General features: G+C 61.9%; 46 protein-coding genes. 26 read left to right on the top strand and 20 right to left on the bottom strand.

All coding sequences use genetic code 11. From position 1 onward, the window contains the following. Positions 1-301 precede the first annotated feature (301 nt). Together rhtA and C1X29_RS24285 are read left to right on the top strand one after the other, a co-directional pair. Positions 302-1,189 (top strand): threonine/homoserine exporter RhtA, encoded by an 888-nt coding sequence (gene rhtA / locus C1X29_RS24290; protein WP_085744902.1) that lies wholly within the window; start codon positions 302-304, stop codon positions 1,187-1,189. A 168-nt stretch (positions 1,190-1,357) separates the two neighbouring features. Further along, the gene (locus tag C1X29_RS24285; protein ID WP_007955851.1) at positions 1,358-1,639 is read left to right on the top strand and encodes a hypothetical protein; all 282 of its coding nucleotides are present in this window, start codon (positions 1,358-1,360) and stop codon (positions 1,637-1,639) included. Between the two features lie 10 nt (positions 1,640-1,649). Here the strand turns inward: C1X29_RS24285 and C1X29_RS24280 are convergent, their stop codons facing one another. Next, entirely contained in the window at positions 1,650-2,219 is a 570-nt protein-coding gene (locus tag C1X29_RS24280) for a TetR/AcrR family transcriptional regulator (RefSeq protein ID WP_102686414.1), read from the bottom strand. 91 nt (positions 2,220-2,310) lie between these two features. Here C1X29_RS24280 and C1X29_RS24275 point away from each other — a divergent pair, with 91 nt between their 5' ends. After that, complete coding sequence (locus C1X29_RS24275) at positions 2,311-3,039, top strand: SDR family oxidoreductase (RefSeq protein ID WP_085744904.1); 729 nt, start codon at positions 2,311-2,313, stop codon at positions 3,037-3,039. Positions 3,040-3,072: 33 nt separating this feature from the next. Next, positions 3,073-3,663, top strand: a complete 591-nt coding sequence (locus C1X29_RS24270) for a 2-hydroxychromene-2-carboxylate isomerase (protein ID WP_102718538.1) — start codon at positions 3,073-3,075, stop codon at positions 3,661-3,663. Here C1X29_RS24270 and C1X29_RS24265 read toward each other — a convergent pair. Beyond that, positions 3,660-4,658, bottom strand: coding sequence for a zinc-dependent alcohol dehydrogenase family protein (locus tag C1X29_RS24265; protein WP_102718537.1), 999 nt, complete (start codon positions 4,656-4,658; stop codon positions 3,660-3,662). The genes C1X29_RS24270 and C1X29_RS24265 overlap by 4 nt on opposite strands. Positions 4,659-4,770: 112 nt before the next feature. Here C1X29_RS24265 and C1X29_RS24260 point away from each other — a divergent pair, with 112 nt between their 5' ends. Then, positions 4,771-5,679: a LysR family transcriptional regulator gene (locus C1X29_RS24260; RefSeq protein WP_102718536.1), complete on the top strand. Its 909-nt coding sequence runs from the start codon at positions 4,771-4,773 to the stop codon at positions 5,677-5,679. Here the strand turns inward: C1X29_RS24260 and C1X29_RS24255 are convergent. The 4 genes from C1X29_RS24255 to C1X29_RS24240 form a co-directional block, all read right to left on the bottom strand. Continuing rightward, complete coding sequence (locus C1X29_RS24255) at positions 5,672-7,480, bottom strand: aminopeptidase P family protein (protein ID WP_102718535.1); 1,809 nt, start codon at positions 7,478-7,480, stop codon at positions 5,672-5,674. The genes C1X29_RS24260 and C1X29_RS24255 overlap by 8 nt on opposite strands. A gap of 57 nt (positions 7,481-7,537) precedes the next feature. After that, positions 7,538-8,704 (bottom strand): aminotransferase class V-fold PLP-dependent enzyme, encoded by a 1,167-nt coding sequence (locus tag C1X29_RS24250; RefSeq protein ID WP_085744909.1) that lies wholly within the window; start codon positions 8,702-8,704, stop codon positions 7,538-7,540. A 206-nt stretch (positions 8,705-8,910) separates the two neighbouring features. Continuing rightward, the gene (locus tag C1X29_RS24245) at positions 8,911-9,525 is read right to left on the bottom strand and encodes a LysE family translocator (RefSeq protein WP_007955835.1); all 615 of its coding nucleotides are present in this window, start codon (positions 9,523-9,525) and stop codon (positions 8,911-8,913) included. A 101-nt stretch (positions 9,526-9,626) separates the two neighbouring features. Beyond that, a complete protein-coding gene (locus tag C1X29_RS24240; protein ID WP_085744911.1) occupies positions 9,627-9,896 on the bottom strand; it encodes a hypothetical protein in 270 nt (89 codons plus the stop codon). A 390-nt stretch (positions 9,897-10,286) separates the two neighbouring features. Here C1X29_RS24240 and msuE point away from each other — a divergent pair, with 390 nt between their 5' ends. The 4 genes from msuE to C1X29_RS24220 are packed head-to-tail and all read left to right on the top strand — an operon-like array spanning position 10,287 to position 14,331. Continuing rightward, on the top strand, positions 10,287-10,850 hold the full coding sequence (gene msuE, locus C1X29_RS24235) for an FMN reductase (RefSeq protein ID WP_064378551.1): 564 nt from the start codon (positions 10,287-10,289) through the stop codon (positions 10,848-10,850). A gap of 10 nt (positions 10,851-10,860) precedes the next feature. Beyond that, positions 10,861-12,006, top strand: a complete 1,146-nt coding sequence (gene ssuD / locus C1X29_RS24230) for an FMNH2-dependent alkanesulfonate monooxygenase (RefSeq protein ID WP_102718534.1) — start codon at positions 10,861-10,863, stop codon at positions 12,004-12,006. Between the two features lie 10 nt (positions 12,007-12,016). Continuing rightward, on the top strand, positions 12,017-13,204 hold the full coding sequence (locus C1X29_RS24225) for an acyl-CoA dehydrogenase family protein (RefSeq protein WP_007955826.1): 1,188 nt from the start codon (positions 12,017-12,019) through the stop codon (positions 13,202-13,204). Positions 13,205-13,227: 23 nt separating this feature from the next. Further along, complete coding sequence (locus tag C1X29_RS24220) at positions 13,228-14,331, top strand: sigma-54-dependent Fis family transcriptional regulator (protein ID WP_085744914.1); 1,104 nt, start codon at positions 13,228-13,230, stop codon at positions 14,329-14,331. On the opposite strand, the gene C1X29_RS24215 is transcribed toward C1X29_RS24220, so the two are convergent. Continuing rightward, positions 14,328-14,693, bottom strand: a complete 366-nt coding sequence (locus C1X29_RS24215; RefSeq protein ID WP_007955823.1) for an antibiotic biosynthesis monooxygenase — start codon at positions 14,691-14,693, stop codon at positions 14,328-14,330. The genes C1X29_RS24220 and C1X29_RS24215 overlap by 4 nt on opposite strands. A 90-nt stretch (positions 14,694-14,783) precedes the next feature. Here C1X29_RS24215 and soxR point away from each other — a divergent pair, with 90 nt between their 5' ends. Further along, positions 14,784-15,242 carry a redox-sensitive transcriptional activator SoxR gene (gene soxR, locus C1X29_RS24210; RefSeq protein ID WP_007955822.1) on the top strand — a complete coding sequence of 153 codons (459 nt, stop codon included), beginning with the start codon at positions 14,784-14,786 and terminating at the stop codon, positions 15,240-15,242. Between the two features lie 36 nt (positions 15,243-15,278). Here the strand turns inward: soxR and C1X29_RS24205 are convergent, their stop codons facing one another. From C1X29_RS24205 to C1X29_RS24195, 3 genes are all read right to left on the bottom strand, one after another. Next, positions 15,279-16,049, bottom strand: coding sequence for a MetQ/NlpA family ABC transporter substrate-binding protein (locus C1X29_RS24205; protein WP_085744917.1), 771 nt, complete (start codon positions 16,047-16,049; stop codon positions 15,279-15,281). Positions 16,050-16,121: 72 nt separating this feature from the next. Beyond that, complete coding sequence (locus C1X29_RS24200; protein WP_085744918.1) at positions 16,122-16,787, bottom strand: methionine ABC transporter permease; 666 nt, start codon at positions 16,785-16,787, stop codon at positions 16,122-16,124. Between the two features lie 2 nt (positions 16,788-16,789). Next, a complete protein-coding gene (locus C1X29_RS24195) occupies positions 16,790-18,004 on the bottom strand; it encodes an SfnB family sulfur acquisition oxidoreductase (RefSeq protein ID WP_102718533.1) in 1,215 nt (404 codons plus the stop codon). Between the two features lie 283 nt (positions 18,005-18,287). Here C1X29_RS24195 and C1X29_RS24190 point away from each other — a divergent pair, with 283 nt between their 5' ends. From C1X29_RS24190 to C1X29_RS24145, 10 genes are all read left to right on the top strand, one after another. After that, on the top strand, positions 18,288-18,746 hold the full coding sequence (locus C1X29_RS24190) for a VOC family protein (RefSeq protein ID WP_102718532.1): 459 nt from the start codon (positions 18,288-18,290) through the stop codon (positions 18,744-18,746). 142 nt (positions 18,747-18,888) lie between these two features. Next, complete coding sequence (locus C1X29_RS24185) at positions 18,889-19,764, top strand: alpha/beta fold hydrolase (protein WP_102718531.1); 876 nt, start codon at positions 18,889-18,891, stop codon at positions 19,762-19,764. Between the two features lie 253 nt (positions 19,765-20,017). Continuing rightward, positions 20,018-21,220 carry a PepSY domain-containing protein gene (locus C1X29_RS24180; RefSeq protein WP_102718530.1) on the top strand — a complete coding sequence of 401 codons (1,203 nt, stop codon included), beginning with the start codon at positions 20,018-20,020 and terminating at the stop codon, positions 21,218-21,220. Continuing rightward, on the top strand, positions 21,217-21,756 hold the full coding sequence (locus C1X29_RS24175; RefSeq protein WP_085744923.1) for a thiamine pyrophosphate-binding protein: 540 nt from the start codon (positions 21,217-21,219) through the stop codon (positions 21,754-21,756). Before C1X29_RS24180 ends, C1X29_RS24175 begins: the two co-directional genes overlap by 4 nt. Then, positions 21,753-22,094 carry a hypothetical protein gene (locus C1X29_RS24170; protein WP_102718529.1) on the top strand — a complete coding sequence of 114 codons (342 nt, stop codon included), beginning with the start codon at positions 21,753-21,755 and terminating at the stop codon, positions 22,092-22,094. The genes C1X29_RS24175 and C1X29_RS24170 overlap by 4 nt, the downstream gene beginning before the upstream one ends. Continuing rightward, positions 22,091-22,666, top strand: coding sequence for a DUF6162 family protein (locus C1X29_RS24165; RefSeq protein ID WP_102718528.1), 576 nt, complete (start codon positions 22,091-22,093; stop codon positions 22,664-22,666). The genes C1X29_RS24170 and C1X29_RS24165 overlap by 4 nt, the downstream gene beginning before the upstream one ends. A gap of 35 nt (positions 22,667-22,701) precedes the next feature. Then, positions 22,702-23,631: a metal ABC transporter substrate-binding protein gene (locus tag C1X29_RS24160; protein ID WP_064598220.1), complete on the top strand. Its 930-nt coding sequence runs from the start codon at positions 22,702-22,704 to the stop codon at positions 23,629-23,631. Then, entirely contained in the window at positions 23,628-24,371 is a 744-nt protein-coding gene (locus tag C1X29_RS24155) for a metal ABC transporter ATP-binding protein (RefSeq protein WP_102718527.1), read from the top strand. The genes C1X29_RS24160 and C1X29_RS24155 overlap by 4 nt, the downstream gene beginning before the upstream one ends. After that, complete coding sequence (locus tag C1X29_RS24150) at positions 24,371-25,270, top strand: metal ABC transporter permease (protein WP_033059198.1); 900 nt, start codon at positions 24,371-24,373, stop codon at positions 25,268-25,270. Before C1X29_RS24155 ends, C1X29_RS24150 begins: the two co-directional genes overlap by 1 nt. After that, positions 25,271-26,170 (top strand): metal ABC transporter solute-binding protein, Zn/Mn family, encoded by a 900-nt coding sequence (locus tag C1X29_RS24145; protein WP_085744928.1) that lies wholly within the window; start codon positions 25,271-25,273, stop codon positions 26,168-26,170. Between the two features lie 204 nt (positions 26,171-26,374). Here the strand turns inward: C1X29_RS24145 and C1X29_RS24140 are convergent, their stop codons facing one another. The 5 genes from C1X29_RS24140 to C1X29_RS24120 form a co-directional block, all read right to left on the bottom strand. Further along, on the bottom strand, positions 26,375-26,599 hold the full coding sequence (locus C1X29_RS24140; RefSeq protein WP_007917715.1) for an MbtH family protein: 225 nt from the start codon (positions 26,597-26,599) through the stop codon (positions 26,375-26,377). Between the two features lie 83 nt (positions 26,600-26,682). Continuing rightward, a complete protein-coding gene (locus C1X29_RS24135; protein ID WP_085744929.1) occupies positions 26,683-28,095 on the bottom strand; it encodes an aspartate aminotransferase family protein in 1,413 nt (470 codons plus the stop codon). A gap of 142 nt (positions 28,096-28,237) precedes the next feature. Beyond that, positions 28,238-28,723, bottom strand: a complete 486-nt coding sequence (locus tag C1X29_RS24130) for a GNAT family N-acetyltransferase (RefSeq protein WP_102686434.1) — start codon at positions 28,721-28,723, stop codon at positions 28,238-28,240. 107 nt (positions 28,724-28,830) lie between these two features. Further along, positions 28,831-30,153, bottom strand: coding sequence for an ATP-binding protein (locus tag C1X29_RS24125; RefSeq protein ID WP_085744931.1), 1,323 nt, complete (start codon positions 30,151-30,153; stop codon positions 28,831-28,833). Continuing rightward, positions 30,153-30,833 (bottom strand): response regulator, encoded by a 681-nt coding sequence (locus C1X29_RS24120; protein ID WP_064378569.1) that lies wholly within the window; start codon positions 30,831-30,833, stop codon positions 30,153-30,155. The genes C1X29_RS24125 and C1X29_RS24120 overlap by 1 nt, the downstream gene beginning before the upstream one ends. Positions 30,834-31,145: 312 nt before the next feature. Between C1X29_RS24120 and C1X29_RS24115 the strand changes: the two genes are divergently transcribed. The 4 genes from C1X29_RS24115 to dsbG all read left to right on the top strand — a co-directional run bounded on the left by C1X29_RS24115 (position 31,146) and on the right by dsbG (position 35,290). Then, the gene (locus tag C1X29_RS24115) at positions 31,146-31,817 is read left to right on the top strand and encodes a hypothetical protein (protein WP_085744932.1); all 672 of its coding nucleotides are present in this window, start codon (positions 31,146-31,148) and stop codon (positions 31,815-31,817) included. A 124-nt stretch (positions 31,818-31,941) separates the two neighbouring features. Continuing rightward, positions 31,942-33,672 carry a protein-disulfide reductase DsbD gene (gene dsbD, locus C1X29_RS24110; protein WP_102718526.1) on the top strand — a complete coding sequence of 577 codons (1,731 nt, stop codon included), beginning with the start codon at positions 31,942-31,944 and terminating at the stop codon, positions 33,670-33,672. After that, the gene (locus C1X29_RS24105; RefSeq protein WP_102718525.1) at positions 33,672-34,544 is read left to right on the top strand and encodes a TlpA disulfide reductase family protein; all 873 of its coding nucleotides are present in this window, start codon (positions 33,672-33,674) and stop codon (positions 34,542-34,544) included. Before dsbD ends, C1X29_RS24105 begins: the two co-directional genes overlap by 1 nt. After that, the gene (dsbG, locus tag C1X29_RS24100) at positions 34,520-35,290 is read left to right on the top strand and encodes a thiol:disulfide interchange protein DsbG (RefSeq protein ID WP_007955786.1); all 771 of its coding nucleotides are present in this window, start codon (positions 34,520-34,522) and stop codon (positions 35,288-35,290) included. The genes C1X29_RS24105 and dsbG overlap by 25 nt, the downstream gene beginning before the upstream one ends. A gap of 32 nt (positions 35,291-35,322) precedes the next feature. Here the strand turns inward: dsbG and C1X29_RS24095 are convergent, their stop codons facing one another. Both C1X29_RS24095 and C1X29_RS24090 read right to left on the bottom strand, forming a co-directional pair. Beyond that, complete coding sequence (locus C1X29_RS24095; protein ID WP_102718524.1) at positions 35,323-36,135, bottom strand: alpha/beta fold hydrolase; 813 nt, start codon at positions 36,133-36,135, stop codon at positions 35,323-35,325. Positions 36,136-36,255: 120 nt separating this feature from the next. Beyond that, positions 36,256-49,257, bottom strand: a complete 13,002-nt coding sequence (locus tag C1X29_RS24090) for a non-ribosomal peptide synthetase (protein WP_102718523.1) — start codon at positions 49,255-49,257, stop codon at positions 36,256-36,258. Between the two features lie 380 nt (positions 49,258-49,637). On the opposite strand from C1X29_RS24090, the gene C1X29_RS24085 reads away from it, so the two are divergent. Then, positions 49,638-50,192, top strand: coding sequence for an RNA polymerase factor sigma-70 (locus C1X29_RS24085; protein WP_007955779.1), 555 nt, complete (start codon positions 49,638-49,640; stop codon positions 50,190-50,192). Positions 50,193-50,265: 73 nt separating this feature from the next. Here C1X29_RS24085 and C1X29_RS24080 read toward each other — a convergent pair whose 3' ends face one another. From C1X29_RS24080 to C1X29_RS24070, 3 genes are all read right to left on the bottom strand, one after another. After that, entirely contained in the window at positions 50,266-51,279 is a 1,014-nt protein-coding gene (locus C1X29_RS24080) for a GNAT family N-acetyltransferase (RefSeq protein ID WP_102718522.1), read from the bottom strand. Positions 51,280-51,366: 87 nt separating this feature from the next. Further along, a complete protein-coding gene (locus tag C1X29_RS24075; RefSeq protein WP_102686440.1) occupies positions 51,367-52,164 on the bottom strand; it encodes an ABC transporter substrate-binding protein in 798 nt (265 codons plus the stop codon). Positions 52,165-52,255: 91 nt separating this feature from the next. Continuing rightward, positions 52,256-52,879: a TetR/AcrR family transcriptional regulator gene (locus C1X29_RS24070; protein ID WP_007955773.1), complete on the bottom strand. Its 624-nt coding sequence runs from the start codon at positions 52,877-52,879 to the stop codon at positions 52,256-52,258. A 194-nt stretch (positions 52,880-53,073) separates the two neighbouring features. Here C1X29_RS24070 and C1X29_RS24065 point away from each other — a divergent pair. Then, a partial coding sequence (locus tag C1X29_RS24065) for an acyclic terpene utilization AtuA family protein (protein ID WP_102718521.1) occupies positions 53,074-54,443 on the top strand: 1,370 nt, incomplete at its 3' end.

Raw genomic sequence — 54,443 nt, 5'->3', positions numbered from 1 at the left:
ACCGAGAAGATCGAACCATTGAAAGCACCAGACAAACCGGCATTTCCAACTCCTCCCAGGCTTCGATGAACTGAAGCGACCTGCCTTCGAAACCTACTTAACTCATTGAATCTCAAGGAGTTTTCCGTTTCGACTACGCCGGAAGTGGGGCGAATTATAGAGACTCAGAATCTGCCGTCAACCCCTAATTTGCGTTTTCTATCAAGAGAGGGAAAAAGGCTGCTCCTATATAGACGCGAACGCAGTGAGTGCGCACTATATTGCCCAACACACCAGCTACTTCCTCGGATGATGCCACGCAATGAACGACCAACCTCGCAGCCTTGCCTCAACCCTGTTCCCGGTTGGCCTTCTATTAATAGCTATGGCATCAATCCAGTCCGGCGCTTCGCTGGCTAAAAGCATGTTCCCCATCGTGGGCGCCCAAGGCACAACGACGCTGCGTTTGATTTTCGCCAGCGTGATCATGCTGTTACTGCTCAAACCCTGGAGGGCGAAGCTGACAGCCAAGTCGCTGCGCACAGTGATTGTCTACGGGATGGCGCTGGGGGGGATGAACTTCCTCTTCTATATGTCGCTACGCACCGTTCCGCTCGGCATCGCAGTTGCCTTGGAGTTTACCGGCCCGCTGGCGGTCGCCATCTATGCCTCACGTCGCGCAATCGACTTTGTTTGGATTGCCCTGGCTGCAATCGGCTTGTTGCTATTGATACCGACTGGCGCTACGTCCGCGGGCATCGATCTGGTCGGTGCTGGTTATGCACTGGGAGCCGGCGTTTGCTGGGCGCTATACATTCTGTTCGGCCAAAAGGCCGGCGCAGATAACGGCGTGACCACCGCAGCGCTTGGCGTGATGATCGCAGCCCTGTTCGTCGCCCCCATCGGCATCGTCCATGCCGGCAGCGCACTGCTGACTCCGGCATTGATCCCGATCGCTATCGGCGTCGCGATCCTGTCTACCGCCCTCCCCTACACACTGGAAATGGTCGCCCTCACCCGCATGCCCGCCCGCACTTTCGGCACGCTGATGAGCATCGAACCGGCCTTTGGCGCGCTGTCGGGCCTGCTATTCCTTCAGGAATACCTTTCTTTGTCACAATGGATGGCGATCCTGTGCATTATTCTGGCCTCCGTCGGTGCAACCATGACCATGGGCAGCACTGCCAAACCCGCCATCGCCGCGGATTAAAAGGGGATTGAACGAAGGTCTGGCATTTGGCGCTCATTTAGGCCATGTTTAGCCTCGCAACCCAATGCCAGACATGGATTTTTTCGGATAGGGACATCGGAACGCGTCAAGCGAGAGCGCATACAGGCAGACCCGAGCGCCAGACTCGAGGCCGCCATAAGGACGGTAATGAAACGAATTTTGATACTGATCGCCATACTCGCCGTTGCGGGCTGCGCGGCGACGTCGAAGACCCAGGTCAAGCATGGCAAGAAAGGGCTGCACATCAACTGTTCGGGGTTGTCCTCTTCTTGGGACAAGTGCTACGCCAGCGCTGCAAACTCTTGCGCGCCGAAGGGCTACAAGGTAATCGCCAAATCAGGCGATACCGTGGAAGAACCGGGTGATTACCCCTTCGGCCTCAACCCCGCCGGCTATACCAGCCGCAGCATGATCGTCATCTGCAAATAAACCATCGCCACTAGTGCGTTCGCGAAGCGGCGAGCTGGTGTCCGATCTCCTCATGACAGGACTTCAGCACCCGTTGCTGAATCTTCGGTGACGCCAACATACGCGCCACCACCAGTGCCCCGACACATTGCGACAGAATCGCCCAGGCCAGGCTGTCGCTTTCCAGAATCTGCGCCCAACTTTCCTGAAGCTTACAAATCCACAGCTCGGCCTGCTCCCGCACAACAATATCCGACCGCGCTATCTCGGCGCCCAGTGAAGGCAATGCGCAGCCCAGCTCAGGCTGCTCGACATGGGCCATGTTCAGATACAGTTTCAGGCACCGCTCCAGCCGTTCGCGATCCTGCGTACCCTGCCCGCCCAAGCGTTCAAGACTCTGGCACAACTCGCGCTCGACGATAGCCGCGAACAGGGCGTCCTTGGACGAGAAATGGCTGTAGAACGCGGCCCCGCTCAAGCCGATCGCCTTCATCAGGCCATCGACGCCCATTGATGAAAACCCGGTCTTTTTCGCAGACAGCGAGCTGCTTTGCAGGAGCTTTTCTTTGGTTTCCAGCTTGTGACCGGCGGAATACCGCATGTATTTGTCCTCACATTGAGTGCCTTGACGCTGAGCAAATCCTAGCATAACGTTCGTTCACTTAACGATCGTTTACTAAAGGGATCCGCCCATGAATAACAAGAAGGTCGTATTGGTTGTCGGTGCAGGTGATGCCACGGGCGGCGCCATCGCCAAGCGGTTCGCCAAGGAAGGTTTCGTCGCGTGCGTCACGCGGCGCAGCGCCGACAAATTGCAGCCCTTGGTGGAAACCATTCAAGCGAACGGTGGCGAAGCCCACGGGTTTGCCTGCGACGCGCGCAAGGAAGAAGACGTAATTGCGCTGATCGAAGACATCGAAACCCGCCTCGGGCCGATTGAAGCATTCGTCTTCAACATCGGCGCCAACGTGCCCTGCAGCATCCTCGAAGAAACCGCACGCAAGTATTTCAAGATCTGGGAAATGGCCTGCTTCTCCGGATTCCTTAATGCCCGGGAAGTCGCCAAACGAATGGTGACCCGTAGCCGCGGCACTATCCTGTTCACCGGCGCAACTGCTGGATTGCGCGGCGCCTCAGGCTTTGCCGCATTCGCCGGAGCCAAGCACGGTATCCGGGCTCTGGCACAGAGCATGGCCAGAGAGCTTGGCCCGATGAACATCCATGTCGCCCACGTCGTGGTCGACGGCGCCATCGATACCGACTTCATCCGCGACAATTTCCCTGACAAATATGCCACCAAGGATCAGGACGGTATTCTCAATCCCGACCACATCGCCGAGAACTACTGGTATCTGCATAGCCAGCCACGGGACGCCTGGACGTTCGAACTGGATCTGCGTCCGTGGAACGAGCGCTGGTAATCCCCCCAATAACAAAAACAGAGTGCAGCGAACATGAGCAAAACCGTGGAGTTCTATTTCGATCTCGGCAGCCCCGCCACCTACCTGGCGTATTCCCAACTGCCGAAAATCTGCGCTGAAACCGGCAGCCAGTTGATCTACATTCCGATGTTGCTGGGCGGCGTCTTCAAAGCCACCGGCAACGCGTCGCCGGCAATGATCCCGGCCAAGGGTCGTTACATGTTTCAGGACCTGGACCGTTACGCCAAACGCTACGGCGTGCCCCTGAAATTCAACCCGCATTTCCCGATCAATACCCTGATGTTGATGCGTGCGGTCACCGGCATTCAACTGCGTGATCCCGATCGCTTTCAGGCGTTCATCGATTGCCTGTTCAAAGCGCTGTGGGTTGAAGGCCGCGCCCTTGATGAACCGTCAACAGTTGCCGCCGTGCTCACCGAACATGGCTTCAATCCTGAAGAAGTACTGGCATTGACCAACGATGAAGCAGTCAAGGCTGCGCTCAAAGACAACACCGAAACCGCCGTGAAGCGTGGCGTCTTCGGTGCGCCGAGCATGTTCATCGACAACCAGTTGTTCTTCGGTCAGGACCGGCTCGACTTCGTTGTGGAAGCCCTTCGCTAAATCTCCACGACCACACGCCCCTGAGCTGCTTTCGCTGCCAGCAGCTCATGGGCTTCTCCGGCGGTTTCCAGCGTGAACCGATGCGGATCGAGCAGAGGTCGCAGCTGACCGGACTCAATCAGCGCGGCAGCCTGTCGCAAAATCTCGCCATGATGCTCACAGCCCCTGCCGGTCAGTAACGGCAACAAGGTGAACACGCCCGAATACGTCGCCCCACGAAACGACAACGGCGCAAGACTGTGCTGCCCCCAACCGAGGCAACTCAGCACATGTCCGCTGTAGATCCGTGCGGCTTTGAACGAGGCGTCCAACGTCTCGCCGCCGACCGTGTCATAAACAATGTCGAACCCCTCCCCCGCCGTGAACTCGGCGACATAGTTCTCCACCGAGCTCTCTCGATAATCAATGAACGTCGCGCCATACCCCTCGATGATCGAGCGTTGTCCCGCAGAACCCGTTGCATACACTTCAGCACCGAATGCACGGGCCAGTTGTACAGCCACATGCCCGACGCCGCCCGCTCCACCGTGAATCAATACTTTATGCCCCGCACTCATCCGAGCCCGATCCACCAGGCCTTCCCACGCCGTGACCAATATCAATGGCAGGCTCGCGGCCTCGCGCGGGCTCAGGTTCAAAGGCTTACGCGCCAGCAGTCGTGCGTCCACCACTGCAAACTCGGCCAACGAACCTTGCGCGCCACCAATGCCTGTGGCCAACGCATACACCTCGTCGCCCGGCGCCCAATTCTGCACGCCCTCACCCACCGCTTCGACCACACCCGCCAGATCCAGCCCCAATACCGCCGGCAACGGTTGCCGGGCATGGGCTGCCTGTCCCGCACGGATTTTCAGATCCAGCGGATTAACACCGCTGGCCTTGATCCGCACCAGTACCTGTCCAGCCCCAGCCTCTGGGCGCTCAAGGGAAACCAAGCGTAACGGCCCGTTCGCGGTGTCCACTATCAGGGCTTTCATGTTGAGTGAGTCAGTCATTTCGGTCATTCCTGTGGGAGAAAGTGAAGCCATGGTCCCGCAGCAGACCCATGCCGATAAGACGTCAAATGACTATAGTGAGCATGCCGAATCGGCATGAATGAGGCGCTTCATGGACAAGCTCAACGCAATGGCCATCTTCGTCCGGGTGGTCGAACGCGGCAGTTTTTCCGCCGTTGCCCGGGAACTGCACACCACCCAGCCGACCATCAGCAAAGTCCTGCGCGCTCTTGAGAATGAACTGGGCGGCAAGCTGATTGCCCGCAGTACACGCAAGCTATCACTGACCGATGAAGGTCAGCGGTACTACAACGAATGTCGAAATATCCTCGCCGCTGTGGACGCCGCCGAGCACAGCTTCCAGTCCGGCAGGGAAACCGTGGCCGGACCTTTGCGGATCGGCTCCTCCGTCAGTTTCGGCCGTTTGAAGATCGCCTCGCGACTGGCGGAATTTCTGCAGCGCTACCCGCAGGTGCAGATCGACCTGCAACTCAGCGATCTGAATCTGGATCTGATCAGTGAAGGCCTGGACGTCAGTCTGCGCATCGGCGAGTTGAACGACAGCGGCATGATCGCCCGACGCATCGGCACCACCCACCGGCTCACGGTGGCGACGCCCGATTACCTGCAACGCCACGGCCACCCAAAATCACCTCAGGATCTTGCGCAGCACAACTGCCTGCAATTCAACCTGCTCAGCACTCAGAATCTGTGGACTTACGAGAAGGATGGCCAACACCACGACGTACGCATCCAGGGCAACGCCCAGAGCAACAACTCCGAAGCGATCCGCGAAATGGTCTTGGGAGGACTGGGGATTTCGCTGTCACCGGTCTGGTTGTTCAGCGAGGACTTGAAGGCCGGTCGAGTGGTCGCCCTGTTGCAGGACTATCAGACCCGATCATTGCCGATTCACGCCGTGTCCCCGGCGAACCGTCGCCAGTCCGCCAGGATCAACGCGTTTGTCGATTTCATGACCCAGGCGCTGGCTGCAGCGCCCGAGCTTCAACCTGTTAAATAGCAGCAGTACGCGTGTTCAACCATTGCAGTGCCGCGCCTTCAAGCAGCGGACTCAGGCGCTCGCGCACTTCGGCGTGATAGGCGTTAAACCACTGTTTCTCTTCCTGCGTCAGCAACGACGGCTCCAGGCAGCGAGTGTCGATCGGGCACAGGGTCAGGGTTTCGAACTTGAGGAACTCGCCGAACTCGCTGCTTCCCGCTTCAACGTTCATCGCCAGGTTCTCGATCCGCACACCCCAGCGGCCCGGACGATAAGTGCCCGGTTCAATGGAAGTGATCATCCCTGGTTGCATGGCAGTTTGCGGCGCCGGCGCCGCCTGATAGGCGATCACCTGCGGACCTTCGTGAACGTTGAGGAAATAACCCACGCCGTGGCCGGTGCCATGACCATAGTCGACGTTCTCTGCCCAGATCGGCGCGCGGGCAATCGCATCCAGCAGCGGCGACAGAATGCCTTTCGGGAAATGTGCGCGGGACAAGGCAATCACGCCTTTCAGCACACGAGTGCAATCGCGCTTCTGCTCTTCGGTTGGCGTACCAACAGCCACCATGCGCGTGATGTCGGTAGTGCCGCCCAGGTATTGACCACCGGAATCGATCAGCAACAATCCATCACCCTCGATCACCGCGTGCTCCTCCGGGGTGGCGTGGTAATGCGGCATCGCGCCGTTGGCGTTGAATGCGGCGATGGTGTTGAAACTCAGCGACACATAATCCGGACGACGCTCACGAGCAGCAGTGAGTTTCTCGTCAATGGTCAGCTCGGTAATGCGCTCGCGACCCCAGGCCGATTCCAGCCAGGTGAAAAACTCGCACAGCGCCGCGCCATCCTGCTCCATCGCCTGACGAATGTGCCCGGCGTCCGCCAGGCTCTTCTGCGACTTGGCCAGGGTGGTCGGGTTCAGGCCTTCGACCAGCTTCACGCCAGTGTCGAGGTTATCCAGCAGACCGCTGGTGACTCGCGCCGGATCCACCAGCAGGCTCGCGCCACTCGGAATAGCACGCAAGGCGTCAGCGACTTCGCTGTAGTCACGCAGGGTCACGCCGTCTTTTTCCAGCACCGCACGCAGCTCAGCATCGACCTTGCTCAGTGCCACAAACAGCGTGGCTTGTTGCTGGCTGATCAGCGCGAAGGAAACGAATACCGGATTGAACGACACATCGCCGCCGCGCAGGTTGAACAGCCAGGCGATGTCGTCGAGGGTGGCGATGAAGTGCCAGTCAGCACCGCGCTCCTGCAGGGTTTCGCGCAGTTTGCCGAGTTTCTCGCCACGGCTGACAGTCGCCTGCGGTGGCAGGTGCTGGTAGATCGGCGCATTCGGCAGCGCCGGGCGATCGCTCCAGACTTCTTTCAACAAGTCGATGTCGGTACGCAGACTGGCGCCCCGCGCTTCGAGCTTGCTGCCCAGCGTACGCGCCGACGCGACGGCCATCACTGCGCCGTCGACCGCGACCACGCCACCTTCCGGCGTCTGCTCGGCCAGCCAGTCCAGCGGGCTCGGCTGACCCGGTTGCAGTTTCACCAGTTCGATACCGCTGCCCTTGAGTTCCTTGGTCGCCTGTTCCCAGTAGCGACTGTCGGCCCAGACCCCGGCGAAATCGGTGGTGACAATCAACGTGCCGACCGAGCCATGGAAACCCGACAGCCATTGCCGGCCCTGCCAGTAACCCGGCAGATATTCCGACAGGTGCGGATCGGCGGACGGCACCAGCAACGCGTGGATACCTTCGCGACGCATCAGTTCACGGGTGTGCGCGAGGCGCTGGGGAACCGTTCCTTCGGTCAAAGTCTGGGTACTCATCATGTCTCCTGCCAATCACTTCATCGTTATTGTTCGGTGCCGTTCGAAGCCGGCTCGTTAAAGCCCTGTCGCCCAGAATGCCGGAGCACTGGCGCAGGCGGTCTTGATCAGATCTACAGCCTTGTCGATGTCCTCGGCGGTGGTGAAACGACCGAGGCTCAGACGAATTGTGCGTCCCGCCAGGTGGGCGTCATGCCCCAGTGCCAGCAAGACGTGGGACGGTGTGTTGCTGGCGGAATTGCAGGCCGAGGTCGCGGAAAACGCGATCGAATGGCTCAGCGCCGCCGGATTGAACTCGCCTTCGCTGAAGGTCAGGCTCAAGGTGTGCGGGATACGTTGGGTAGAACTGCCATTGAGGCGTACGCCAGGCAGGCTCAACAGTTGTTCGAGTAGTCGTTCGCGCAACGCAACGATGGTTTTCTTCTCGTCATCAAACGCCTCGGCGGCCAAGGCGAATGCCGAGCCCATGGCAGCAATCTGGTGAGTCGCCAGGGTACCGGAACGCAAGCCGCCCTCGTGGCCACCACCGTGAATCTGCGCCTGCAACCGCTGCTGCGCACGCGGACCGACGTACAGCGCGCCGATGCCTTTGGGGCCGTAGAGCTTGTGCGCCGAGAACGACATAAGATCCACCGGCCATTGCGCCAGATCGATCGCGACCTTGCCGGCGCCCTGGGCCGCATCGACGTGGAACAACGCTCCACGCCCACGCACCACTTCGCCGATGGCCGGGATGTCGTTGACGGTGCCGAGTTCGTTGTTGACCAGCATCAGCGACACCAGAAAGGTGTCATCGCGCATCGCTTCGCTGACCGCTTGCGGGGTAATCAGGCCTTCGGCGTCCGGTACCAGATAGGTCACGGCGACACCGGCGTCCTGCAATTGCCGGGCGGTGTCGAGGATGGCCTTGTGTTCGATCTGACTGGTGATGATGTGCCCGCCGGACACACCACGGGCCTGGGCCACGCCTTTGAGGGCGAGGTTGTTGGATTCGGTGGCGCCGGAGGTCCAGACGATCTGCTGCGCCTGGGCGCCAACCAGTTCGGCGACTTGCCGGCGAGCGTTCTCGACCGTTTGCCGGGCCTGCTGGCCAAAGGCGTGGGAACTGGAGGCCGGGTTGCCAAAGTTACCGTTGAAACCCAGACACTCGATCATCACCTGGATGACCCGCTCGTCCACCGGGGTGGTGGCGGCGTAATCGAAATACAGCGGACGTGTGTTCATAAAAAGACTCGCAGAGCGTGTTCCGGGATCAGAAAGCTCGTGTCTACAAACGGCACGACGCAGCCTTGTGAGCTGCGTCCGGGTTCGAGAGCGTCATCAATACCTGATCGGATGCCGTTAAAGAAGAACAACTTCATTTAAAAGTGCGTAGGAACGCTCCTGAACGCGACTTTAACAGGCATCGGGCCGGCGGTTGTAGCACTGCGTCAGCTAAAGCTTTCGAGGAGTAACGGATACAGCGAAATCACCAGCAGCGCCGCCATACCCCAGTTGAACACCCGCAACCAGCGGCGATCCTTCAGTACGTTGCGCAACAGAGTCCCGCACGCGGCCCAGACGCCGACGCTCGGCAGGTTGATGATGGCGAACACTGCCGCAATCACGATCACGTTGGTGAAATAACCCTGCATCGGCGTATAGGTGCTGATGGCACCGATGGCCATGATCCACGCCTTGGGATTGACCCACTGGAAGGCTGCCGCACCGAGATAGCTGATCGGTTTTGCCTCGCCCTGCTCGCTGTCGCCGACGGGGCCGGAATGGGCGATTTTCCACGCCAGGTACAGCAAGTACGCCGCGCCGACGTAACGCAGAACCGTATAAAGCAGCGGATAAGTCTGGAACACCGCGCCCAGGCCAAAACCCACCGCCACCACCAGCACGAAGAAACCGCAGGTAATGCCGAGCATATGGGGGATGGTGCGGTTAAAGCCGAAGTTCACGCCCGATGCCAGCAACATGGTGTTGTTCGGCCCCGGTGTGATCGAGGTGACAAGGGCAAACAGGGCGAAGCCCAGCAGCAGGTCGAGCGAGAGGGTCATGGCAGGCAGTCCGTCAGGGTCATTCAGGTGTTGACCCTATCCCACGGCGCCGTGCAAACCCACGGACAGTTGGGTAAAACTTCAAGCAGTACAGTTATGAATCAGCTTGGACGACCGTGCAGCTGTACGGCCCGCTCGGCGCTCATCTCACCTTTGCTATCAAACCCGAAAGTCTTCTGTGGCTGGCCGAGCAATTCGGCTTTTTTCGCATGATATTCCTCAAATGACAGACCGCGACGGTTCAAGGTTTCAAGGGCCAGTTCGCGGGTTTCTTCCGCCGTGTAAGGGCGCAGTTCCGGGGAAACATGGCTCGCGCAACCGGCGAGAACGGAGACAGCGAGCATCAGCGAAACAGTCAGTAAACGATTCATGGGAGCGTCCTGGCGAGCAGTGTGGGTCGATGGAGAAAGGCTACGCCCGGGCACGCTTTGGCAGAAATCAACGCTCTCAATAGTGGCTATCAGAATTCGAACAGTACCCCCCCCTTTATATTCTAAAAAGACCTATCAATATCAATTAACAGTCTTTTACGGAATAACAGTCAGCCTTTATAAATCCCTCATCGCGTTCGGCACTGTTGCTCCAGCAACTGTTTCCCAGGCAACAGTGGTTCAACAAACCGGCCTGAAAGTCACATGAGCACAGCCACCGAAAACGCTCAAAGCCCCGGAATACGGGCCTTACAGGAATTGGTACAGCGCTTGCTCTGCTCCAGTGACTACTCACTGCTCGCCGAGCAACTGTTGAAAAAGGAACTGACCATGTCGCGTCCACTGAAAGTCGTCGCCCTGTCCGGCGGAACCTGGCGTCCGTCCCGCACCCTGGTGCTGACCCAGGCCCTGCTGGCCGAATTGTCCGGGCACCTGCCGGTCGAGAGTCACCTGATCGAACTCGGTGACATCGCCCGCCCGCTGGGCGCCGCACTGTCCCGTCAAGAACTGCCGGCCGAGATCGAAGCCGAGCTGCAGGCCATCGAACAGGCTGATCTGCTGATCGTCGCCGCGCCGGTGTATCGCGGCTCCTATCCGGGGCTGCTCAAGCATTTGTTCGACCTGATCGACCTGAATGCGCTGATCGACACGCCTGTGCTGCTCGCCGCCACTGGTGGCAGCGAACGCCATGCGCTGGTGCTCGATCACCAGTTGCGCCCGCTGTTCAGTTTCTTCCAGGCCGTGACCCTGCCGATCGGTGTGTACGCCACCGAAGCCGATTTCGCCGACTACCAGATCACCAGCGAACCGCTAAAAGCGCGCATCCGCCTGGCCGCCGAACGCGCGGCGCCGCTGTTCGGCACTCACCTCAAACCGTTGCTGAAAATCGCTTAAGGAGCTGTTCATGGATGTTTTCTGGTTCCTGCCGACCCACGGCGACGGTCACTATCTGGGCACCACCCAAGGCGCGCGCCCGGTCACCCTCAATTACTTGAAACAGGTGGCGCAAGCCGCCGACAGCCTCGGTTACCACGGCGTGCTGATTCCCACAGGGCGTTCCTGCGAAGACTCGTGGGTGATCGCCTCGGCGCTGGTGCCGCTCACCGAACGCCTGCGTTATCTGGTGGCGATCCGTCCGGGAATCATCTCGCCGACCGTCTCGGCGCGCATGGCCGCGACCCTGGATCGACTGTCCAATGGCCGCTTGCTGATCAACGTTGTGACCGGCGGTGACCCCGACGAAAACCGTGGCGACGGCAGTTTCCTCAGCCACAGCGAACGCTACGAAGTCACCGACGAATTCCTGAAAATCTGGCGCCGGGTGTTGCAAGGCGAAGCGGTGGATTTCGAAGGCAAACACCTGAAGGTGCAGAACGCCAAAGCCCTGTATCCACCGGTGCAGAAACCTTATCCGCCGCTGTATTTCGGCGGCTCCTCCGACGCGGCTCACGACCTGGCCGCCGAGCAGGTCGACGTGTACCTGACGTGGGGCGAACCACCGACCGCCGTCGCCGAGAAACTCGCCGACGTGCGCGAACGCGCCGCCCGTCACGGGCGCAAAGTGAAGTTCGGCATCCGCCTGCACGTGATCGTGCGCGAGACCGCCGAGGAAGCCTGGAAAGCCGCCGACAAACTGATCGAGCACATCAGCGACGAAACCATCGAGGCCGCGCAGAAATCCTTTTCGCGCTTCGACTCCGAAGGCCAGCGGCGCATGGCCGCCCTGCACGACGGGCGCCGCGACAACCTGGAAATCGCCCCCAACCTGTGGGCCGGCGTCGGCCTGGTGCGCGGCGGTGCCGGTACTGCATTGGTCGGCGATCCGCAGCAGGTGGCGGCGCGAATCAAGGAATACGCGGATCTGGGCATCGAGAGCTTCATCTTCTCCGGCTACCCGCATCTCGAAGAGGCCTACCGCTTTGCCGAGCTGGTGTTCCCGTTGTTGCCCGAGCCGTATGCAAGCCTGGCCGGACGCGGCGTGACCAACCTCACCGGGCCGTTTGGCGAAATGATCGCCAACGATGTTTTGCCCGCCAAAGCCAACGCCTGAGGAAGACCGAGTGACTGCCAAACCGCAAAGCACCCTGCTCTCCCCATTGCAGACCGCCCGCCAACTGGCCGCCGAATTTGCCCTGACCGCCGTCGAGCGCGACGAGCGTGGCGGCACCCCGAAAGCCGAACGTGATGCCCTGCGCGACAGCGGTCTGCTGGCCCTGAGCATTCCCACCCGTTACGGCGGCCTCGGCGCGCGCTGGAGCGAAACGCTGGAAGTGGTGCGCGAGTTCGCCAAGGTCGACAGCTCGATCGCCCACGTCTTCGGTTTTCATCATTTGATGCTCGCCACCGTCCGGTTGTTTTCCCGCCCGGAACAATGGCAACCGTGGTTCGAACAGACCGCGCGGCAGAACTGGTTCTGGGGCAACGCGCTCAATCCGCTGGACACCCGCACCGTGGTCAAGGACCTCGGTGGCTGGCGCGAGTTTTCCGGCAAGAAGAGCTTCTGCTCCGGCGCCAGCGATTCGCAGATGCTGATCGCCTCGGCGGTGGATGAAAGCAACGGCGGCAAACTGCTGATCGCGGCAATCCCCAGCGGCCGCAGCGGCATCACCCTGCACAACGACTGGAACAACATCGGCCAGCGCCAGACCGACAGCGGCAGCGCCACGTTCGAACGGGTGCGGGTCGAAGAATCGGAACTGCTGCTGGATCCGGGGCCGCTGAGTACACCGTTCGCCTGTCTGCGCCCGTTGATCGCGCAACTGACGTTCACCCACATGTTTCTCGGCATTGCCGAAGGGGCTTTTGAAGAAGCGCGGCAATACACCCTCAGCGAAACCCGTGTCTGGCACAAATCCTCGGTGCGCGAGGTACGTGAGGATCCTTATGTGCTGGCCCATTACGGCGAGTTTTGGGTCGCCCTCGAAGGCATCCGATTGCTGGTGGAACGCGCCGCTGCGTTGCTCGACGAGGCCTGGGCCAAAGGCCCGAACCTGAGCGCCGAAGAACGCGGCCATCTGGCCACGGCGATTGCCACAGCGAAGGTCGCCGCCAGCCGCCAGGGCCTGGAGATTTGCAGCCGATTGTTCGAAGTCACCGGCGCCCGTTCGACCCACGCCTCGCTGCGCCTCGACCGACACTGGCGCAACCTGCGCACGCAAACCCTGCACGACCCGCTGGATTACAAACTCCACGAGCTGGGCGACTGGGCACTGAACCAGTCCCTGCCGGTGCCGACGTTCTATTCCTGATTTCCTTTCGTGGAGCGAGACCCATGCAACTGCTGACCCTGCCGCCCTCACCCGCCCTGGCCACTTCGATTCGCGCCACCGCCCAGGTGTTCGAAGACCCGAAATCCCAGGCCCTGCTTGCGCATCTGCAACAGGTCGCGCCGAGCGAAGCCAGTGTGCTGATCATCGGCGAAACCGGCACCGGCAAAGAGTTGGTGGCGCGGCACATCCACAACCTGAGCAACCGGCGCAACCGACCGTTCATTGCGGTGAACTGCGGGGCGTTTTCCGAATCGCTGGTGGAAGCCGAACTGTTCGGCCACGAAAAAGGCGCCTTCACCGGTGCCCTCAGCGCCAAGGCCGGTTGGTTCGAAGAGGCGGATGGCGGCACTTTGTTCCTCGATGAAATCGGCGATCTGCCGATGGCCATTCAGGTCAAGTTGCTGCGGGTCTTGCAGGAGCGTGAAGTGGTGCGCCTGGGTTCGCGCAAGAGCATCCCCATCGATGTGCGGGTGCTGGCGGCAACCAACGTGCAACTGGAGAAAGCCATCAACGCCGGGCATTTCCGCGAGGATCTGTATTACCGGCTGAACGTGGTCAATCTGGAACTGAGCCCGTTGCGCGAGCGGCCCGGCGACATCCTGCCGCTGACCCGGCATTTCATCGAGGCCTACAGTCAGCGCCTGGGCTACGGACGCATCACCATCAGCCCCGGCGCCGAACACAAACTGCGCGGCTACAGTTGGCCGGGCAACATCCGCGAACTGGAAAACGTCATCCATCACACGCTGTTGATCTGCCGTAACGGCGTGATCGAACGCGATGATCTGCGCCTGTCGAACCTGCGCATTGATCGTCCCGACGATCAGCACACGACTGCCGACGACTCACCGGAAGCGCTGCTGGAACGCGCCTTCCAGAAACTCTTCGAACAACAGGCCGGCGCCCTGCATGAGAAGGTCGAAGACGCGTTGCTGCGCGCAGCTTATCGCTTCTGCCATTACAACCAGGTGCACACCGCGTCCCTGCTCGGACTTAGCCGCAACGTCACCCGCACGCGGCTGATCAAGATCGGCGAACTGGCGGTGAACAAGCGGCGGCCCACGGAAAACCTGCAAGGCGAGCGCTTGATCCAGCTGTCGATCTAGCCGACCAGTTGGCAGTGCAAACCATCGTCGTGACTGCGGGCGATGCTGCTCAGCACCTGGAATGAACCGAAGGTCACGGTTCGCGCCTGATGCGTGCGGATCAGTTGCCAGAAATCCTGCTCACCGGTTTCGAAACTCTGGAACGCCGCCTCTCCCGCCTCGCGGGACTGCCATTGCAGAAAGCTCAACACTCGCCGGCCATCGTCGCTGGCCTGGACGCTGGCACTGACGAAGCCGGCGTAACGCTGGGCCAGACGTTCGGTCTGCACCGCCAGCGCCGAGACCAGCGCCGGTTGCTGGCCGGGTTCGATTTCAAATTCGATCAATTGGGTAAAGCTGCGGTTTTTCGCTGGTGCTTGCATGACATCCCCACTCTGTCAGACGAATCTTGCGATTCGAAGGCCTGCAGGGTAAAACCTCGAGTTAACTAGAGGTCAAGGGGCATTTTGCAAATGATCACTGCGGAAAATGTGCACAAACAACTGACCGTCGGCGAAGTCGCGGCCCGCAGCGGCGTGGCGGTCACCGCCCTACATTTCTATGAATCGAAAGGCTTGATCAAAAGTCAGCGCAACGCCGGCAACCAGCGGCGTTATCCACGGGAAGTGCTGCGGCGGGTCGCGTTGATCAAAGTGGCGCAACGCCTGGGCATTCCGCTGGCGGAAATCGGCGAGGCGTTAAAACAGCTACCGGACAACCGCGCACCGACGGCGGCGGACTGGAAAGTGTTGTCGGAGCAGTGGCGGCGGGAGCTGGACGAGCGGATCAATCAGTTGATGCTGTTGCGGGACCGGCTGACCGGTTGCATCGGTTGCGGATGCCTGTCGATGGAAGCCTGCCCACTGCGCAATCAGGGCGATGTGCTGGGCGAGCAAGGGCCGGGGGCGCACTTTCTCGACGTACCCAAGTGAGGGTTCCCATGCCGTGGGAACCCTCAATTCGATCCATCAGAAGCCCGGCGCAATCTGCCCTTTGTAGCGGGTCAGAATGAACTGACGCACTTCATCGGAATTCAACGCCTTGGCCAGTTTCTGAAGGCCCGGGTCGTTGATGTTGTCGGGACGCGCGACCAGAAACTCGATGTACAGGCTCTTGCCTTTCTCGACGATCAGCGCGCTGTTGGTGTCGATCCCTGCTTCCAGCGCGTAGTTGGCGAACACGAACGCCAGGTCCACCTGACTCACTGAACGAGCCAGCAACGCGCCTTCCAGCTCACGGATTTTCAGGTGCTTGGGGTTTTCGACGATGTCGCGCTGGGTGGCCAGGGTGTTGCTCGGATCCTTGAGCCTGATCAGCCCCGCCTCGTGCAGCAGCACCAAGGCGCGACCGGTGTTTACCGGGTCATTGGGGATCGACACGCTGGCGCCGTCCTTCAGCTCCGAGATGTTCTTGATCTTGGTCGAGTAAGCACCGAACGGTTCGATGTGCACGCCGACCACCGGCACCAGATCGGTGTGGCGAGTCTTGTTGAAATCATCGAGAAACGGCCGGTACTGGTAGTAGTTGGCGTCAAGGTTTTTCAGCGCCAGTTGCTGGTTGGGCTGGATGAAGTCGGTGAAGACCTTGATGTCCAGATCCACGCCTTCCTTGGCCAGGGTCGGTTTGACGAATTCGAGGATTTCCGCGTGCGGCACCGGGGTGGCACCGACGATCAGTTTTTCGTTGGCATGGGCGCCAAACGACAGAACGGCAGCCAGTACGGCCAGGGTCTTTTTCATGCTGTGCTCCAAGGCAGATTTGAGTGGCCGTCGTGGGGTGAACGTGGGGCCTTTATGGGTGAACTTGTTTTTTCAGCGTCGGCTGTAGTGCGCCACCAGGCGGTCGCCGGTCATTTGCAGGGCCTGCACCAGAATCAGCAGCAACACCACGGTGACTACCATCACGTCAGTCTGAAAGCGCTGATATCCGTAGCGGATCGCCAGATCGCCGAGCCCGCCGCCACCGATCACGCCGGCCATCGCCGTGTAATCCACCAGCACGATGGCGGTGACCGTCACCGCCGCCAGCAACCCGCCGCGGGCTTCCGGCAGCAAGGTGTGGCGAATGATTTGCCAGGTGTTGGCGCCCATCGCCTGGGTCGCCTCGACCACGCCGCGATCGACTTCGCGCAACGCGGTTTCCACCAGCCGCGCAAAGAACGGCGTGCAGCCGACCACCAGCGGCGGAATGGTCCCGGGCACGCCCAGCGACGTACCCACCAGCAGCGTGGTGAGTGGAATCAGCACGATCAGCAAAATGATGAAAGGCAGCGAACGCAGCATGTTCACGATCACCGACAGCACCCGGTACAGGCCGACCATTTCATGCAACTGGCGCTTGCCGGTGAGAAACAACAGCAGCCCCAGCGGCAAGCCCAACAACACCGTGAACAGCAGCGCCGCGCCGAGCATGCTCAGGGTGTCGAGACAGGCCTGGGCGATGTCGGCCCAGTAAATGTGTTTGAACCACTCGGCCATGATCAGGACCAGTCGTGGCGCGGCGGTTTGACGCCGTTGAGCAGCCAGTTGCCGACCACGTGGTACTTCCAGCGCACCGGATCATGCAGCGTGTGAACCCGGGCGTTGCGCCAGTGGCGGTCGAAGTTGTGCTTCTTCAAGGTCGAACGGGTGCCACCGAGTTCGAACAACTTGTTGCTGGCCTCGATGGCGATTTCGGTGGTCAGCACTTTGGCCTTGGCTACCGCGAGTGACGCCAGTGCGACGTTGTCTTCATCGGGTGCCGGACGTGCGGCGTCGAGCGCCCAACCGGCGCGTTCCAGCAACGCCTCGGCGGCTTCCAGACGGATTTCCAGTGCGCCGATCTGAATGATGGTCAGCGGATCTTCGCTGGCCTTGTCCACACCCGCATCGATCCATGGCCGGGCGAACTGGCGGACAAATTCGACCGTATCGCGCAGCGCCGCACGGGCAATGCCGGCGTCGATGGCAGCGGTGGTCAACTGGGCGAACGGTCCGGCCAGGGTCGGGTTCTCGTAAGAACGGTACGTCGGAAACAGATTGAATGGCGCCACTTGCAGATTTTCCGCCAGCACCGTGCCGCTGGAGGTAGTGCGCTGGCCGATGCTGTCCCAGTCATCGACGATCACCAGCCCTTTCGTGCCGCGCTCGACGAAGGCCAACTGGCCCTTCTGTTCTTCATCCAGCGCCAGCACCGCCAGCCAGTGAGCGTAGAGCGAACCGGTGCAGTAGCCCTTGCGGCCGTTGATCACGAAGCCGTCGCCATAACGACGGAGGGTCGCCTGAATATCCTGCACATTCTTGCCGCCGGTTTCCGACAACGCGTTGGCGAAACGATGACCTTGCAGCGCCAGCTCAAAGAAATGCGCCTGCTGCGCCGGCGTGCCTTGCAGGCGGATGTCTTCGAGCAGGCAGTAATGGTTTTGCGGGATCTGCCCGAGAGACGGATCGGCGGCGGAAATGATCGCGATCACCTGCGCCAGCACCGCACAGGACACCTGCGCGCCGCCGTATTCCTTCGGCACGGTGATGCCCCACAGGCCACTGTTGGAATACAGATCGACGATCTCGGCGGGCACTTCGCGGTTGCGGTCACGCTCGGCGGCGTGTTCCTGCAAGACGGTGGCGACCTGTGCAGCCACGCGCAAGGCTTCGGCGTCGTCGGCGATCCGGTGGGCGGCCGGCGGGTTGATCGGATAAACGGCAGATTCAGACATGGATGACTCTCGGTATCGGTGTTGTACCGGGTCATTGCAGCTTCTGTGCCTGACGAAAAGGCCTTGTTTTACGGGGGCTGCAGCGGAACCTCAGAGCGTTTGGCGATGAAAACTTGCGCATTCTGTTGCTTCGCTGTCGATGGCTGAACAGTGCGAGGCCTGCTCGTCGGCTACTCGGTCACGACGGCGGCACGGATCTATAGTTGAGCGACCGGCAACCCCGGCGAAGGCACACCTTCAACCTCTAATAAAAACCAGGCAACAAATAACAGGGAGTACCGCCATGAGCGTCAAACCCATTCCCGAGGGGTATCACAGCATTACCCCGTACCTCGGCATTCACAAAGCTGCCGAAGCCATCGACTTCTATAAAAAGGCGTTCGGTGCCACCGAAGTCATGCGCCTGAGCATGCCCGACGGCGGCATCGGCCACGCCGAACTGCGCATCGGCGACAGCGCGATCATGCTCGGCTCGCCATGCGATCAAGGTCCGTTGAGCAATCCGGACACAGCGGTGTCGGTCGGTCTGCATCTGTACGTGACCGATGTCGACAAATCCTTTCAGCGTGCGCTGGAGGCCGGCGCCACCTCGGTGTCCGAGGTCAAGGATCAGTTCTACGGCGACCGCAGCGGGACATTGAAAGATCCGTACGGGCATCTGTGGTTCCTGGCCACGCGCAAGGGAGACCTGACCCAGGCGCAAATCGAGCAGCGGGCGAAGGAGATGTTCCAGCAGGGTTAGCAAAGCCAGGTTGTCCATTCCCGCGCAGCGCGCGGGGATGGGCGAACACGATTCATGAACCGTCGAACCACGCTTCACGTCTTGTCATGAACGCCCGGCGATTTCAGGATGCAGGCCACTCGCCTGAATAAAGGATCACCCGATGTTTGCCGGATTCGTCAAAGACCAGCGCCACGTCAACGGTGTGGACATCAGCTACCGCCTCAAAGGCAGCGGCCCGGGCCTGCTGCTGTTGCACGGGCACCCGCAGACCCACGTCATCTGGCACAAGATCGCCGAACAACTGGCGGAGCACTTCACGGTGATCGCCGCCGACCTGCGCGGTTATGGCGACAGCAGTCGCCCGCCGGCCGATGAGGCTCACCTCAACTATTCCAAACGCGAGATGGCTCGCGACGGCGTGGAATTGATGAAGGCGTTGGGCTTCGAGCAGTTCTCGATCCTTGCCCATGACCGTGGTGCGCGGGTTGCCCATCGCCTGGCCCTCGATCATCCCGCCGTCGTGCAGCGCATGGTCCTGCTCGACATCGCGCCGACCCTGGCAATGTACAGCCAGACCAACGAAGCCTTTGCCCGGGCCTACTGGCACTGGTTCTTCCTGATCCGCCCGGCGCCGTTGCCGGAAACTTTGATCGAAGCCGATCCCGAAGGTTATCTGCGCAGTGTCATGGGCAGCCGCAGCGCCGGGCTTGCACCCTTTACCGACGAGGCATTCAGCGAATATCGGCGTTGCCTGGAACGTCCCGGCAGCGCTCGGGGGATCTGCGAGGACTACCGCGCCAGTGCCGGCATCGACCTGGAACATGACCGCGCCGACCTTGCTGTCGGCCGCCATCTGAACCTGCCGTTACTCGTGCTGTGGGGCGCCGAGGGCACCGTCGGTCGCTGCCTCGATCCGCTGGGGGAATGGCAACAAGTTGCCACTGATGTACGGGGCAAGGCTTTGCCTGCCGGGCATTACCTCGCCGAAGAAGTGCCCGAATTGTTGCTGACCGAAGCACTCGACTTTCTCCGCTGATTCCCCTCCTTCAATCCGGCGGCATGCGCTGCCGGACTGCTTCGCCTCCCCCGCAAAAATCCGCCCACGCGACAGCCACCTGCAATCGCGAAACATTTACTTTCATATCGTTTATCGGGATTTGCTTCGGTCATCCGTCTTATAGAAATGCGGGCTGGTCGCGTAGGCAAAAGCCACGACCGGCCTTTCAGGGGACTCCCGTGCTGCGAAGCCCGTAGTACCGCTCCCTCTCACTGAATCAAGACCCGTCATCATGTCGAAGAAATCCCGCTCGAAACTGTGGTTCCTGGTACACAGCTGGCTGGCGTTGCCGATCTGGTTTTTCGTGCTGATCGTCTGCGTCACCGGCACCCTGGCCGTGGTCAGCCAGGAAATCGTCTGGCTGGCCAACCCGCAAATGCGCGCCAGTGCCCCATCGGACGAAGCACCGTTGCTCAGCTACAATCAGGTCCTGGCCGCAATCAAAAAGGCCGAACCGCAGACGGTGGTGCAAAGCATCAGCCGTCCGGACGAATCGCACTTTGCCCTCGACGTCGAGGTCAGCTACCCCGACGGTCGCTCGTTGACGGTCTACGTCAATCCGTACACCGGGGTCATCCAGGGCCCTGCGCCAACCTTCAACTTCAAGGCCTTCACCCGCGCACTGCATGGCTGGTGGCTGGTGCCGTTCACCAACGGCTTCAGTTGGGGCTGGTATCTGGTGTCGTTCCTCGGCCTGCCGATGCTCGCTTCGCTGGTGACCGGGCTGGTGGTGTACAAGCGCTTCTGGAAAGGCTTTTTCCGCCCGACCCTGCGCATTCGCCACGGTGCGCGGATTTTCTGGGGCGACTTTCACCGCCTCAGCGGCATCTGGTCGATCTGGTTCATCGCGGTGATTTCCATTACCGGCGTGTGGTTCCTGATCCGCGCCTTGCTGTTCGACTTCCAGATTTCCATTTCCAGCGAACCGATCATCCCGGCGATGTCCAGGGAAAGTGTGCCGATCTCCGCCGACGGCACACCGCCACCGCGGATCAGTCTCGACTCGGCCATCGAGATCGCTCAACAAAAGATCCCGGGGCTGGAAGCCAGTTTCGTCAGCCTGCCCGGCAACGCTTACAGCCACATGAGTGTCGGTGGTCGTGGCTGGTATCCACTGATGTTCCAGACCGCCACGCTCAATCCTTACAACGGTGACATTGCCGCCTCGCGCCTGCTGTCCGACCGCTCCGCCCTGGAGTTCGTCACCGAATCGATGCGTCCGCTGCACACCGGCGATTTCGGCGGAATCTGGATCAAGCTGATCTGGTTCTTCTTCGGTCTGCTGCTGAGCATGATGGTTCTCAGCGGCCTGCTGATCTGGACCAAGCGCACCGCCCTGGCCACGCTCAACGCACTCAAGCGCGAAGACAAGAGAAACCGCATGGTCGCGCCGCGATCGACGTCCCGACATGAACCTTCGCAGGTGCGTCCATGAGCCACATTGGAATAACACCACCGTCGCGCCTGAACCGGTTCTGGCACAAATGGCGTTTCCACCTCAATGTCCTGTTGCTGCTGATCCCGCTCGGCTTCATGCCCAAATACTTCGCCGATGCTTCTCTGTTTCGCGGTGACAGCGGACTGGGTGAACGGGAGATCGGTGAAATCCAGGTCGGTCCCTGGAGCCTGCGACTGGCCGAACTGCGTAATCAGGCACCGATCCTGACCGGCCCGGCCGGCTACATGAAAGATTTCAGCGCCGCCCTCTGCGACGCCTGTGTCGACCACGTCAAGGCCACCTACCTGCGCATCGGCAAACCTCGCAGCCTGCGCGCGGCCGGGGTGATTTTCTTCGGCACGCCGTACCGCATGGGCACCCAGTTGCCGGTGCCGGAAAAGACCGCTGCCGACGCCGAACTGTGGATCACCATGGAAGGCTGGGACGGCAGCATGCACCAGGCCTCGATTCCGCTGAGCCAGGCCTCGCCTGCCACCCTCGCCTGGCTGAACAAACAAGGAGCCAAACCATGAGTCATGTCCAACGCCCCTTTCGCCTGCACCTGGGCGCCGCATTGCTGGCGCTGTCTGCCGGTTTCAGCACAGGCGCCCTGGCCCACAACCCGATGTGCGAATGCAAGGCCATCGACGCCGAGCAGATCAAGTGCACCGGCGGTTTCTCCGACGGCAGCGGCGCACCGGGGGTGACCCTCGATGTGATCGGCTACGACGAAACCATTCTGGTGCCGGGCAAGCTCGGCGCCGATTCGACCCTGACCTTCAAGAAACCCGGCGCCGAGTTCTACGTGCTGTTCGACGCAGGTCCCGGCCACGTGGTCGAAATCGACCAAGCGGATATCGAAGCCCCATGACCACGCCGACTACCCAGGTTGTACGCCCGGCCGGTGCCGGGCACGAAACCCTCAATGTGCTGCTGATGTGTCTGTTGATCCTCGCGGTCGCGGGATCGGTAGTCGCATGGCGCGGCGTCTCCCACGAACCGGAGCCGGTTTCCAGCCATCAACTGGACGCCCGCCGCGACCTAGGCGCCAGCGAGCAAGGCATCTATGCGGATCTGCGAGTGACCCTCGACGAGATCCACCTGTTGCGCGAAGAACAGCAAACACTGCCGACCCCGCAGAACCTGGCGGACGAAGGTTTCGCCCCGTTTGCCCAGGACGCCAGCTCGGTCAGTCGTGGTGGTCATGCCTGGCAGTTGCTGGCCGACCGCGCCTACTTCGGCCACAGCCAGGCACCGGCTGTGGCCGGTTCGTTTCTGATGCGCCTGAACGCAGCCGATGACGCCGCGCCGGACATCTGGCTCAACCGCGCCACCGACCTGCGAGCGCCGGCAGACCTGTCCGACGCAGCGCTGTCCGCCGCCGGCTGGAAACAGATCGTCGCGCAATTCGATGCCGGGGTGACCCGCGAACATCGTCATTGACCCCTCGCCTTCATTCGAGAGAAGACCGCTTGCCCATGCCTAGTTCATCTCAACGCCGTCCTTTCCTGCGCCTGCTGCTGATCGGTCTGTGCGCCTGCCTGCTGAGCCCGCTGGCCAGCGCCGATCAGGCCAAGCGCCTGCGTATCGGCATCACCCTGCATCCGTATTACAGCTATGTGGCGAACATCGTCGGCGACAAGGCCGAGGTCGTGCCGCTGATTCCCGCCGGCTTCAACCCGCACGCCTACGAGCCGCGCGCCGAAGACATCAAGCGCATCAGCGGGCTGGACGTGATCGTGCTCAACGGCGTCGGCCATGACGACTTCGCCGACCGCATGATCGCCGCCAGCGAAACGCCGAACATCAAGACCATCGAAGCCAACGAAAACGTGCCGTTGCTGGCCGCCACCGGGGTTGCTGCGCGCGGCGCCGGCAAAGTGGTGAACCCGCACACGTTCCTGTCGATCAGTGCCTCGATTGCCCAGGTCAACAACATCGCCCGGGAATTGGGCAAGCTCGACCCGGACAATGCCAAGACCTACACCCAGAACGCCCGCGCCTACGGCAAACGCCTGCGGCAGATGCGCGCCGACGCCCTGGCCAAGCTGACCCAGGCGCCGAACGCTGAACTGCGCGTAGCCACGGTGCACGCCGCTTACGACTACCTGCTGCGCGAGTTCGGCCTTGAAGTCACCGCCGTGGTCGAGCCGGCCCACGGCATCGAGCCGAGTCCGAGCCAGTTGAAGAAAACCATCGACCAACTGCGCGAGCTGGACGTGAAAGTGATCTTCTCCGAGATGGATTTCCCGTCCACCTACGTCGAAACCATCCAGCGTGAATCCGGTGTGAAGCTGTACCCGCTGTCGCACATTTCCTATGGCGAATACACCGCCGACAAGTACGAAAAGGAAATGACCGGCAACCTCAACACCGTGGTGCGGGCGATTCAGGAGTCCGGCGCATGACGGCTCAGGAAAACCTTTCAATCAGACATAGCGGTCCGACCCTGGATTTCGCCGACGTCAGCCTGACCCTCGGCCGCACGACGATTCTGGACAAGGTCACCTTCCAGGTGCAGCCCGGCAGCGTGCATGCGCTGGTCGGCCCCAACGGCGGCGGCAAGAGTTCGCTGATCAAGACCCTGCTCGGGCAGATGCCGCATCAGGGCCGGCTCAGTCTGCAATGGCCCGGCGAACCCGGCACCATCGGTTACGTGCCGCAGGCGCTGGAATTCGATCGGGGTCTGCCGATGACCGTCGATGATTTTATGGCCGCCATGTGTCAGCGTCGCCCGGCCTTCCTCGGCTTTAGCAAACGCTACGCCGGCGCTATCGGTGATGCGCTGGAGCGAGTCGGCATGCAGGACAAGCGCAAGCGCCGGATGGGCGCACTATCCGGTGGTGAACGCCAGCGGGTTCTGCTCGCTCAAGGCCTGATTCCGGCCCCGCAATTGCTGGTGCTGGACGAACCGATGTCGGCCCTCGACGAAGCCGGGATTCAGGTCTTCGAGCGATTGCTCGGCGACTGGCGTGCGGCAGCCATCACGGTGCTGTGGATCGAGCACGATCTGGAAGCGGTCGGGCGTCTGGCCAATCGCGTCACCGGCCTCAACCGCCGCGTGCTGTTCGACGCCACGCCACAACAGGCCCTGACCCCGGAACGCCTGCTGACCCTGTTCTCGACCCATCCACGGAGCGCTGCCTGATGAGTTACGAAGCCTTTCGTTTGATGGTTCAAGGCTGGGCCTCTTCCGGTTACCTGCCGGAAGCCCTGGCCTATGGGTTTGTGGTCAACGCCTTGCTTGCCGGTCTGCTGATCGGCCCGGTGCTCGGTGGCCTCGGCACGCTGGTGGTGGTCAAGCGCTTCGCGTTTTTCTCCGAAGCAGTCGGTCACGCGGCGTTGACCGGCGTGGCCATCGGCATTCTGCTCGGCGAGCCCTACACCGGGCCGTACGGCAGCCTGTTCGGTTACTGCCTGCTGTTCGGCATTTTGCTCAACTACCTGCGCAACCGCACCGGTCTGGCACCCGACACATTGATTGGCGTGTTCCTGTCGGTGTCCCTCGCTTTGGGCGCCAGCCTGCTGCTGATTCTGGCGGGCAAGATCAACGTGCACATTCTGGAAAACGTGCTGTTCGGCTCGGTGCTGACCGTCAACGGCAACGACCTGCTGGTGCTGGCGATTGTCGGCTCGCTGGTGATGGCGCTGGCCCTGCCGCTGTACAACCGGATCATGCTCGCCAGCTTCAATCCGCAACTGGCGGCGGTGCGCGGCGTCGCGGTGAAGACCCTGGATTACCTGTTCGTGATTCTGGTGACGCTTATCACCGTCGCCGCAGTGAAAGTCATCGGTGCGATTCTGGTCGGTGCGCTGCTGGTGATTCCGGCGGCGGCAGCACGTCTGCTCAGCCAGTCGCTCAAAGGCTTTTTCTGGTGTTCGGTGCTGATTGCCACGATCAGCACGCTGTGCGGGATTCTCGCGCCGATCGTGTTCGACCTGCCGATTCCGTCCGGCGCCGCGATCATCCTGGTCGCCGGTATCGCCTTCGCCCTCGCCGCGATTGCCCGGGGCGTCGTCCCCAGTCTGAAAGGGAACCTTGGATAAATGGCTTTTTCATTACGAAAACTGACTCTGGCCATCGCCTTCAGTGGCGCGGTTTCCAGCCCTCTGCTGGCTGCCGAGAAACCGTTGCGTGTGCTGGCCTCGTTGCCCATCACTTATGGTCTGGGTGAAGTCCTGCTCAAGGGCACCGACATCAGCCTCGAACGTGCGGCGCCAGCGAATCTGCCGGGCAGCCGCCAGACCGCCTATTTCACCGGTCGCGGCGCCCCGGCGCTGAGCAAACTGGCCACTGGCGCCGATGCCGTGATCGGCGTGCGCTCGCTGTGGGCCGATGATCCGCTGTATCCGATCGCCCGCCGCAGCAACATCCGCATCGTCGAAGTCGACGCCGCCCGCCCTGTGGACGGCGCCCTGCCCGGCATTGCCGTACAACCGGGGCTCAAGGTCGACGGTTTGAACAGCCAGCCGTGGCTGGCGAGCAACAACATGGGTCGCATGGCCGACGTGATGGCGGCAGACTTGGTGCGCCTGGCACCGAAGGACAAACCGAAGATCGAGGCCAATCTGGCGGCACTGAAACAGCGCCTGCTGAAACTCAGTGCCGACAGCGAGGCGCGTCTGGCCAGTGCCGACAACCTGAGCGTGATGAGCCTGAGCGATCACTTCGGTTACCTGATCGGCAGCCTCAATCTGGAATTGATCGGACAGGATGCCCGCGCGGATGCCGAATGGACGCCGGAGGATCTGAAAAAACTCACCGCCACCCTGAAAGACAATGACGTGGCAGTGGTGCTGCACCATCGGCAGCCGTCGGACGCGGTGAAAGCGGCGATTGCCGAATCGGGCAGTCATCTGCTGGTGCTGAGCACCGATGCAGCGGATCCGGTGGCAGAGCTGGAAGGCAATGTGGATGTGCTGCTCAAGGGCCTGAGCGGCGCCTAAGGCCAGTTGCCCCCCGTTGATCGTTCCCACGCTCCGCGTGGGAATGCAGCCCGGGACGCTCCGCGTCCCTTGCGAAGCGGACGCGGAGCGTCCAATGAGGCATTCCCACGCAGAGCGTGGGAACGATCATCAAGGCCGATCTTCCAGACATGAAAAAACCCGCTGACTGTTTCCAGCCCAGCGGGTTTCTTTTTGCCTGAAGACTTACTGTGCAGCCGCTTGCGCTTCCATCTTCTGACGCAGGCTCAGCGGGCGCATGTCGGTCCAGACTTCTTCGATGTAGGCCAGGCATTCCTTTTTCAGGCCACTCTTGCCGACGGTGCGCCAACCTTCCGGCACGGCCTTGTAGTCCGGCCAGATCGAGTACTGCTCTTCGTGGTTGACCACGACTTGAAAGAGGATGTCCTCGCGGTCGAATACTGACGTCATGCTGTGTCTCCATCGCTGTAAGGGTGGGCTGCACGACGGGTGCAGCCGGGTATGTAGAAAGAACGTTCGACGCGGCGAAAAATTTACAGGCCGGCGGTCGCGGCGCTCAACGCACGGCCAAAGATCTCGGCGACGCGATCGATTTCGGCGGCGGTGATCACCAGCGGCGGCAGGAATCGCACCACCGCACCATGCCGACCGCCCAGCTCCAGAATCAGCCCGCGCTTGAGGCATTCGCGCTGAACCAGCGGCGCCAGACGCGCAAACGCCGGTGGATGGCCCAGTGCGTCCGGCGTGCCGTTCGGATCGACCAGTTCGACACCGAGCATCAGGCCACGACCGCGAATGTCGCCCAGCTGCGGGAAGTCACGCTGCAGGATGTGCAGATGCTCGCTCAGGCGTTCGCCCATGGCGGCGGCGTGTTCGCAGACCTTGTGCTCGACCAGGTAACGCATCACGGCAGAGCCGGCGGCCATCGCCATCTGATTGCCACGGAACGTACCGGCGTGGGCGCCCGGCTGCCAGGTGTCGAGCCAGTCGCGATAAACCACCACGGCCAGCGGCAGGCTGCCGCCGATGGCTTTGGACAGCACCACCACGTCCGGGGTGATGCCGGCGTGCTCGAAGGCAAACATCTTGCCGGTACGGGCGAAACCGCTCTGGATTTCGTCGATGATCAATGCGACGCCGGCCTTCTCGGTGATGCGGCGCAGACCGCGCAGCCACTCGATGTCAGCCGGGATCACACCGCCCTCGCCCTGCACCGCTTCAACGATGACTGCGGCCGGCAATTGCACGCCGGCCTCGGGATCATTGAGCAGGTTTTCCAGGTAACTCAGGTTGGCCTTCACACCCGCCGCGCCACCGAGGCCGAACGGGCAGCGGTAGTCGTACGGGAACGGCATGAATTGCACGCCGGTGCTGAGCAATGCGCCCAACGGTTTCTTCGGACCGAGGCTGCCCATCAGACTCAAGGCGCCCTGGCTCATGCCGTGATAACCGCCGGAAAACGACAGTACGGTGCTGCGCCCGGTGGCGGTGCGCACCAGTTTCAGCGCAGCTTCCACGGCGTCGGTGCCGGTCGGGCCGCAGAACTGGATTTTCGCTTCCTTGGCCAATGCTGGAGGCAGCAGGCCGAACAGGTCCTGAACGAATTGGTCTTTCACCGGCGTGGTCAGGTCCAGGGTGTGCAGCGGCAGCTCATCGGCCAGCACCTGCTGGATCGCCTCGATCACCACCGGGTGGTTATGCCCCAGCGCCAGAGTGCCGGCACCGGCCAGGCAATCGATGAAGGTACGGCCTTCGACGTCTTCGACGTACAGGCCCTTGGCGCGCTTCAGTGCCAGCGGAATTCGGCGCGGGTAGCTGCGGGCATTGGATTCCTGCTGGCTCTGCCGGGCCAGCAACGGTGATTCATTGAACTGATACAGCGTTTCAGCCGGCGCGGAGGCGATCCGGGCCGACGACTCTTCAATAAGACTGGTGGCGACTGACATCTCTCGACCCCTCAATACGCTATGGATAGTGACCAAAACTGCACACCGGGCAGGTGCGCGTTCCGGTCGCGGGGCGCACATGCAGGTTTTCCTGTTCTGGAAACGCACCAGCGTGTCGAGGATTTACACCCTTGATCGAATGTCAGGCCGACAATGCCAGCGGCTTGTGCATCGGCAGGCTCAAAACGCCGTGATGCGTGAAGGCAGACGCCGCTTCGCGATACCCCAGGCGCCGGTAGAACGCCTCGCCGGTTCGCGTGCTGGCGAGCGTGACGCAAGGCCGGCCGCGAATCCTCAGCCAACCCTCGAGATCGCCCACCAGCGCGCGGCCCGCGCCCCGACGAAACCACTCCGGCTGCACGTGACAAAACGTGATCTCGCCATTGGCGGCGGCCATGCCGACCCCGACCGGCTTATCGTGAAGAAGCGCGATATTCAGATAGAGATGCGGATCGGCGAGCCAGCCGCTGATGTGTTCCGCCGATTGTCGGCGAACCCAGCGGTCGACCAGTTGGGGATCGTTGCGATGATCGAGCGCGCAACCGACACGGATCGAGCGCTCGAGAATCCGGCTGATGATGCCGGCGTCGGCGGATGTGGCGGGACAGATGTGGATGGGTGCTTCCATGGCGCTGTTTCCCTCAATCCATTGAGTCAAAGGCAGGGGCGACAATAACGTCGCGGCCGGCGGATGACTAATGGAGAGAGGTTACATTTGATGTGCCTGGCAACCTTTCAGACCGGTTGCAGCGGCATGGTCAGCTCGACCCGCAAACCATCCGGGCGGCTGTCGAAATGCAGGGTGCAGGCGCAGCGTTGAACGATGGCCTGGACAATCGCCAGCCCCAATCCGCAGCCGGTGCTCTGGCCGTTGCGCCAGAAGCGCTGGGTCAGATGTTGCAGATCGTCCGGGGCAATGCCCGGCCCGTGATCGCGCACCACGAAACGCACACGATTGGCGATGGTTTCCAGGCTCAACTCCACCGCGCCGTCAGTCGGCGTGTGGCGCAGGGCGTTGTCCAACAGATTACGCAGAGCCGCGATCGACAGCACCGCCGGCATTTGCAGGGGCGCATCGGACAATCGCTCAGGCAGGTGCAGCTTGATGCGCTGGCGCTGGTCGCTGGCCGAGTCCTGAATCGCCAGTTTCGCCACCTGCTCGGCACTGCATTGCACACCGTCGTCGAACGACAGACTGCCCTCGACCCGCGCCAGCAACAGCAACTGCTCAAGAGTCCGGTGCAAGCGATCGGCGCCCTCCTCGGCCCGGGCCAGGGACTGATCGCGGGCACTGCCTTCGGTCATGCGCGCCACTTGCAGGTGGGTCTTGATCGCCGTCAGCGGGCTGCGCAGTTCATGGGCGGCATCGCCGGTCAGGCGACGTTCGCGTTCGATGGTCTTGCCGATGCGCTGGAACAACTGGTTCTGGGTTTCGAGCAGCGGTTTCAATTCGCTGGGGAATGACTGCAACTGCAAAGGTTCGAGCGAATCCGCGTTGCGACGCATCAAGGCTTCACGCAAGCGATTGAGCGGCGCCAGGCCCTGACCGATCCCCAGCCACAACAGGCACAGGCAGCCGAGCAGCGCCACGCCCACCGGCACCGAGGCCGCCAGCAGGATCGACATGTTCAGGGCTTCGCGCTCGATGACCCGGTCGGCAGTGGTAATTCGCACATCGCCCCGAGCCAGGGTGAAGCTGCGCCAAGGCGCGCCATCGATCATCTGATCGTGGAAACCCATTTTCTGCGCTTCCAGCGCCTGTTCCGGATTGTTGTGGCTGCGGGCAAGAATTTCCCCGCGCAACGAGCTGACCTGACAGGCCATGCCGCCGGGAATGTTCAGTTGCTCGGCGCTGAAGTGAGTGCCTTCGCCTTTGCTCGGGATGGCCGGCAATTGTTCCAGCAATCCGGCGACCATCCGCGCCGACGCCACCAGGCGCTGGTCGAGGGAAAACATCATCTGGTTGCGCAGGTCGCTGAGCATCCAGGCGGCCGCCAGGGCCCAGATCAGCGCGAACGCAGCGCCGAGAGTCAGGCTCAGACGCAGGCGCAGACTCATCACTTGTCAGTTTCTCCGCCATCGGCCGGGCCCAGGCGATAACCCAGACCGCGCACGGTTTCGACGATGCCCTTGCCCAGTTTGCTGCGCAGGTGATGGATGTGCACGTTGAGCGCATTGCTCTCCAGTTCATCGTTGAAACCGTAGACGCTGTCCTTCAACTGCTCGGTGGACAGCACCCGGCCACGGTTGTGCAGCAAGGCTTGCAGCAGGGATTGTTCACGACGGGACAGGTCCACCGGACGGCCCGCCAGCGTGGTTTCACGACTGCTCGGGTCGTAGGTCAGCGCACCGTGTTCGATCAGGTTGACACTGCGCCCGGCTACCCGGCGCAGCAGGGTTTGCAGACGCGCGAACAATTCGCGCAGATCGAAAGGCTTAAGCAGATAGTCGTCGGCACCGGACTGCAAACCGTCGACACGGTCGGTGACCGAATCCCGCGCGGTGAGGATCAGCACCGGAATTTCCAGCCCTTGCTGACGCAGTTGTTGCAGCAGTTTGAGGCCATCTTCGTCCGGCAGGCCGAGATCGAGCACCATCACGTCGAACTCGGCAACCTTGAGAATCGCCCGCGCCTTGGAGGCGGTGTTGACGTGCTCGACCGTCAGGCCTTGCGCCGTCAGCCCGGCGACGATCCCGCTGGCGATCAACTCATCGTCTTCGCAAACCAGTACGTGCATGGGAGCTCCATGAGAAAAAACGCGATTCAAGCAGGAGAGGATTAAGCGGCAATTATGGACACTGCCCGCGCCAAGGAAAAGCATGATCCCGATGTATACGACTGCGGGCAATGGTTTTCTCAATAGCGATTATCGCGATGACAACTAAAAACCAACAGACAATAACTTATCAAGTTCAAAGCGACACAAATGGCAATCACATAATCAGTGCGCAAAAGTTATTTATCACGTTAACCTTCAACTGCAGAACATACAAACACCACACTCACTACAACACCGAACAACCAATTATCTATTCCAAGGAACTATCAAATGTCCAAACTCAACAACTTTGTTGCTATCGACTGGCGCTCCGGCCCTGACCGGATTTACTTTTTCTTCAAAGATACTGAAACCTTTTCCTGCTACAACAATGGCGACGAAGAAGTACCCGGCGAATATCCAAAACCGATCAAGGGGCACTGGGAAGGGTTCGATGCCTATGCCAAGCATCTGCGGTTCGGCTTCACCCAGACCCAGGCGGGCGACAAGGATATTGTCTGGTTATTCTTTTACAATGGTGATCGCCCGATGGTTTGCGCCTATAACCAGGACACCGGAAAGGCTGATGCCTTTTACAATCTTTCCAACTCCCTGTGGACGCCGATCCTGCCCTACTTCGACAGAATCGTTGCCGGTACTTGGCTGGAAGCCATCGGGTACAAAAATCTGTTTCGCTTCTTGTTGAATGACGGGACCCACTTGACGCTGGATACTGTAACGCGAAAAGTAAATCACCATCCAACAGCAGTACTGCCCGGACTTGAACTTTATAAAGATCGCCTTGTTACCGCGGCTCAGATTGATCCGACCTTTAGCGACAACCTCTGGTATATCTTCCTGACCAATGACCAGTTCGTGGTTTACAACATGCAGAAAGGCCGAGTCGAGGGTGGTGTGCACAACGTGAGCGGTACATTCGCCGGGCTGACACGGGGTCTCTGACTCCATCATTCGTTTGCAATACTGCAGCGTCTCGCAGGTTTGACGCATGGATATACCCGGTTAATCACCGGTTAATCGCCGCCGCCCATTGTGCCCCTCAATTGCACAGGGACAAGGCTCCTCCATGCGTCATTTTTTTTTATTGTTTGCACTGTTGATTTCGAGTCTGGCTCAGGCAGGGAATGATCCCTTTGCGTCAAAACCGGAGTTCCTGCCGGTCGACAAGGCATTCGTGCTGACCTCGGAACGTCTGGATTCCGGTGAGACCCAGCTGTTCTGGCAAATCGCCGACGGTTATTACCTGTATCAGAAGCGTCTGAAGTTCGATGGGCTGGCGACACAAAACGTCCCGGCCCTGCCGGAGGGCGAATCCCACAGCGACGAGTATTTCGGCGAACAGCCGGTTTATCGTCAGGGTCTGGAACTGAAGATTCCCGCAGCCGTCACGGGCCAGATAAAGGTCAGCTATCAGGGCTGCGCCGACGCCGGCCTTTGCTATCCGCCACAAACCAGAGTGATCGACCTCGGCGGCAAAGCCGCAGCAACGACAGATGAAGCGCCGGATCAGGCACTGGCCAGCGGTCTGCAACAGCACTCGCTGGGCTGGAGTCTGCTGGTGTTCTTCGGCCTCGGTCTGCTGCTGGCGTTCGCGCCGTGTTCGTTGCCGATGTTGCCGATTCTGGCCGGCATGGTGGTCGGCAGCGGCGCCACGCCACGTCGCGGTTTCGCGCTGGCCGGCAGTTATGTGGTTTGCATGGCGCTGGTGTATGCGGCGATGGGCGTCATCGCCGCGCTGCTGGGGGCCAACCTGCAGGCGTGGTTGCAGAACCCTTGGTTGCTCGGGACTTTTGCGGCCGTATTTGTGGTTCTGGCGCTGCCGATGTTCGGCTTCTTCGAGCTGCAATTGCCGGTGGCCCTGCGGGATCGACTGGAACATGCCTCGCGCAGTCAGCGCGGTGGCAGTCTGGTCGGCGCGGGCGTACTGGGCGCGTTGTCCGGTCTGCTGGTCGGCCCGTGCATGACCGCACCGCTGGCGGGCGCCCTGCTTTACATCGCGCAAAGTGGCAACGCGCTGCACGGCGGTCTGATTCTGTTTGCCCTCGGGATCGGCATCGGCGTACCGCTATTGTTGCTGGTAACCGTCGGCAATCGCTTCCTGCCCAAACCCGGCGCGTGGATGAACCTGCTCAAGGGCGTGTTCGGTTTCCTGTTCCTCGCCACCGCGCTGCTGATGCTGCGTCCGGTGCTGGATCCGTCGCTGTGGCTGGGTCTGTGCGGCGCGCTGCTGTTGATCGCCGCTTACAGTGCCTGGAAACAGTCAGAAGGCTTCGGTCGCGTGGCGCAGTTGTTCGGTGCCGGTTCGCTGTTGCTGGGTCTGTGGGGCAGTCTGCTGGTGGTCGGTGCGGCGGGTGGCAGTGACGATCCGTATCAGCCGTTGCAGGTGTACAGCGCCGGCCGTGTCGGATCTGCGGCGCCCAGCGGCCACGAAGCCTTCACGACGATCAAGGATCCCGCTGCCCTGCAACGCGAGCTCGACACCGCCAAAGCGCAGGGCCAGTGGGTGCTGCTCGATTACTACGCCGACTGGTGCACGTCGTGCAAAGTCATGGAGAAACAGGTGTTCGGCCAGGCGCGGGTGATGCAGGCCCTGAGCGATGTGCGCTTGCTCCGACTCGACGTCACCGCCGACAATGCCGCCAGCCGCGAACTGCTCGGCCGTTATAAAGTGCCGGGGCCACCGAGTTTCGTGTGGATCGGCGCCGACGGCGAAGAGCGCCGCAGCCAGCGCATCACCGGCGAGGTCGATGCCGATACTTTCCTGCAACGCTGGACCACCACCCGAGACGCCCGTTAATGCTGACCTTCACCCTCGGCACCTTTGCCATCGCACTCAACCACCTGCTGCTGATCAGCGCGCTGGCGCTGGCGACCTTCGTCGGCTGGCGGGTGGCCAAGCGCGGCGGTGACAACCCCGAGTCGGCGCTGTTCAGCCTGTTTCTGCTCGGCATGCTGGCGGCGCGCATGGCGTTTGTCGCTGTGTACTGGGGCCACTATCGCAACGACCTGTGGCAGATCATCGACCTGCGCGACGGCGGTTTTCTCGCCTGGCCGGGGGTGATCGTGCTGTTGCTGGCGGCGCTGTATCGCGGCTGGCGCCGGCCGGGATTGCGTCGACCGCTGGGCTTCGGCGTGGTCAGCGGCGTGGCGTTCTGGGTGCTGGCGACCCTGTCGCTGAACATCTACGAGCAAGGCACACGCCTGCCGGACATCACCCTGCGCAACGCCGCCGGGGAAACCGTGAAACTCACCGACTATCAGGGCGGGCCGCTGGTGATCAATCTGTGGGCCACCTGGTGCCCGCCGTGCCGACGGGAAATGCCGGTGCTGGAAAACGCCCAGCAACAACGCCCGGACCTGACGTTCCTGTTCGTCAACCAGGCCGAAAGCATGCAAAGCGTTGCGACTTTTCTCGAAACCCAGGGCCTGAGCCTGAACAACGTGCTGTTCGACCGCAGCGGACGTCTCGGCCAGGCCGTGGGCTCCATGGCCCTGCCGACTACGCTGTTCTATAGCCCGGACGGTCGCCTGCTGGGCAGCCATCTGGGCGAGTTGTCGAACGCCAGCCTGGCCCGCGCCCTGGAAAACTTCGATACCCCGGCTTCCAGTCCGAACCCGGCCACCTCTTCTTCAAGGAAACTGCCATGCCCCGCCTCCGCCACCTGCTGACGCTGACCATGAGCGCAGCCCTGCTGCACTTGCCGTCGGTCCAGGCCGCCGAAGAATTGCCTGAAGCGATCAAGAAGATCGAAGCCAAGGGCGCGAAAATCGTCGGCCAGTTCGACGCGCCGGACGGCTTGCGCGGTTACGCCGCGCAATACCAGAACCGCGGCATGGCGCTGTACCTGACGCCGGACGGCAAGCATGTGCTGCTGGGCAATCTGTACGACGCCGACGGTAACGACCTGAGCAGCGCGCCGCTGCAAAAACTGGTCTACGCGCCGATGGCCAAGGAAGTCTGGGCCAAGTTCGAAGCAAGCAACTGGATTCAGGACGGCAACAAGGATGCGCCGCGCACGGTGTACCTGTTCAGCGACCCGAACTGCCCGTACTGCAACATGTTCTGGGAACAGGCCCGTCCATGGGTCAAGGCCGGCAAGGTGCAGTTGCGGCACATCATGGTCGGCATCATCCGCGAAGACAGCCCGGCCAAATCCGCCGCCCTGCTCGCCGCCAAAGACCCGAGCAAGGCCCTGGAAGATCACGAGAAGGCCGGCAAGGCCAGCACCCTCAAGGCCTTGAAGGACATTCCGGTCGCCGTGCAGACCAAACTCGCGGCGAACATGCAGTTGATGGAAGACCTGGACTTGCAGGCCACTCCGGCGATCTTCTACATGGACGACAAGGGCGAACTGCAACAACAGCAAGGCGCGCCGACGCCGGACAAACTGGCGAAGATTCTCGGCCCGAAATAAAAAAACGCCCACGCAATGCGTGGGCGTTTTCGTTACTTCCGCTCAGCCAGAAACTTCAGCAGCGTGTCGGTCACAAACTCCGGATTCTCCAGATTGGAGATATGCCCTGCCTCCGGCACCAGCACACACGGACAGCCAATCAGCTCAGCCATTTCCCGTGCTTCCGACGGCGGGCGTGGCTTGTCCTGATCGCCACAGACCACCAGCGTGGTGGCCGCATTCAGCTCGCCCAGACGCGGCAACAGATCGTCACGGCCAAAAGTGATGCGCCCCATCGGCACGATGCTCTCGCGCAGGCGTTCGGCGCAATAGCCGGCGAGTTTGGCGCGGAAATCCTGATACAGCGCCGACTCTCGATTGATGCCCGGACGGAAGAAGATCGGCACCACGATATCCAGCAGTTGTTCGGAGATTCCGCCGCTTTCCTCGATCTGTTTGAACAGCGAGAAATAGTACTGGCGGGTCGGCTCCGGCTCGACGCCTACGTAAGTGTCCATCAGCACCAGACCGTTGAGCCGCTGCGGCGCCGACAACGCCAGACGCACGCCCCACATGCCGCCGACCGACAGCCCGACCAGTGTCACCCGATCGATGTCCAGATGATCGAGCAAGGCCAGTGCCTGACGGGCGATGTCGTCCAGCGAAGCGGTGCCTTCAGGCAAGCGACCGGATTCGCCGTGCCCCCACAGATCCAGTGCAATCACCCGATAGTGCGCCGATAGCGCTGCGATCTGCGGTGCCCACATGGCCTGATCCCACAGGTAGCTGCCGGCCAGCAACACCGCCGGGCCTGTGCCTTGATCAATGTAGTGAAGCGCCTGTCCGTCAACTTCGAAGAAAGCCATCGATCACCCCCGCGACAAAAAAGAGAACCGGCAGACTGGGCTGCCGGTTCGGGATCGTCAACTATACAAACGTACATCCATGTACCGGTTGATAAATGTTGAGTTCACTGACGCTGAAGACTACAAGCCTTCCAGCTCTGCCATCAGGTCATTGAGCCGATCAACCTTCTCCTCGGTAATGTCGCTGGCCGCCAGCCCTTCGATGTACCCGGCCAGTTCCTCCACCGTGCTGCACTCGAACATCGCCCGCAGTGGCACATCCCGTTGCAAGGCTTTCTGCACCCGCGAAGCGATCTGCGTGGCGAGCAGCGAATGGCCGCCGAGTTCGAAGAAGTTGTCGCGTACCCCGACCTTCTCGACCTTTAGCACCTCGGCCCAGATATCGGCCAGGGTCTGTTCCAGCTCGCTGCGCGGCGCCAGGTAATCCTGGCTTTGCAACTGGCCGATCTCCAGCACCGGCAAAGCCTTGCGGTCGAGTTTGCCGTTGGCGTTGAGCGGCAACCGGTCTAGCCACAACCAGTGCAGCGGCACCATGTATTCCGGCAGTTCGGCGCGCAGGCGCTGCTTGATCCGCTCCAGCCGTTCGCTCTGATTCAGTGCGGAATCTGCGGCCACCAGGTAGCCCACCAGATGCTTGCCGTTGACGCCTTCCTGCACGCCGACCGCGCCATCGCGAACTTCCGGTTGCTCATGCAGACGCGCCTCGATTTCACCCAACTCGATCCGGTAACCGCGAATCTTCACCTGATGGTCGACCCGGCCAACGTATTCCAGCACACCGTCACTGCGACGGCGCGCCAGGTCACCGGTGCGATACAGGCGCTCGCCCGGCGCACCGAACGGATTCGGCACAAACACTGGCGCGGTGCGCAGCGGATCGCTGACATAACCACGGCCGACACCGGTGCCGGCGACGCACAACTCACCCACCGCACCCAACGGCACCAGATCCAGCGCGCCATCGAGCAGGTACAGCAAGTTGTTGTCGGTCGGCGTACCGATCGGCAGGTAACTGCCGCGAGTCGAGGCCAGGTCGACGCGGAAGAACGCCACGTCGTCCGAGCACTCCGCCGGGCCATAGGCGTTGACCAGACCGATCTCCGGGTAACGCAGCAGCCATTGGTGCGCCAGTTCCGGTGGCATCGCTTCACCGGTCGGCAACATCCAGCGCAGACCGTCGAGGCTCAGGCGATCCGAAGCGAGCATGCCCTGGATCAGCGACGGCACGCTTTCCAGCACGGTGATGCCCTGCTGTTGCACATGCACCAGCAAGCCTTGCGGATCGTGGGCGATGGTGTTCGGCACGATGTCCACCCGCGCACCGAACAGCGGCGCGGCGAGGAACTGCCAGACCGAAATGTCGAAGCTTTGCGAAGCAGTCTGGGCGATCACATCGGCGTCGCTCAGGTTCAGGTACGGCACTTTGCTCAACTGGTTGTTGAGCATGCCGCGCTGCTCGACCATCACGCCTTTCGGCAACCCGGTGGAGCCCGAGGTGTAGATCACGTAGGCCAGATTGTCCGGGCCGCTGAAGATGCCCGGATTCGCCGACGACACCGTGCCGGCCTGAACCTCTTCCCACACCAGCAAGCGTGGACGGTTGGCGCAGCTGAATTCATCCAGCAAGGTCGTCGCCTGTTCACGGCAAGCCTTGGTGCACACAAGCACCGGCGTGCGGCTGAGTTCAATGATGCGTTGCAGACGCTGGCTCGGCAGGCCCGGATCCAGCGGCAGGTAACCGGCACCGGCCTTGAAGCTGCCGATGATCATGCCCAGCAGATCCAGATTCCGTTCAGCCAGCAGCGCCACCGGTTGATCCCTCTGCACCCCGGCTGCGACCAGTGCGTGGCCGAGACGGTTGGCGTTCTGGTTCAGCTCGGCGTAGCTCAGTTGCTGATCGAGGCAACTGGCGGCAATGCGTTGCGGATGTTGCGCGACCTGCGCTTCGAACAGCTCGACGTAGCTCTTCTCCAGCGGATAGTCGTGCTCACTCTGGTTGCAGCCGTGGAGCAGGAAGTCCTGTTCCTCATGGCCCAGCAGCGGCAGGTCGGCCATATCGCCATGGAAGCCGTCGACCAGTGCCAGCAACAGACGCTTGAACTCGCCGAGCATGCGCTCGATGGTCGACTCGTCGAAGTAACGCTGGTCATAAGACAGGTGCAGACCGAGGTCGTCACCCGGATAGCAAACCGCCGTCAGCGGGAAGTTGGTGTGGGTACGGCCCGAGTCCGAGGTCGCATTGAGGCTCTGCGCACGGTCCAGCACCGAGACTTCCACCGGGGCGTTTTCGAACACGAACAGGCTGTCGAACAGCGGCTGGCCTTTCGGCAGCTCGCTCTGTTCCTGGATGTTCACCAGCGGCAGGTATTCGTACTCGCGCAGTTGCATGTTGCTGTCGAGCAGAGCGTTCAGCCACTGACGCACGCTGGCGCGCTGATCGTCCGCCGGGATCTGCACCCGCAGCGCGATGCTGTTGATGAACAGGCCGACGGTGCGTTGCATCTCCGGCATTTCCACCGGACGCCCTGCCACGGTCACGCCGAACAGCACGTCGCGATCACCGCTCATGCGGCGCAGCACCAGTGCCCACGCCGCTTGGGCGAAGGTGTTGATGGTCAATTGATGGGCCTGGGCCAGTTCGCGCAGACGGGCGCCGTCCTCGACATTCAGTCGCGTGTAGCGGTCGCCGACGATCATGCCGCCGCTTTCGCCGGCGTGTTCACGCAGGAACGGGCGGTCGCTCGGGATCGGCGTGGTGCGCTCGAAACCTTGCAGGTTCTGCTGCCACCACTGGCGCGCTTCGGCCAGGCTCTGGCGTTGCAGCCAGCCGATGTAATCGCGGTAGCGCGGCGGCACCGCCAATTGCGCTTCGCGACCTTCGCCGAGGGCGGTGTAGATCTCGAAGAAATCGTTCATCAGCAGCGAACGGCACCAGGCATCGATCAGGATGTGGTGGTTGCTCATCATGAACCAGTAACGCGCCGCGCCGACCTTGATCAGGCGTAGGTGGAACGGTGCCTGATTGAGCAGATCGAACCCGGCTTCGCGCTCGGCCTTGAGCAGCGCTTGCAGTTTCGGTTCCTGCTCGGCGTCGGCGATGGCGCTCCAGTCCAGATACTCGATCGGCGTGCGCCCCGGTGTGTGGATCACTTGCAGCATGTCTTCGCCGACGTTCCAGCAGAACGACGCACGCAACGCTTCATGACGGGCGACTACTGCTTGCCACGCCTGGGCGAAACGTTCGGGGTCAAGTTCGCTGTTGATGCGGTAGCGATCCTGCATGTAGTACAGACCGGTGCCCGGTTCGAGCAAGGTGTGCAACAGCATGCCTTCTTGCATCGGCGTCAGCGGGTACACGTCTTCGATGTGCGCCGCCGGTACCGGCAGTGCGTCGAGTTGGGCCTGGGTCAATTTTGCCAGCGGGAAGTCCGACGGCGTCAGGCCACCGGCCTCGTCCTGCAGGCAATGTTCGATCAGGCTCTGCAACTCGCCGACGTAGGCATCGGCCAGCTCGTTGATGGTCTGCGCGTCGTAGCGTTCGGCGCTGAAGGTCCAGCGCAGCAGCAACTCACCGCCGTACACCTGACTGTCGACGCTCAACTCGTTCGGCAGCGGTGCGTGCGGATCGTGGGCAGCGCCGACCGACTCATCCAGCGGACGGAACAGCGCGTCGCTGCCGAAGCTCTGGTCGAACTGGCCGAGGTAGTTGAAGGTAATCGGTGCGTTCGGCAACGCCGTCATGCTCTGACGGCTGGCATCATCGGCGAGATAACGCAGCACGCCATAGCCCAGACCTTTGTGCGGCACGGCGCGCAGTTGTTCCTTGATCGCCTTGATCGAAGCGCCCTGCCCGGCAGCCTCTTCGATGTTGTGTGGGGTCAGGCGCAGCGGATAGGCGCTGGTGAACCAGCCGACGGTGCGGGTCAGGTCGATCTCGTCGAACAGGGTCTCGCGGCCGTGGCCTTCCAGTTGAATCAGCGCCGAGGGCTGACCACTCCAGCGGCACAGCACGCGGGCCAGCGCAGTCAGCAGCAGATCGTTGACCTGCGTGCGATAGGCGCTCGGTGCCTGTTGCAGCAGTTGCCTGGTGCGTTCGGCATCCAGACGCACGCTGACGGTTTGCGCATGACGATTCTCGCGACCGCCCTCAGGACGTTCGCACGGCAAATCGGCAGTCGGACCGGCCAGTTGCGCTTGCCACCAGCTCAGTTCTTCACGCAGGGATTCGCTGCCGGCGTAAGCCTGCAAACGCGCCGCCCAGTCCTTGAAGGCGCTGGTTTTCGCTGGCAGTTTCACCGACTGATCGGCGTCGAGCTGGCGATACACGGTTTGCAGATCGTCGAGCAGAACGCGCCACGACACACCGTCGACCACCAGATGATGAATAGCGATGAACAGCCGTTGCTGAGCATCCGGCCCATCCACCAGCACCGCACGCAGCAGCGGGCCCTGGGCAAGGTCGAGGCTGCGCTGGGCATCGGCGAACAGCGCGGCGCACTTGTCCATCGACGGCACGCGAACCTGCCACAGCACGGCGGCATCGGTCACCGGTTGATGGCCTGCTTGCCATACGCCGTTGACCTCGCTGAAGCGCAGACGCAGGGCGTCATGCTGCTCGATCACCGCCAGCAACGCCTGTTCCAGACGGTGCGGTTCAAGCGCCACGGTCGGCTCCAGCAGCAACGCCTGGTTCCAGTGCTGACGCTCGGGAATCTCGGTGTCGAAGAACCAGTGCTGGATCGGGGTCAGACGCGATTCGCCCGTCACCAGACCTTGCTCGGCGGTCACGGTTTCACTGCGACTGGCAACGGCGGCCAAGGTCTGCACAGTCTGATGCTGGAACAGATCACGCGGGCTGAAGTGAATGCCCTGCTGACGCGCGCGGCTGACCACTTGAATCGACAGGATCGAGTCGCCGCCCAGTTCGAAGAAGTTGTCGTTGAGGCCGACCTGCTCGACGTTGAGTACTTCGCACCAGATCTGCGCCAGGGTTTGCTCCAGCTCGTTGCTCGGCGCCACGTAATCCTGACGATTGAGCTCCGGATCCGGTGCCGGCAATGCGCGGCGATCGAGCTTGCCGTTGGCGGTCAGCGGCATGCTCGCCAGCAGAATCAGATGCGTCGGCACCATGTAGTCCGGCAGTTGCGTCTTCAGGTGCGCCTTCAGCGCGTCGCGCAGATCGGCCTGCTCGGCTTCGCTTCGCGAAGCCACCTCGGTCACGAGATAGCCGACCAGTTGCTTGCCGCTCGGCGCATCCAGCGCCAGCACCACCGCTTCGCGGATCGAAACGTGATCGAGCAGGCGGGTTTCGATCTCGCCCAGCTCGATGCGGAAACCACGGATCTTCACCTGATGGTCGATCCGCCCCAGGTATTCCACCAAGCCATCGGCGCGCTGGCGCACCAGGTCGCCGGTGCGGTACATGCGCCCGCCATCGACGGCAAACGGGTCAGCGACGAAACGTTCGGCAGTGATGCCCGCACGCTCGTGATACCCCACCGCCAGACCGGCGCCACCGACGAACAATTCACCGGTCGCGCCTTGCGGCACCAGCGCCAGATCAGCGTCGAGAATGTAGGCCACGCGATCACCGATCACGCTGCCGATCGGCACACTGCCGGCGCCCTCTTCCAGCACTTCCGGCGCAAGACTGGCCAGCGGCATGACCACGGTTTCGGTCGGGCCGTAGGCGTTGAAGAACAGGCTCGGTTTGAACGCCGCGCGAATTCGTTGCAGGTGTTCGCCGGTCAGCGCTTCGCCACCGGTGATGATCATCCGCACCGGCAAAACCTCGTTTTGCGTCGCGAGGAACTGCGCCAACTGACTGCCGTAGCTCGGGGTGAAACCGAGAATATTGATCCGATGTTCGCGGATCAGGCCGCAGATTTCTTCCGCGTCCCACTGGCCTTGCGCACGCAGCACCACCTGCGCGCCGCTGAGCAGCGGCACCAGCAGACGCTCGGTGGCGGCGTCAAAGTTGATCGAATAGAAGTGCAGTTCGCAGTCGTCCGGACGCATGCCGAAGCGCTCGATCACCGCTTGGCAGTGCATGGCGATTTCACCGTGGGACACCACCACGCCTTTCGGCTTGCCGGTGGAACCCGAGGTGTAAATCAGGTACGCCTGATGCTGCGGCAGGCTGATAAATGGCAGCTCTGTTGCCGGGTAATCGGCCAGCGCCGCGCTGTCATCTTCCAGACACCAGTGCGCCACGCTCGGCGGCAGTTCGCCGAGGGCCTTGAACATCGCGCGGTCGCTGAGCAGCAGGCCGACGCCGCTGTCTTCGATCATGTAATGCAGGCGGTCGAGCGGGTATTCCGGGTCCAGCGGCACATAGGCGCCGCCGGCCTTGAGGATCGCCAGCAGGCCGACGACCATTTCCAGCGAACGCTCCAGCGCCAGGCCGACCCGCACTTGCGGGCCGACACCGCGTTCACGCAGGGCCCAGGCCAGACGGTTGGCGCGGGCGTCGAGTTCGGCGTAGCTCAGGGTCTGCCCGGCGAAGGTCAGGGCCGGCGCATCTTTGCGCGCCAGTGCCTGCTCGGCGAACAGGTGATGAATGCAGTGGTCGAGACGACGCTCGCCCGGCTCGACGCCAAGGCTGTCGAGCAATTGCTGTTGCTCAGGTGCATCGAGCAGCGGCAGCTCGCTGAGGCGTTGCTGCGGGTTGGCGATCAACGCTTCCAGCAGGTTGCGCCAATGTCTGGCCATGCGCGCGATGGTCGGTTCATCGAACAAGTCAGTGCTGTAGGTCAGGCAGCAACCGAGGCGATGGTCGAGGTCGGTGACTTCCAGGTTGAGGTCGAACTTGGTCGCCCGCGCATCGTTGGCCAGGTACTCGACGGTCATGCCGGCGAGCATGCGGCTCTGCTGGAATTCCCAGCGCTGCACGTTGCACATCACCTGGAACAACGGGTTGTAGGCGGCACTGCGCGGTGGTTGCAGCGCTTCAACCAGATGATCGAACGGCAGATCCTGATGGGATTGACCTTCGATCACGGTGTGGCGCACTTGCTCGAACAACTCGCCGACCGACATCTGGCCGTCGAGCTGGCAACGCAGCACCTGGGTGTTGAGGAACGCACCGATCAGGCCTTCGCTTTCCGGGCGGATACGGTTGGCCACCGGCGCGCCGATCCGCAGATCGGTCTGGCCGCTGTAGCGGTAAAGCAAGGTCGCAAGGGCGGCGGTCATGGTCATGAACAGGGTCAGACCGTTCTGCGCGTTGAACGCCCGAACCCGTGCGGCGAGATCATCGCTGAGGTCGAAACGGAACAGCTCACCCTGATGACTTTGCACCGGCGGACGCGGCCGGTCGCCCGGCAGTTCCAACAGCGGGTGTTCGCGGCCCAGTTGCGCGGTCCAGTAGTCGAGCTGACGCTGCCGCTCGCCGGACTCCAGCCAGTGGCGCTGCCACACGCTGTAGTCGAGATACTGCACCGGCAGCGGTTGCAGCGGCGATTCGCGGTCATCGACGAACGCTTCGTACAGTGCGCTGAGCTCACGGGCGAAGATGTCCATCGCCCAGCCTTCGGTGACGATGTGGTGCAGGGTCAGAACGAAGTAATGCTCCTGCTCGGCGGTCTTGACCAGACAGGCGCGCAGCAGCGGGCCGGTTTCCAGATCGAACGGCAGGTGCGCTTCATCGTCGGCCAGTTGCTGAACTTTCTGCTCGCGCACATCGGCGGCGAGTTTCGAGAAATCCTTCCAGTCCATGCGCACGCCGGTTTCGTCATGCACCTGCTGACGGGCCACGCCGTCGATGCTCGGGAACGTGGTGCGCAGGGTTTCGTGACGCAGGATCAGCGCTTGCAGCGCAGCCTCGAAACGCCCGACATCCAGCACGCCACGCAGGCGCGCCATGCCGCCGACGTTGTACGCCGGGCTGTCCGGTTCCATCTGCCAGAGGAACCACATGCGCTGCTGGGAATAGGACAGCGGCACCGGTTTGCTGCGATCAACCTTGTCGATCGGCGGCTGTTTGTTGGTGCGGCCGCTGGCCTGGGTCTGGCGGATCTGCTCGGCGAAATCACCCAGTTCGCTGTGCTCGAACAAGGCACGCAGCGGCAGCTCGACGTCGCAGGCCTGGCGGGTGCGAGAGATGATTTGCGTGGCCAGCAGCGAGTGACCGCCGAGGGCGAAGAAGTCGTCGCGTAGGCCGATCTGTTTCAGGCCCAGCACTTCGCGCCAGATCGCAGCGATCTGCTGTTCCAGCTCGGTGACCGGCTCGACGTGTTCGCGCACCTGCCATTGCGGCTCGGGCAAGGCGCGGCGGTCGAGTTTGCCGCTCGGGCTCAGGGGCATTGCGTCCAGGCGCATCAGTTGCGCCGGGACCATGTATTCCGGCAGCTCGGCAGCCAGTGCGGTTTTCAGGCGAGCGATTTGCCCATCCTGATTTTCACTGGTGTCGGTGGCGGTGAAGTAGCCGATCAGTTGCGGGCCGGCGACGGTTTCACGCACCAGCACGGCGGCCTGCGCCACGCCGTCCTGAGCCAGCAGACGCGCTTCGATTTCTTCCGGTTCGACGCGGAAGCCACGCAGTTTGACCTGCTGATCGAGACGGCCGAGGTATTCGATCACGCCATCATTTGTCCAGCGTGCGCGGTCACCGGTGCGGTACAGACGCGCGCCCTGCTCGCCCAGCGGATCGACCACGAAACGTTCGGCGGTCAGCGCCGGACGGCCGAGGTAACCACGGGCCAGGCCGATGCCGCTGATGCACAGTTCACCCGGCACACCCGCCGGCACTGGATTGAGATCGCTGTCGAGTACCCGGCAGACCACGTTGCCCAGCGGGCGGCCAATCGGCGAACGCTCGCCATCGGCCACGGTGCAATGCCAGTGAGTGACGTTGATCGCGGTTTCGGTCGGGCCATAACGGTTGTGCAGTTGCACCGCTGGCAGTTGCGCCAGCACGCGGTTGCGCAGCTCTGCCAGCAGCGCTTCACCGCCGGAGAACACGCGGCGCAGGCTGGTGCATTCGGCACTCAACGGTTCGTCGATGAACAGCGAAAGCAGCGGCGGCACGAAGTGCAGCGTGGTCACGCCGTATTGCTGAACCAGTTGCGCGATGCGATGCGGATCGCGGTGTTCACCGGGGCCGGCGATCAGCAGGCGCGCGCCAGTGATCAGCGGCCAGAAGCACTCCCACACCGACACGTCGAAACTGATCGGCGCCTTTTGCATCAGCACGTCGGTGTCGTTCAGGCGATAAGTGTTTTGCATCCACTGCAGACGTTCGGCCAACGCCGCGTGAGTGTTGCCCACGCCTTTCGGCTGGCCGGTGGAGCCGGAGGTGTAAATCACGTAGGCGAGGTTGTCGCCGTGCAGGTGCAGACCCGGTGCCTGGCTCGGCCAGTTTTCCAGGTGCAGGGTGTCCATGGCGATCACGCTGACACCTTCGCTGGCCGGCAAGCGGTCGAGCAATGCCGTCTGGGTCAGCAGCAATTCGACGCCGCTGTCGCTGAGCATGTAGGCCAGGCGCTCGGCCGGGTAATCCGGGTCCAGCGGCACGTAGGCGCCACCGGCCTTGATGATCGCCAGCAGGCCGATCAGCAGTTGCGGCGAACGCTCGGCGGCGATGGCCACGCACACGTCCGGGCCGACGCCTTTGTCGCGCAGGTATTGGGCGAGTCGGTTGGCCTGGGCGTGCAGTTCGGCGAAGTCGAGGCTGCCGCCGTCCCATATCAGGGCGGTGCGATCAGGGGTTTGCCGGGCTTGTTCGTTGAGCAGTTCCGGCAGCCATTGTTGCGCCGGGGTGCACGGGGCGATGCTCCATTCGCTTTGCTGAGTATGTTCGGCGGCGGTCAGCAATTGCAGATCGCCGATAGTTTGTTCCGGACGTTCGCAAACTGCTCGCAGCAGGTTGCTGAAATGCTCGGCGAGGCGCTCGATAGTCGCGGCGTCGAACAACTCATCGGCGTAGTCGAAGGACAGCGTCAGGCGACCGTTGCGGTCTTCTTCACTGTGCAGTTGCAGATCGAACTTGGCCTCACGGCTGTGCCACGGCAGTTCTTCGGCCAGCAGGCCCGGCAGACGCTTGAGTGCGCTCAAGTCACGCTGCTGGTGGTTGAACATGACCTGGAACAGACCTTGTTCGCGGGCTTGCGGGAAGGCTTCGAGCAGTTGTTCGAATGGCAGGTCCTGATTCGCCTGGGCGCCGAGTGCAGCTTGTCGGGTTTGCGCCAGCAGTTCGGTGAACGGCAGACGCGAATCGACGTCGGCGCGCAGCACCTGAGTGTTGATGAAGAAGCCGATCAGGCCCTGGGTTTCCAGGCGCGGACGGTTGGCGTTGGGTACGCCGATGCGGATGTCGCGCTGGCCGCTGTAGCGATGCAGCAGGCTCTGGAAAGCCGAGAGCAGCAGCATGAACGGCGTGGATTGATAGGCTTGGGCCGTCTGGCGGATCGCGTCGCTGAGGCTGATCCCCAGACGAACGCTGTGGCGTGCGGCGCTGTGAATTTGTTTGGCAGAACGCGGATGGTCGGTCGCCAGTTCCAGGGTCGGATGCTCGTCACCCAACTGCGCCTTCCAGTACGCCAGTTGCCGTTCGCCCTCGCCTTGCGCCAGCCATTGGCGCTGCCAGCTGCCGTAGTCGGCGTATTGGGTGGGCAGCGGCGCGAGTTCGGCGCGCTGGCCTTGGGAAGCGTCGGCGTACAGGCGCGAGAACTCGTCGATCAACACGTTCAGCGACCAGCCGTCGGCGATGATGTGGTGCAGGGTCACCAGCAGTTGGTGATCTTCGTCGTCAAGGCGAACCAGCGTTACCCACAGCAGCGGACCTTTCTCCAGATCGAACTGGGTGCGGGCTTCGTCTTCGCGGATCCGTTGTGCGCGGGCTTCACGTTCGCTGGCCGGCAGGTCGCTGATGTCGATCAGTTGCAGATTGAATTCGCCCGCCGCTTCGACCTGTTGCAGGGCCACGCCGTCGCGTTCGAAGAAGCGCGTGCGCAGGGATTCGTGGCGTTCGATCAGTTGCTGGAAACTGGCGCGCAATGCGTCTTCGTCCAGTTCGCCGCGCAGGCGCAAGGCACCGGGAATGTTGTAGGCGCTGCTCTGCGGATCGAGCTGCCAGGTGATCCACAGTCGGTTTTGCGCCAGCGATTGCGGCAAGGCTTCGTTGCGCGACAGTGCGGTGATTTCGCCTTGGGCGCTGCCGCCGTCCTGTTGCTGCTGCGCCACGGCGGCGGCGAACGCGGACAGGGTCGGTGCTTCGAACAGCAGGCGCAGGCTCAGCTCCAGGCTCAGTTCTTCGCGGACCTTGGCAATCACTTGGGCGGCGGCGATCGAGTTGCCGCCGAGCAGGAAGAAATGATCGTCGGCGTTGACCTGTTTGACGTTGAGTTGCTCGGCCCAGACTTTGCCGATCAACGCTTCCAGTTCGGAGGCGGACGCGGTCGACTCATGAGCGGTTTCAGCGGTGGCCGACGGGAACACCGCGTAGCTGTCGAGGCTGCCGTCGGCCAGACGATTGCGGCAGGCCGAACGTTGCAGCTTGCCGCTGGAAGTCTTCGGCAATGCGCCCGGATTGAGCAGCACAACCACGCTCGGTGCTTCCTGATAGGCCTCGGCCACGGCCTGGCGGATGGCTTTGATCAGTGCTTCAGGCGGGAGGATTTTCTGCACGCTGCGGCTGATTTCCGCCGCAATGCCGATGCCTTCTTCGCCATTCTGATTAACCGCGAATGCGGCGACGCGACCCTTGCGCACCACCTCCACTTCGTTTTCGACCGTCTTCTCGAGATCCTGCGGGTAGAGGTTGTGACCGCGCACGATCAGCATGTCTTTCAGGCGACCGGTGATGAACAGTTCACCGACGCGGATGAAACCCAGGTCACCGGTGCGCAGCCAGGTCTGGCCGGCGTGCTGGACGAAAGTCTTGGCGCTGGCCTCGGGGTTGCGCCAGTAGCCGAGGGCGATGCTCGGGCCGGTAGCCCAGACTTCACCGACGGCATTGTCGGCCAGTTCTTCAAGGGTGTTCGGCTCGACGATCAGCACCGCGTGCTCTGGCTGGCTGATGCCGCAGCTCATGATCGGACTGCCCTCGCCCGCTTCGGCGCGGTTCTGTGCCAGGGCCTGATCGTCGACGCGCAGTGCAGGAATACCTTTGCCGCGCGGTGTGCCGGCGACGAACAGGGTCGCCTCGGCCAGACCGTAGGACGCCATGAAACTGCTTTCGCTGAAACCGCACGCGGTGAATTTCTCGGCGAAGCGTTCGAGGGTGTCGAGACGGATCGGCTCGGAGCCGGAATAGGCCACACGCCAGCGGCTCAGGTCGAGACGTTCCAGCGCCGATTCGCTGACCCGCTCGCTGCACAGACGATAAGCGAAGTCAGGCCCACCGCTGATGGTGCCGCCGTACTGGCTGATCGCTTCAAGCCAGCGCAACGGCCGGCCGAGGAAGTACGCCGGCGACATCAGGATGCACGGCACACCGCTGAAAATCGGTTGCAGCAGGCCGCCGATCAGACCCATGTCGTGGTACAGCGGCAACCAGCTGACGATCACGTCGTCCGGGTTCACGTCGATGCCGAAGCCGTGGCGGATCAACAGTTCGTTGGCCACCAGGTTGCCGTGGCTGACCTGCACGCCCTTGGGCAGCGCGGTCGAGCCGGACGTGTATTGCAGGAAGGCGATGTGGTCTTGCGGCAAGGTTGGTTCGACCCAGCGCTCGGCCAGCGCAGCGTCGAGGGTGTCGACGCACAGCAGCGGTGGCGCGCCTTCGATTTGCTGCAGGGCGTCGCGCAGGTCGGCGCTGGTCAGCAGCAGACGCGGCTCGGCGTCGGCGATGATCGACAGCAGGCGTTCCTGATGGTGACGCTTGGTCGATTCCGGCGGATAAGCCGGCACCGCGATCACGCCCGCGTAAAGGCAACCGAAGAACGCCGCGACGTAATCCGGGCCGCTCGGGAACAGCAATACCGCGCGATCACCGAATCCGGTCTCGGCCTGCAATGCGGCTGCAATGGTGCGCGCACGTTGATCCAGCTCGCGATAACTGAGCACCACAGCCTGCGCCTCGGTTTCAGCGAGAAAGCGCAAGGCCAGCCGGTCCGGCGTCAGGGCCGCGCGGCGCTGGAGGGCTTGAACCAGGGTGCTGGGGAGTTCGAACGCGTCGGTCATGAGGTTTCCTGCCTGAATTCGGCTTGCTGGTGGAATCGGGTTGGCTGCGGCATGCCCGTGCAAGGCATGCGGGACACGGTCTTTGCCGACCGTGCAAGGCATTGGAATGCGGTAGGTCCGGGGCTGCGTACCCGGATCCATTCACCAATGAGAACGGATGACGTCTTGAAATAATTAGTCGGCAGGCTGGATCGCCAACGGGGCTGGGCGCTTGGGCGAGTGCGGCGGCGTGTCGCAGTTCTCAGATCGCACTGTTATGGATCATTAGTTCTCTTTCTCAATTGACAATCATTATCATTCAACATAATTTGTCGCTCGATGTGTAGGACGGCCCCGTCCCCCAGGCGTCCCACTAACCTATTGGCAGCAAGGTGATTTCCATGACGGAACAAGTATCCACAAGCAGGTGCGATTCACCGCTACTTCAGGCATTCGTCGACAATCGACTGATTCTGGTCAAGATTGCAGCCCGCATTACCGGCTGCCGGTCACGCGCCGAAGATGTGGTCCAGGATGCGTTCTTCAGACTGCAGTCGGCGCCGCCGATCACGTCGTCGATCAAGGCCCAGCTGAGTTATCTGTTCCAGATCGTGCGTAATCTGGCGATCGATCACTACCGCAAACAGGCGCTGGAGCAGAAGTACGCCGGCCCCGAGGAGGAAGGGTTGAACGTGGTCATTCAGGGCGCTTCGCCGGAAACCTCGCACATCAACTTCTCGACCCTTGAACACATCGCCGACGCGTTGACCGAGCTGCCGGTCCGCACCCGCTATGCGTTCGAGATGTACCGTCTGCACGGCGTGCCGCAGAAGGACATTGCCAAGGAACTCGGCGTTTCGCCAACGCTGGTCAACTTCATGATTCGCGATGCGCTGGTGCACTGCCGCAAGGTATCCGGCAGCCGCGCCGATGCGGTGTCCGCGAACCGTCGCTGACCTGAAACAGAGCCAAAAAAAAGATCGCAGCCTTCGTTGAAGGGCTGCGATCTTTTTTGTTTTCAGCGAAATATCACACCAGCGTGCACCGGTCGAAGAACCGCTCGCGCCCGAGAATCATCAGCGCCGCGCGCTTGTGCGGGAAATCGAATTCTTTCTCGCAGTGGAAGCACTGGTTGTGCATGTAGCCGATCATCTTCGCATTGTCGGCACGCGGTTCGGCAACGACGCGCTGCGTGCGCGGATCATCCAGAAACAGGTAGTGCACCAGCGCCGACAGCCAACTCGCCACCTTGTGCGGACCGCGATGATCTTCTTCCCCGACCAGCATGTGAATGCCGCGATCGTAATTGTCGGCATCGTAGAACGGCGCGATACGATCTTCCTTGGCCCAGTAGGCTTCGAAATAGGCAAACGGCTGATCATCGAAACAACCGATCAGGGTCAGGGTGTGCGGATCGGCGTCGAGTTTGCTCAGGTACTCGCGATGCTGTTCGAGGCTACCCTCTTCCTGCCAGAAGCTGGCCACTCGCGGACTGTTCTGCCAGCGATTGAAACGCGCCAGATCCTGCTCGATCTCCACCGTTCGCAGGGAAATCCAGGCACCGAGGCGCGCATCGAAACGGCGATAAACTTCACCGCGCGGTTTGACCGGGCGCAGCGGATGACGCTTGCCGTTGCTGATGACCATCTGCTGCGGATAGCTGCCGGTCAGCGATGTGCCGAGCCACGGTTGCGGGAGTTGCCAGAACAGCGTGCGCTCGCAGCGGTATTCACCCGCCACTTCAGTGCCCACCAGCAAACCGCTGAGCAAGGCTTCGGTCGGCGCCTGATCGAGTTGCCAGATCAATTGCTGACGCGCCGGCTCTCGGGCAAACAGCCAATAACAGGCTGCCCACAGCGCCTGGCCCGGCGGCAGTGCATAGCGCTCATCGATCTGGATCGGCCCCTGGCCTTCACGATCAAGACGCAGGCGAATCAGCGGTTGCCCGTCCAGGCTCAGGCTCAGACGGCTTTCGGTGGCATCGGCTACCAGTTGGCTGCCCGAAGGCAGGGCCAGGGCAGTCAGGTCATTCAGATTGGACATGGGTCGGGCTCACGATAATCGTCGACAGTTCAACGATGGGACGTGAGCCGGGGCGGGAAATTTAGGCCGTTCGGCAAAAACCGCCGGTCATTGATGCGGTACCGGCACCACCGCAATCTTGTACGGATCGAAGATCTTCAGCATCTGCCCGTTGTCGCGCAGGCCCTGCAGCAGCTTGCCGAACGCTTCACCGGTGATCGGCGCCTTCGGACTGAGAATCGCGTAGTGGTGGTAGATCTGGTCGATGCGCTGGGACACCAGCAACTCGTCGCGCACTTTTTCGTTGCGCAGCAGGTAATCGAACAGGTACGAGCGAGTCACCAACGCAATGTCCGCGCGCCCGCGCAAGACCATCAGCAGGTTGCTGTCGTGGGAATAGGTCAGCGTGGCGTTGTAGGTTTCGGCGAGGTACTTGGGATCGGCATTGAAGTTGGCGAATTCGTAGTGATAACCGCTGTACAGCGCCAGCCGTTTGCCCTTGAGATCCGCGAAGTAGTTCTGCTGGCGACCGGGCTTGTTCTGCGCGACGAAAATCTCTGCGTCCTCAAGCCCCATGTCGACGGTGGTGTGGGGAATGTCTTTCCAGCCCCACTCCGGATTTTCGAAGATCGCCATGTCGGTGCGGCCATCCTTGAAATCGCCGAACCGGCGAGGAATCGAGGTGGGCACCAGTTCAAAACGATAGTCGCTCTGGGCGCTGTTCAACGCGGCGACCAGTTCCGGCAGCAGGCCGGTGTCGGCGCCGTTTTCCGGGCGAATGGTGTAGGGCGGAAAATGCGCTGCGCCCACCCGAACCACCTGCGCCGCCGGAGCAGGCAATACCCATAAAGCAGCCAGCGCTGCGAGCATCAGCCCGGCGGCCGTCCGAATTGGCGAAGACTTCAAAACACCCCACTCCCCGAAAAAGTACCGATCATTGCATTCAAGCTAGGCGGTTTCGCCCAGTTAGCCAGTTTCCCGACCTGATAGAAAGCGCCTAGCGCTCTTCGAGCACCAGAATCAGCGCCTCTTCGGCCAGTTGATCCAGGCTCAGGCTGCCGCCGGCACGGAACCAGGTGGTGGTCCAGGACAGCGCGCCCGTGAGAAAACGTCGGGTAATGAACACGTCGCCACGGATGAATCCCGCCTCCTTGGCCTCGCCCAGCACTTGCAGCCAGAGGTCTTCGTAGATGTCGCGCAGCGCCAGCACCTTGGCCTGGCCGTCTTCGGACAGCGAGCGCCATTCATACACCAGCACCGCCATCGCCTCGCCGCTGCCGCCCATGATCGACTGCAATTCGCAGCGGATCAGCGCCAGCACCCGCTCGCGCACATCGGCGGCATCGGCAAGGGCCGCACGCATCAGCGCAGTGTTGTAGCGGATGGTTTCTTCCATCACCGCTCGCAGGATTTCATCCTTGCTCTTGAAGTGATGAAAGATGCTGCCCGACTGAATCCCCACGGCACCGGCCAGATCGCGAACCGTGGTGCGCTCGTAGCCTTTGTTGCGGAACAGGTGGGCCGCCACTTGCAGCAGTTTGCCGCGAGCGCTATCCGGATCGGTCAACTGGCCGGCATCGACCAGTTCACGCATGACCCTCAGGGCTTTTTGCTCGTCCACCCGTTCTCTCCTACAGTCGTTCAGTCAAATGCGCCGTACGCCGCAGAAACGGCGGGGTTGCGCGGGCAATTTAAGCCGCCGGCGGTGACCAAGCAAGCGCTTGGGCAGAAGATAATTTCAGCTGTTTACAAACCAAGCGCTTGCTTGGTAGCCTCGATGCACTTCTGTCACAGGTTGCTGAGTCGGAGATCAAAATGCCCACCACGGTTCGCATCGGATGCGCCAGCGCATTCTGGGGAGACACCTCGACCGCCGCCGCGCAGCTTGTGGCCGCAGGACAGCTGGATTATCTGGTCTTCGACTACCTCGCCGAAATCACCATGTCGATCATGGCCGGCGCACGCATGAAGGATCCGCAGGCCGGGTTCGCCGGCGATTTCATCGAAGTCCTCGCGCCTCTGTTGCCGCAACTGGCCGAACAGAACATTCGCGTCATCAGCAATGCCGGCGGGGTCAATCCCAAGGCCTGCGCCGCCGCGCTGCAAGCGGCCTGCGACAAGGCTGGCGTGGCGCTGAAGATCGCCGTGCTGTCGGGCGATGACCTGCAACCCCAGTTCAAACAACTGGCCACCCAAGGCATCACGGAAATGTTCAGCGGCGCCCCGCTGCCACCGATGTGCGTGTCGACCAACGCCTACCTCGGCGCGCCGGGCATCGTCGAAGCCCTGCGCCTTGGCGCCGACATCGTGATCACCGGCCGGGTGGTCGACAGCGCAGTGGTCAGTGCCGCGCTGGTGCACGAATTCAGCTGGTCCTGGCACAACTACGACAAACTCGCGCAAGCCGCCCTGGCCGGGCACATCATCGAATGCGGCGCGCAGTGCACCGGCGGCAACTTCACCGACTGGCGCGACGTGCCGGATTACGAACACATCGGTTTCCCGATCGTCGAAGTCAGCGCCGACGGCCAGTTCATCGTCAGCAAACCCGAAGGCTCCGGCGGACTGGTTACGCCACTGACCGTCGGCGAGCAGATGCTCTACGAAATCGGTGATCCGCAGGCCTATCTGTTGCCCGATGTGGTCTGTGATTTCAGCCAGGTCAAACTCCAGCAACAAGGCAAAAACGCCGTCCGGGTCCACGGCGCCAAAGGCTTGCCGCCCAGCGACCAATACAAGGTCAGCGCAACGTATCCGGACGGTTTCCGTTGCACCGCCAGTTGCCTGATCGCCGGCATCGATGCCGTGGAGAAAGCCCGGCGCGTCAGCCAGGCGATTCTCGACAAAACCTCGGAGATGCTCGACCAGAAAGGTCTCGGGCCCTACACCGAAACCCACGTCGAACTGCTCGGCAGCGAAGCCACCTACGGCCCTCACGGCCAGCGCCGGGACAGCCGCGAAGTGGTGATTAAACTCGCCGTGCGCCACCCGAACAAACAAGCGTTGATCCTGTTCTCCCGGGAGATCGCCCAGGCCGCCACCGGCATGGCGCCAGGGCTGACCGGGATCGTTGGCGGACGGCCGACGGTATATCCGTTGATCCGGCTGTTCTCGTTCCTGATCGACAAAAGCGCCTGCACATTGCAGATCGACATCGCCGGCGAATCTCACCCGTTCACCCTGCC

This window comes from Pseudomonas sp. GW456-12-10-14-LB2 (assembly GCF_002884345.1).
Taxonomy (GTDB): domain Bacteria; phylum Pseudomonadota; class Gammaproteobacteria; order Pseudomonadales; family Pseudomonadaceae; genus Aquipseudomonas; species Aquipseudomonas paraglycinae.
The sequence above is the reverse complement of the archived record's forward strand: the minus strand, read 5'-3'. Positions and strand labels throughout refer to the sequence as shown.

Coding starts and splice junctions, on each gene's coding strand:
- C1X29_RS24165 (WP_102718528.1), top strand. CDS start 22,091: ATGACCACGCCGACTACCCAGGTTGTACGCCCGGCCGGTGCCGGGCAC.
- C1X29_RS24270 (WP_102718538.1), top strand. CDS start 3,073: ATGAGCAAAACCGTGGAGTTCTATTTCGATCTCGGCAGCCCCGCCACC.
- C1X29_RS24145 (WP_085744928.1), top strand. CDS start 25,271: ATGGCTTTTTCATTACGAAAACTGACTCTGGCCATCGCCTTCAGTGGC.
- C1X29_RS24285 (WP_007955851.1), top strand. CDS start 1,358: ATGAAACGAATTTTGATACTGATCGCCATACTCGCCGTTGCGGGCTGC.
- C1X29_RS24200 (WP_085744918.1), bottom strand. CDS start 16,787: ATGGCCGAGTGGTTCAAACACATTTACTGGGCCGACATCGCCCAGGCC.
- C1X29_RS24195 (WP_102718533.1), bottom strand. CDS start 18,004: ATGTCTGAATCTGCCGTTTATCCGATCAACCCGCCGGCCGCCCACCGG.
- C1X29_RS24105 (WP_102718525.1), top strand. CDS start 33,672: ATGCTGACCTTCACCCTCGGCACCTTTGCCATCGCACTCAACCACCTG.
- C1X29_RS24185 (WP_102718531.1), top strand. CDS start 18,889: ATGTTTGCCGGATTCGTCAAAGACCAGCGCCACGTCAACGGTGTGGAC.
- msuE (WP_064378551.1), top strand. CDS start 10,287: ATGTCGCGTCCACTGAAAGTCGTCGCCCTGTCCGGCGGAACCTGGCGT.
- C1X29_RS24215 (WP_007955823.1), bottom strand. CDS start 14,693: ATGCAAGCACCAGCGAAAAACCGCAGCTTTACCCAATTGATCGAATTT.
- C1X29_RS24080 (WP_102718522.1), bottom strand. CDS start 51,279: ATGTCCAATCTGAATGACCTGACTGCCCTGGCCCTGCCTTCGGGCAGC.
- dsbG (WP_007955786.1), top strand. CDS start 34,520: ATGCCCCGCCTCCGCCACCTGCTGACGCTGACCATGAGCGCAGCCCTG.
- C1X29_RS24140 (WP_007917715.1), bottom strand. CDS start 26,599: ATGACGTCAGTATTCGACCGCGAGGACATCCTCTTTCAAGTCGTGGTC.
- C1X29_RS24280 (WP_102686414.1), bottom strand. CDS start 2,219: ATGCGGTATTCCGCCGGTCACAAGCTGGAAACCAAAGAAAAGCTCCTG.
- C1X29_RS24240 (WP_085744911.1), bottom strand. CDS start 9,896: ATGAATCGTTTACTGACTGTTTCGCTGATGCTCGCTGTCTCCGTTCTC.
- C1X29_RS24160 (WP_064598220.1), top strand. CDS start 22,702: ATGCCTAGTTCATCTCAACGCCGTCCTTTCCTGCGCCTGCTGCTGATC.
- C1X29_RS24125 (WP_085744931.1), bottom strand. CDS start 30,153: ATGAGTCTGCGCCTGCGTCTGAGCCTGACTCTCGGCGCTGCGTTCGCG.
- C1X29_RS24175 (WP_085744923.1), top strand. CDS start 21,217: ATGAGCCACATTGGAATAACACCACCGTCGCGCCTGAACCGGTTCTGG.
- C1X29_RS24120 (WP_064378569.1), bottom strand. CDS start 30,833: ATGCACGTACTGGTTTGCGAAGACGATGAGTTGATCGCCAGCGGGATC.
- ssuD (WP_102718534.1), top strand. CDS start 10,861: ATGGATGTTTTCTGGTTCCTGCCGACCCACGGCGACGGTCACTATCTG.
- C1X29_RS24275 (WP_085744904.1), top strand. CDS start 2,311: ATGAATAACAAGAAGGTCGTATTGGTTGTCGGTGCAGGTGATGCCACG.
- C1X29_RS24130 (WP_102686434.1), bottom strand. CDS start 28,723: ATGGAAGCACCCATCCACATCTGTCCCGCCACATCCGCCGACGCCGGC.
- C1X29_RS24170 (WP_102718529.1), top strand. CDS start 21,753: ATGAGTCATGTCCAACGCCCCTTTCGCCTGCACCTGGGCGCCGCATTG.
- C1X29_RS24135 (WP_085744929.1), bottom strand. CDS start 28,095: ATGTCAGTCGCCACCAGTCTTATTGAAGAGTCGTCGGCCCGGATCGCC.
- rhtA (WP_085744902.1), top strand. CDS start 302: ATGAACGACCAACCTCGCAGCCTTGCCTCAACCCTGTTCCCGGTTGGC.
- C1X29_RS24115 (WP_085744932.1), top strand. CDS start 31,146: ATGTCCAAACTCAACAACTTTGTTGCTATCGACTGGCGCTCCGGCCCT.
- C1X29_RS24150 (WP_033059198.1), top strand. CDS start 24,371: ATGAGTTACGAAGCCTTTCGTTTGATGGTTCAAGGCTGGGCCTCTTCC.
- C1X29_RS24220 (WP_085744914.1), top strand. CDS start 13,228: ATGCAACTGCTGACCCTGCCGCCCTCACCCGCCCTGGCCACTTCGATT.
- C1X29_RS24260 (WP_102718536.1), top strand. CDS start 4,771: ATGGACAAGCTCAACGCAATGGCCATCTTCGTCCGGGTGGTCGAACGC.
- soxR (WP_007955822.1), top strand. CDS start 14,784: ATGATCACTGCGGAAAATGTGCACAAACAACTGACCGTCGGCGAAGTC.
- C1X29_RS24190 (WP_102718532.1), top strand. CDS start 18,288: ATGAGCGTCAAACCCATTCCCGAGGGGTATCACAGCATTACCCCGTAC.
- C1X29_RS24250 (WP_085744909.1), bottom strand. CDS start 8,704: ATGAACACACGTCCGCTGTATTTCGATTACGCCGCCACCACCCCGGTG.
- C1X29_RS24085 (WP_007955779.1), top strand. CDS start 49,638: ATGACGGAACAAGTATCCACAAGCAGGTGCGATTCACCGCTACTTCAG.
- C1X29_RS24265 (WP_102718537.1), bottom strand. CDS start 4,658: ATGACTGACTCACTCAACATGAAAGCCCTGATAGTGGACACCGCGAAC.
- C1X29_RS24155 (WP_102718527.1), top strand. CDS start 23,628: ATGACGGCTCAGGAAAACCTTTCAATCAGACATAGCGGTCCGACCCTG.
- C1X29_RS24255 (WP_102718535.1), bottom strand. CDS start 7,480: ATGAGTACCCAGACTTTGACCGAAGGAACGGTTCCCCAGCGCCTCGCG.
- C1X29_RS24090 (WP_102718523.1), bottom strand. CDS start 49,257: ATGACCGACGCGTTCGAACTCCCCAGCACCCTGGTTCAAGCCCTCCAG.
- dsbD (WP_102718526.1), top strand. CDS start 31,942: ATGCGTCATTTTTTTTTATTGTTTGCACTGTTGATTTCGAGTCTGGCT.
- C1X29_RS24205 (WP_085744917.1), bottom strand. CDS start 16,049: ATGAAAAAGACCCTGGCCGTACTGGCTGCCGTTCTGTCGTTTGGCGCC.
- C1X29_RS24095 (WP_102718524.1), bottom strand. CDS start 36,135: ATGGCTTTCTTCGAAGTTGACGGACAGGCGCTTCACTACATTGATCAA.
- C1X29_RS24245 (WP_007955835.1), bottom strand. CDS start 9,525: ATGACCCTCTCGCTCGACCTGCTGCTGGGCTTCGCCCTGTTTGCCCTT.
- C1X29_RS24180 (WP_102718530.1), top strand. CDS start 20,018: ATGTCGAAGAAATCCCGCTCGAAACTGTGGTTCCTGGTACACAGCTGG.